Consider the following 53,410-nt stretch of genomic DNA (forward strand, 5'->3'; position numbering starts at 1 on the left):
CTGGCCAACTGGGCCGCGCAGCACGGCGTCAAGGTGTACTTCCTGACCGGGCGCAACGAGCTGCAGGGTCCGCAGTCGCTGAAGAACCTGGCCAACGAGGGCTACCCGGCCCCGGCCGGCGCGTTCTTCAAGCCGAAGGTGACCGCGCCGGACTACCTGCCGTGCGGGCTGACCTGCAACACCGTCCAGTACAAGTCGGGCACGCGGGCGCACATCGAAGCGACCGGCGCGAAGATCGTGCTGAACGTCGGTGACCAGTTCAGCGACCTCGAGGGCGGCTACGCGCTGCACCCGACCAAGCTGCCGAACCCGATGTACTACCTGCCCTGAGGTGGAATAACCACCGGGCCCGGGGTGCTGCTCCTTACAAGCGAACTTTCTCGAGGAGCTGACATGCCGGAGAAGAAGGTGCTGGTACCGGGCCCGGACCACCCGATCACCGTCGAGCCGACCAAGGCGCGCGTGGTGGTCAAGGCGGGCGGGCGCGTGGTGGCCGACAGCCGCAACGCGCTGACGCTGCAGGAGTCGAACTACCCGGCCGCGCAGTACATCCCGCGGGCGGACGTCGACTTCAGCGTGCTGGAGCGGACCGACCACGAGACGTACTGCCCGTACAAGGGCGACAGCAACTACTACAGCCTGAACGTCGGTGACGTGAAGGCCGAAAACGCGATCTGGACGTACGAGAAGCCGTACGACGCGGTCGCGTCGATCAAGGACCACGTCGCGTTCTACCCGAACGTCGTGGACTCCATCGAGCTGATCGAGGACTGAGCTGGACCTCGATCTGCTGAGGACGTTCCTGGCCGTGCACCGGGCAGGATCGCTGACCGGTGCGGCGCCGTCGCTGGGCTTGTCCCAGCCGACGGTGACCGCGCAGGTCAGAGCCCTCGAAGAGCAGCTCGGGCGGCAGCTGTTCGTCCGGCGCGCCCGCGGGGTCACCCCGACCCCGGCGGCCGACGAACTGGCCGCCCGGATCGCCCCGCACGTCGACGCGCTTTCGTCCTTGACCGTCGGCGAGGTGGACCCCTTCACCGCGCCGGTGCACCTGGCCGGGCCCGCCGAGCTGACGACGGTGCGGGTGCTTCCCGCGCTGGCCGGTCTGGTCACCGCCGGGCTGAAGCTGCGGGTGACGTTCGGCCTGGCCGACGACCTGCTGGCGGGTCTTTCGCAGCGCCGGTTCGACCTGGTGGTGTCGACGATTCGGCCACGCGGCCGCGGTCTCACGGCGACACCCCTGACGGACGAGGAGTTCGTCCTGGTCGGCCCGCGCGGCTTCTCCGGCGACCCGCGGACCGCGCCGCTGGTGGCTTACGCCGAAGACCTGCCGATCATCCGCCGTTACTGGCGTTCGGTGCTGGGGGTGCGGCCGCCGTCCGGGCCCTCCGTCGTCGTGCCGGACCTGCGCGGCGTCCTGACGTGCGTGCTGGCCGGGTTCGGCGTCAGCGTGCTGCCGCGGTACCTCTGTGCGGCGGAGCTGGCTTCCGGCTCGTTGATCGCTTTGCTCGACCCGGAGGAGCCGCCGATCAACACGCTGTTCGTGGTCACCCGCACGGAACCCTGCCCGGCGGGGCCCGCGGCGGTGCGGGACGCCCTGATCGCGGACGCCGTCAGCTGGTGACGCGCAGCACGCAGGTCTGCATCGGCAGGGTGAATTCGCCGTCCGCGGTCTCGGGCCGGCTCGCTAGGTAGGCGCGGATCCGCCCGAGCGCGGCTTCTCTCTCGGGTTCCGGCATGACCAAGATCCCCGCTCGCGTCGCCAGCGTCGCGACGAGCGAATCAGCGGTGCGGCGCTGCCCACGCGGGAACTCGGCCCGCTCCGCGGAGCCGAACCCGGCGGTCTCGGCCCACCAGCCGGCGGGAGTGTCCCGCGGCCCGATGGCGGCGCTCCCGCCGACCCGTGCGAGCCCGGCGACCCACCCGACCCGGTCGTCCAGGACGTTCCACAACCCGGCCAGGACGCCGCCGGGCCGCAGCACCCGGGCGATTTCGGGCCCGGCGACGGCCATGTCGAACCAGTGCAGGGCATTCCCGGCCAAGACGGCGTCGACGGAGGCGTCGGGCAGCGGGATCGCCTCGGCCCGTCCCGGCAGCGCCCGGACGTCGGGCAGTGCTCCGCGCAGCTCGCCCAGCATCGCCGGATCGGGCTCCACCGCGATGACGTCGGCGCCGACCGAGACCAGCGTGGCGGTGAGCTTCCCGGTCCCGGCGCCGAGATCGAGCACCCGCGGCCCGGCGGCGGGCTCGAGCGCCCACCGCACGGCGGCTTCGGCGTAGTCCGGCCGGTGCCGGGCGTACGCGGCCGCGGCGGCGCCGAACGAGGAAGCGTGGTCGTCCACATGACCATCCTGCCCGCCGGGCGGGGCCGTGGACCCCGCCCGGCGACGGATCAGCCCGTGTAGCCCGCGAAGATCTTCGCGAACTCGTACTTCGCCTGCGGCACGTTGGTGCACTTGTAGAGCGCGCCGGTGCAGGCGTTGGCGTCGCGGCCGGCTTCCCAGAACGACAGCATGCCCAGGTGGACGGTCTTCGCGAAGGCCACCAGCGCCTTCGCGTCCTTCTGGTAGAAGATCTCGTTCTGCGAGTCGTTGACGCCGATCATCGGGGTGACGCCGACCTTCTTCCACGCCGCCGCATCGCTCAGCCCGTAGAGGGACTTGAGCTGCGCCTGCGTCGCCTTGGCCGCGGAAATCGCCTTCGCGCCCTGATCGCCCGCGCCCTGGTAGTAGTCCATCGCCATGATGTTGACGAGGTCGAGGTTCACGCCGGCGTCCTTGGCCGCCTTGACGACGTTGAGCCCGTTCGCGTCGAGGCCGTTCGGCAGCACCGGCAGCGTCAGCGAGATCTTCAGGCCGGGGTTGTTGTTCTGGAGGGTCTTCAGGGCTTGAGAGCGGCGGCTGATCGACGCCGGGTCCGCGACGGCCGCGCCTTCGATGTCGAAGTCGGCGTACTTGAGGCCGTACGCCTTGACGACGGCGTCGTACTCGGCCGCGACCTGCGCGGACGTGCTGCACGCCTGGGCCAGCTCGATGCCGGACGCGCCGCCGAAGGAGATCTTGACGTCGCCGCCGGCGTTGCGGATCTTGGTGATCTCGTCCTTCTGCCAGGCCGTGCGCGGGTCGTAGGCGCCGAACCAGCTGGCCTTGCAGCCGTAGGAGTTGACGAAGGCGAGCGTGAAGCCCTTGACGCCGCTCGCGGCGGACATCGCCGACAGGCTCGGCGTGGGCCAGGCGCCCATGTCGACGTAGGGCCCGACGGGGATCGGCGACCCGGCGGCGGCTTCGGCGGGAGCGCCGAGCCCGGTGCTCACGAGCGCTAAGCCGGCCAGGCCGGCCAGCAGGGAACGGAGACGCATGGTGGAACCTCCACGACGACGAGCGCGGCGGCGGGGATTTCCGGACATGATTGGTATAGACCATTAATGTGGTCCGGACCATAGGCTGAACGGGCTACCCTCGTGACCCGCGGTAATCGGTGGACGCGCCACCTAGACTCAGGACGGTGCTGATCACCACGGAACGGCTCACGTTGCACCAGTGGGCCGAGGAGTACTTCGACGGGCTGTTCGCGATGGCGCAGATCCCGGACACGGTCCGCTACGTCGGAACCGGCAAGCCGTGGACCCACGAGTACACGCTGGCCAAGCACCAAGCGACGCTCACGCATTGGACCACCCACGGCTTCGGCTGGTTCGCGGTGTCGGCGGCCCCGGGCTCGTTCGACGGCGTGGTGTCGCTGGTCAGCCGCAGCCCCACGGAGTCGGGCTTGGGGTTGCCGGCGGTGGAGATGGGCTGGTGGATCGCACCCTCGGGCTGGGGCCGGGGGTATGCGACCGAAGCGACGACGGCGGCCCGCGACCACGTGTTTTCGGCCGGGTTGGCGGAGCGTCTGCTGGCGGTGTACGAGCCGGCGAACAAGGCGTCGGCGCGGGTGGTGGAGAAGCTGGGGTTCACCCCGCACAGCCGGTTCACGCTGGACGGCAGGGTCGAGCAGCGGGCGGTCCTGGACCGCCCGCGCTGACCTTCCTACGCGGAGACCGGAACGGCACCCACCCAGCGGTGCACCGCCTCCGCAAGCCCGTCATCGCCCGAACCGCTCGTACCCACCCAGGCCACGTGCCCGTCCGGCCGCAGCAACACCGCGTCGATGTCCGAAGTGGACGGACTCGACGCCGCCACCACCTCGACCGCCGCCGCCCAGCCGGCGAACGACCCCGTCAAATCCAGCAGCACCGGACGCCCCGGGTGCAGCAACGCGGCCAAGTGCGTCTCGGCCGAAGACACCACCAACGGCACATCCGGCGCCAGCCTTCCCAGCCACGGATGCCCATTCGGTTCGTAACACGCGTCCAGCCCCGTGATGATCTCCGCCAGTGCCCGGTTCCCCGCCGGATGCGCGGCGATCCGGCGCATCAAATCGGCCCACGGCGCATCGCCGGCCTCCTCCAGTGCCACCTGCGCCTGCGTGTTTGCCAGAATCCGTGCCCCCGCCGCGTGCCGCTCGGTGTGGTAGGTGTCCAAAAGCCCCTCCGGGGCCGTCCCGCGCACCGTCGCCGCGAGCTTCCAGCCCAGGTTGAACGCGTCGTCGAGCGCCACGTTGACCCCGATCGCCCCGGCCGGCGGGTGGATGTGCGCCGCGTCGCCCGCCAGCAGCACCCGGCCTTCGCGATAACGCGTGGCCAAGCGCGCCGCGTCGCCGAACCGGGTCAGCCAGCGGGGCTCGCGCAGCTCGACGTGCCGGTCGAGCACCGCGTCCACCTGCGCCTGCAGCTGTTCCAGTGTCACGGGTGCGTACTTGTCGGCCGGCGGATCGTCCTCCCGCACCACGATCCGGACGTACCCCGGCCGCGGGATGACGAACACCGTGCGCCCGTCCGGCCCGGCCGAAACCCCGTACGGCAGCTCGCATTCGACGTCGCCGAGCAGCGCGTACCAGCGCGCGTCGACACCCGGGAAGCCGATCCCGGCCTGCTTGCGCACCGTGCTGCGGCCGCCGTCGCAGCCCACCAGGAAGCTCGCGGTGATCGTGCGGCCGAACTGTCCGTTGTGGACCACGCTGGAAACGCTTTCCGGGGACTGCGTGAACGACCGCAGCTCGTGCCCCCGCAGGATTTCGACGCCGAGATCGGCGGCCCACCCTTCCAGGACCTCCTCGACGCGAGTCTGCGGAATCCCCAGCGAGAACGGGTGTCCGGTCGCCGCGTCCGCGAGTGACAGGGGCCCGGGCAGGCCGGTGACCGGCGCGTGCGGCACCTGGTGGCCCTCGGCGACCAAGCCCTCGGCCAGTCCGCGGCGGGCCAGCAGGTCCAGCGAGCGCGAGTTGAGGTTGAACCCGCGGCAGTACGGCGGCCGCGACGGATGACGTTCGACGATCGTGGTGCGGACGCCCGCCAGCGCGAGCTCCGCGGCGAGCAGCAGGCCGGCGGGACCGGCGCCGGCGACGAGGACATCGGTTTCGAGCACGAGTTTCCCCTCAGGAGTGGTCGGGCCAGGGCAGGGAGCCGGCGCGGATTTCGGCGGCGGTGGCGCGGGCCCAGTCGAGCTCGGCCTGCCACGCGTGCCGGACGAACTCGACCTCGATCATGAACAGCCGCGGCGCTCCCTTGCCGACGGTCTCGTCGAGAGCGGTGTTCGCGCCGTCGATGCGGTCGGCGAGGTGCCGGGCGCGTTCCTCCAGCGCGTCGGCGGCGCGCTCCGGGCCGAGCGCGCCGAGGTAGCTCACCGCCGCGACGAACTTCGGGTACTCCGCGACCGGCTCGCGGACCAGTTCGTCGAGCCACGCGATGAACTCCTGGCGGCCGAGCTCGGTGTGCGCGTAGACGGTCCGCTCCGGCCGGTTGCCCTCCCGGACCGTCTCGACGGGCTCGATCCACCGGTGCTTCGCCAGCGACTCGACGGTGTCGTAGAGCGAGCCGGGGTTGATCTTGAAGCTGCTGTCCTTGAAGCGCTCGCGCAGCGTGGACGCCATTTCGTACGGGTGCATCGGACGTTCGAGCAGCAGGCCGAGCAGGGCCAGCGCGAGGGTGTTGCGGATCTTGCGTGGTGGCACTAGTCGCTCCCTATTAGTCGGAACCGACTATACGACCGTCGTCAAGTCAGGTTCTCGACGCAGGTGTGCAGCAGGTCCGCCAGGTAGCGCCGCTGGTCGGCCGACAGGTCGCCGAGCATTTCGAGTTCGACCTGCGTGATCAGGTCTTCGGCAGCGCGCAGCTTCGCGTGACCGGCCGCGGTCAGGGCGACTGGCCGCGCCCGGCCGGTGCTCGCCTGCTCGGCCACGGTGACCAGTTCCGCCGACCGCAGTCCGCCCAGGACGTCCCGCAGCGACTGCCGGGTGACGAACGTGATCCGCGCGAGCTCGGCCGACGACGCGCCGGGGTGGTCGTCGAGCGCGCGCAGCACGGCGTACTGCGACATCGACAGCTCGAGCGGTCGCAGGCGGTCGGTGCAGGCCTGGTTCAGTGCTTGCTGGGCGCGTTTGATCAGGTAGCCGGGCCGATCGCCGGTCGGGGGTTGACTCATGACAGGAACCTTACACATACTGGCTTATGTAAGGTTCCTGACATCGGGGAGGGCTCATGGCGACCACGACCATCGACGCGGACGCGAAGCTCGCGACCCTGATCAACGTCTTCACCGTCGAACCCGCGCGCCAGCGGGAGCTGGTCGACGTGCTGGTCACGGCGACCGAAGAGGTGATGCGGCACCAGCCGGGCTTCGTCGCGGCCAACATCCACACCGGCGCCGAGGGCACCCGCGTCGTCAACTACGCCCAGTGGGAGAGCACGGACGCGTTCCGCGCGATGCTCACCGACCCGGCGTGCCAGGAGCACATGCGGGCCGCCCTGGCCATCTCGACGGCCGACCCGCAGCTCTACACCGTCGAGTCGGTGCACCACATCTGACGTCGGCGCACGCCGAGCGCGGCGTGCCAGCCGCCCATGACGTCGCCGATCCGGCCGGGCGGCCACGCGCCGATCCGGCCGGGCGGCCACGCGGCGATCCGCAGCGCGAGCGCCGTCGACGACCGCCGAGCGAGCGCCTCAGAACTTCGTGTTCTCCCGCCAGTGCCGGAACAGGTCCGCGTTGCCGGAAATCGTCAACCGCGGGTCGTCGGTGGCGATGCGCCCGGTCAGGGCCAGGAGCAGGTCGGCGACGCGGCCCTCGACGACGACGTCCGCGTCGTCCGCCGACTGGCTCACCTCGACCCCCGTCGCCGTCCGCCGGGCCAGCCAGCCGAGGTCCGGCCCGGTGGACCGGAACAGCAGAGTTTCGCCGGTGCCCCGCAGCGCCGTCCGGTCCATCGCCGGGTGCTCGACTCGCGAAAAAACGGCCACGAGGTCGAGGCCTTCGGAGATCCCGTCCGCGGCCAGATCGGCGTCGACCGCGTACGGCGCACCGGTCGTGAGCGCGGCGTCCGCGCGGTGGACGACGGTCTCGTGGGTGAGCCGGCGCGTCCAGAACCCGGCGCGGCGATCGGGCGTCCAGGTCGACGTCGGCGTCTCGGGGCCGACGTCGGCCACGGCCTCGACGAGCCGTTCCGCGCCGTCGACGAGCCATTCGCCGAGAGCGTCGAAGTCCGGCGGATCGTCGACCGTGACCGCGTCGAACGGCACGTACCCGGTGGGCCGGCTCGCGACGATCGCGGCCGACTTGTGGTAGGCCAGCCCGACGTGGCGGGTCAGCTCCTGCAGCGACCATTCGGGACAGGTCGGGACGCGCGCGTCCGGCGCGGCGCCCTCGATCGCCATCCCGAACTCCTCCGCCTCGGCGACGAGCGCCTCGGCCAGCCGATCGTGGCTCAAGGATTTCACCCGGCCAAGATAGTCCGGACCGAGGCGGCCGTGGGGTCGTTTTCAGCCGCCGGACCGACCTCGCCGCCCGCGGTCTCTACCGGGTTGGTCGATTTTCGGACCACGTCTTCGCCAGCCGCTTCGGCGCCCGGCACAACCAGGCCTCGACCAGCACTTCCTCCAGCGTCGCCAGGTCGATCCGGTCGAGCTCGACGAGGATCGCGGGGAAGCCGCGGAAGTGCGGGGTCGTGAAGAAGACGGCCGGATCGTCGGCGATCAGCGCGTCCTTGACCCCGACGTCCGGCACGTAGGCGCACAGCACCGGCCCGGCGGGCGCCCGCGCACCGAGCGCCTCGACGTCGCCCTTGCGCAGCGGGCGCTCCCAGGCGAAGCCCTTCTTGCCGATCTGCCAGGCCAGATACCCGCGGGAGCTGTCTTCGATCACTTCGGGCAGCCCTCGCGCGATCCGGCCGGCGTCGTCCCAGCCGGCCACGGCGATCAGCATAATCGCGAAAGTGACCGGGGAACTGAAACGCGCTCGCCTGGGAGTCTCCGTCGTCTTCGCCGTGTGCGGCGCGGCGTTCGCGACCTGGCTGGCGCGGGTGCCGGCAGTGCAGGAGCAGCTGGGCCTGACCACGGGCCAGCTGGCGACCGGGCTCTTCGGCCTCGCCCTGGGGTCGGTCGTCGCGCTGGTGGGCGCGGGGGCGCTGCTCACCCGGATCGGCAGCCGCGCGGCCGTCGTGATCGGGGCGGTCGTGTTGTGCGGCGGGCTGCCACTGGTGGCGTTCGCGTGGTCCGCGCCGGTGTTCGTCGCGGCGCTCGTGGTGCTCGGCGTGGGCAACAGCCTGCTCGACGTCGCGATGAACGCGCACGCGGCCCGCGTCGAGGAGGGCTACGGGCGCCCGATCTTCGCCGGCTTCCACGCGTTCTGGAACATCGGCGGCCTCGAGGGCTCCGGCGTCGACGCGCTGATGGAGGCCCTGCACGTCCCGGTTTCGGTGCACTTCCCGATCGCGGGCGCGGTGCTGCTCGCACTGGCGCTCTGGGGCCGCGCGCAGTTCCTGGCCGGAGCCGACCGCGGCCAGGGCGACGCGGCGTTCGCGTGGCCGAGCCGGGCGCTGGTGCCGCTCGGCGTGATCGCGTTCTGCGCGTTCGTCGCCGAGGGCGCGGTCAACAGCTGGAGCGCGGTGTACCTGGCCGACGTCACCGGCGCGACGCCCGCGCTCGCGTCGCTGGGCTACTTCGCGTTCTCCGGGACGATGATCGCGGTCCGCCTGGTCGCCGACCGGGTCGTGGCACGCACGGGCGAGGTGCGCTTCGTCCGCGTGGCGACCACGGTCGCGGTGCTGGGCTTCGCCGTGGTCATTTTCGCGACATGGCCGGTCGCGGTGGTGTTCGGCTTCGCGGTGGTCGGCCTCGGCGTGGCCGGGATCGTGCCGATCGCGTGGAGCGTGGCGAGCCGCAAGCAGGCGGACGCGCCGGGTCGCGCGGTGGCCGCCGTCGCCGCGTGCGGGTACCTGGGCTTCCTGGTGGAGCCGGTGCTGGTCGGCGCGCTGGCGACGCGGATCGGCCTGCACTGGGCGTTGTCGTCGGCGGTCGTGGTCACTTTTTCGGTCATCTTCCTGGCGCCGTCGCTGCGGGTCCGCGAGGCGGCGCTCACGCGATGAGTCGTTTGAGCCCTTCGGCGGACGGCGTGCCCGGCGCCGCCGTGTAGACGAGGAGCCGGTGCTCGTCGCCGGGGACGGCGAGGATCTCGCAGTCGAGCTCCAACGGCCCGGCGATCGGGTGGACGGTCCGTTTGGTCAGCGTCCGCTGCACGGCGACTTCCCGTTCGGCCCACAGCCGGCCGAATTCGGGGCTCTCTTCCAGGAGGTTGTCGATCAATGAACGAACGGCGGGATCGGCCGGGTACCGCCCGCTCGCCCGCAGGTCCGCGACGCACAGCCGAGCCAGGTCCAGGCGGTTGCCGGTGATCGTGTCCCCGGTGTCGAACAGGCGCCGCAGCCGGTTTCGTCGCCGCAGCGACCACGCGGCCGGGTCGCCCATCAGCGCGACGAGCATCCGGTTCCAGGCGACCATGTCGTAGGCGGCGTCGATCACCATCGCCGGCACGTCGCCGAGGCGGTCGAGCAGCCGCAGGACGTTCCCGGGCACCGGCCGCGGCGCGGGCGGGGGAGCAGGCCGCGCGAGCTGCCGCAGGTACCCGTGTTCGTCGCCGGTCAGCCGGAGCGCGCGGCCGAGCGCGGCGAGGACCTGGTCCGACGGCTGCGGCCCGCGGCCCTGTTCGAGCCGCACGTAGTAGTCGACGGAGATGCCGGCCAGCAGCGCGACCTCCGTGCGCCGCAGCCCCGGCGCCTGCCGCCGCGGGCCGGGTTCCAGGCCGACGTCGGCAGGCCGCAGACGGTCCCGCCGGCTGCGCAGGAACCCGCCCAGTTCCACCCTGTCCACGCGTCCATCATCACCCCGCGCCGGGGTGGTACCGCCAGTGCCTACCCCGTTCCGGCCATGCGGGACGAGCCTTCGGGCATGACGATTCTGGTGACCGGCGCCCGCGGGAACGTCGCCCGCGCGCTGGTGGGACAACTGCTCGAAGACGGACACGCGGTGCGCGCGGCCGGCCGCGACCCGGAGCGGACCCGGCTGCCGGCCGGGGTCGAGGTGGTCGCGGCCGACCTGGCCCGGCCGGAGAACTGGGACGCGGCCCTGGTCGGTGTCACGCAGGCGTTCCTCTACGCGGGCACGGCCGGGCTCGGCGGGTTCCTCGCCCGGGCGGGCGGCCTGACGCAGGTCGTACTGCTGTCCGCCCTGGGCGCGGATCCGGCGTCGGAGGACGCCATCACGCGCGCCCACGGCGAAGCCGAGCAGGTCGTGCGCGACTCGGGGATCCCGTGGTCGTTTTTGCGACCAGGCGGCTTCGCCGCCAACCGGCTGCTGTGGTCGGACTCGGTCCGCGCCGGCGTCGTGCGGGACCCGTTCCCGGACTCGCACTCGGCTCTTGTCCACGAAGCGGACATAGCAGCCGTCGCCGCGTGCGCGTTGACGTCGCCCGGCCACCTCGGCGCGACGCACACGCTGACCGGGCCCGAGTCGCTCACGGTGCGAGACCAGGTCTCGGTCCTCGGCCGGGTGGCCGGGCGTCCGGTCCGCGTCGAGACCCAGGACCTCGACGACTACCGCCGGGAGCTCACCGCGGCGTTCGAGGCCCGCGGGCTCGGCCGCGTCGGGTCGGCAGAGGTGATCGAAGCCCGGATCCGGCGGCTCGCCGCCCTGGTGGACCGGCCGCAGGAGACGACGGAGACAGTCCTGGCGGTCACCGGCCGTCCGGCGCGGAGCTTCGCGGAGTGGGCTGGCGACCATGCCGAGGACTTCGCTTGAGTCAGCCTTCGTGGTCCTTCAGAAGACGAAGGACGGCCTGCCGATCGCCTTCGACCATTATCCGACCATCGGCGATCGCCGCGTCGAGGTCCTGAGGACGCTCGAGGAGCGCGTTCAACGTGGGCGGGTCGGTCCGGATGGTCGCGTCCGGGGCAACTGGCTCGCCCGGCTCGACCGTCAGTCGGCCCGGCTCGGTGCGGACCGTCCACACGCGATCGTCCAGTTCGAGGCGGTAGCAGGCCGCCGTGCGCGGGCAGGCGGAGCCGCGGAGGAACAGCAGCATCGACGTCGTGCCGAGTGTCGCCGGCTCGGGGAGCGGGACGCGGGCGGCCCACGCACCCAAGGCCAGCACGATCGGCTCCAGCTCGCGACCCCACTCGGTCAGTTCGTAGACGGTCGACGCCGCCGGCGGTGGCAGCTTCCGGCGGGCCACCACGCCGTGGCCTTCGAGCTCGCGGAGCCGGTCGGTGACCAGGTTCGAGCTGGCGCCCGGCAGCGCCCGGCGGACGTCGGAGAACCGCTGCGGCCCGAGCAGCAGCTCGCGCACGACGAGCAACGCCCAGCGTTCCCCGACGACGTCCAGCGCGCGGGCGGTGGCGCACGCGTCCCCGTAGCTCCGGCTCGTCGGCATAGTGCCAATCTACAACTCTGAGATTGTTTTTAACAACTAGTGCGGCGTACGGTGGCCGCCATGGGTAATCCGGTCGTGCATTTCGAGATCATCGGTACCGACCCTGCCGGGCTGCGCGGGTACTACGGCGAGCTGTTCGGCTGGGAGTTCGACACCTCGGGACCGGTGTCGGACCAGGTGTCGGAGGCGGGCAACTACGGTTTTGTCGAAACGGAGACCATCCCGGGCGGCGTCGGCGGCGGCGCGGAACACGAGAGTCACGTGGTGTTCTACGTCGGCGTCCCGGACGTCGCGGCGGCGCTGGCGGAGGCCGAGCGCCTCGGCGGAACGCGCCGGCTGGGCCCGGCCCGCGCGCCGGGGCGCGACCTGGTGGTCGCCCACTTCACCGACCCCGAGGGCAACCTGATCGGGCTCGCCGGCCCGGCGTGACTAAAAGTCCGTCGTCGTGCCCTGGACATCGGCGCGGCAGGCTTCGAGGAACCGGTCGCCGGTCTCGCTGATCCCGGTCAGCACGTGGTCGAGGCTGGCCCGCCGCACCTTCGTTTCCCCGGAGTCCAGTTCGGCGAGGATGTCGTTGACCCCGTTGCGGGCCACTTTCCACAGTTCCTTCCCGCGCCGGCGTGGTTCTTCGGTGCCGAACAGCGCTACCTGGTTGTGTGCCTTGCGCAGCTCGTTGCGCCGTTCTCGCCAGCGGGCCTCGATCTCGACGCGGTTCTTCGGCAGCTCGACGAACTCGGACCGGATCAGCTGGAAGGCCTCTTCGCCCGCGTTGGACAGGCCCGCGTAGGCCTTGACCCGTTCGTCGCGCAGCCAGGTCGCGTGCTCGGCCGCACGCTTCCGCTCCTCCGCGCGCTGGGTCGCCTTCAGCTTGCGGCCCTCCACGAGCGTGGTGGTCAGCAGGGTGAGCAGCACGCCGCCGAGCGTCGCCCCCACGGTGATCACCTGCGTGGTCGTCCCCGAGTCCATGGCGGGATTCTCCCAGGAGGCCCGGACCGGGCTTGACCTCGACCATGCTGGAGCTTCAAGACTGGCGTCATGACGATCTGGATCTGCGGAACCTGCGGGGTCGAGCACCCCGACACCGACCGGCCCCCGGCCGGCACCTGCGCCATCTGCGCCGACGACCGCCAGTGGGTACCCGCGTCCGGGCAGGTATGGACGACGCTCGACAAGCTCGTGGCCGACGGCCACGAGGTCGTGCACGAGGAGCTGGAACCGGGGCTGCACCGGATCAACCGCGAACCGCCGTTCGGCATCGGCCAGTGGACGCACCTGGTCCGGACCGCCGAGGGCAACCTGCTGTGGGACCCGCCGAACCACCTGGACGCGGCGCTCGCGACCGAGATCGAGGAGCTCGGCGGCGCGGCGGTGATCGTGGCCAGCCACCCGCACATGTACGGCTCCCAGGTCAGCTGGAGCCACCGGCTCGGCGGTGTCCCCGTGCTGGTGCACGCGGCCGACCGGCAGTGGGTGCGGCGCGAAGACCCGGTGATCCGGGAGTGGTCCGGCACCGAACGGGTCCTGCCCGGCGTGACGCTCGTCGAGGCGGGCGGGCACTTCCCGGGCGCGGCGGTGGCCCACGTCGCCACCGAAACCGGCGGCTTCCTGCTGGTGGGCGACACGATGGTGCCGGTGGCGGCCGCGGGCTGGGTGACGTTCATGCGCAGTTACCCGAACAAGATCCCGCTGTCGGCGGGCCTGGTCCAGCGGATCGTGGACCGGCTCGAGCCGTACGAGTTCGACCGCCTTTACGGTCTTTTGGGCGGCAAGATCCTGGGTGACGCGAAGGGCGCGGTCCGCCGGTCGGCCGAGCGCTACATCGAGTGGGTGAGCGGCGCGAACGACCACCTCGGCTGAGCGGATGCCAGGCGCGACTCGGCCCGGGCGACGACGCCGGCGGTCGTTCGCCACAGCGGCGACAACTCCCTCGGCCGCGCCTGCCCGGCCAGTGGGGGTATCAACCACGCAAGCGGGTGTTGAGCCGAGCGGCCTGCAGAGTCAGGTGGGTGCGCTCTGCAAGGTTGGGCGCCTTCTGGGCCGCTTCGGCGTACAACCGCGCAGCCGTCGCCAGGTCGCCGTCGCGCTCGTGGAGGTACGCCGCCACCGCCGCGTGCCGGGGCAGCGCGTCGTCCAGCTCCGCGAGGGCTGCCAGCCCGGCACGCGGTCCGTCGGCCTCGCCCACCGCGACCGCGCGGTTGAGCCGGACGACCGGGCTGCCGGTCAGGGCGGCGAGCTCGTCGTACCACTCGACGATCTGCACCCAGTCCGTCTCCTCGGCGGTCGGCGCGTCGGCGTGCAGGGCCGCGATCGCCGCCTGGGCCTGGAACTCGCCCAAGCGGTCGCGGGCGAGCGCCTTCTGCAGGATCCCCACGCCCTCGGCGATCAGCCTGGTGTCCCACCGGCCGCGGTCCTGCTCGGCGAGCGGCACCAGGCTGCCGTCGGCCGCGATCCGCCCGGCGCGCCGCGCGTGGTGGAGCAGCATGAGCGCCAGCAGCCCCGCGACCTCCGGGTGGTCGATCGCGCCCGCCAGCTGCCGGGTCAGCCGGATGGCCTCGGCGGCCAGGTCGACATCGCCCGAGTAACCCTCGTTGAAGACCAGGTAGAGGACGCGCAGCACGGTCGCGACGTCACCGGGCTGGTCGAACCGCACCTGCCCGACCGTGCGCTTGGCCCGGCTGATGCGCTGCGCCATGGTCGCTTCGGGGACCAGGTAGGCCTGCGCGATCTGCCGCGTGGTCAATCCGCCGACAGCACGCAGTGTGAGCGCGACCGCCGAAGACGGTGTCAGCGACGGGTGCGCGCACAGGAAGTACAGCTGGAGCGTGTCGTCCGCGGCGACCGCCGGCCCGGGCTCCGGCTCGACGTCGACGAGGTCCTCACGCCGCCGCCGGGCGCTCTCCGACCGGGCCGCGTCGAGGAACTTGCGCCAGGCGACCGTGACCAGCCAGCCCTTCGGGTCGCGCGGCGGCTCGGCCGGCCAGACGCGGAGTGCTTCGAGCAGCGCGTCCTGTACGGCGTCCTCGGCCGACGCGAAGTCGGCGCCGCGCCGCACGAGGATGCCGAGCACGTGCGGCGTCAAGCTCCGGAGCAGGACCTCGTCCACTTGTCACCCGACCTTTTCGGCCAGCTCGACGATGATCCCCGCGGGGCCGCGCAGGTAGCAGAGCCGATAGCTGTCCTCGTACTGCGCGACCTCGCCGACGAGCTCCGCGCCGTGCTTCCGCAGGCGGCCGACGACGTCGTCGATGTCCGCCACCTCGAACAGGATGTGCCGCAGACCCGGCGTGTTCGCCGGCGCGGCCCAGTCACCCGCCGGGCCCGCGGGCGTCTGGTACCTGATGAGTTCCAGGCATCCGTGGCCGTCCGGCGTCCGCATCATCGCGACGTCCGAGCGGACGCCGTCGAGCCCGTTGATCAGGTCGACGACGCGCCCCTCGACCGTCATCTCGCCCTCCAGCCCCAGCCCGAGCTCGGTGAAGAACGCCTTGGCGGCGCCGAGGTCCTCGACGACGATGCCGACGTGTTCCAGCCGCGCCACCACTCGGCCGTCACTCATGATGATCTCCCCTCTCAGGCGTGCTGACGTTCCTTCTGCCGCTGGATCAGCTCTTCGACGGCGCTGGGCAAGGTCGTCTCGAAGTCGATCAGCTTGACCCATGTCGGCGTGACCACGATCCGGACCATGCCGTCGTAGAGCGACCGCACGCCCTTCTCCCACTCCACCCGCTGCTCCGGCGTCATCTCATAGGTGCCGTTGAACTGCAGGTACTCGTCCGGGATGCCGTCGACGACGTCCAGTTCGACCGTGCCGCGGACCAGCAGGATCTTCGGCGGGTGCACCTCGGTGTCGATCGTCAGGGCGACCGCCGGGTTGCGGCGCAACGCGGGCAGCTTGGCGGCGTTCTTCGCCGTGCACAGGACGATCTGCGCACCGTTCCAGGTGAACCCGATCGGGATCGAACGGGGAGTGCCGTCGAGGGCCGTGTAGGCCAGCCGGGTCAGGTCCCGGGCCAGCAGCTCACGGCTGAGCGGGCGGTTCAGGATCTCGTCGATGACGCTCTGCTGCATGTCGGTCTCCTCGTCGGATCGGCTGTGGTTCGTGCCGGGGACGGAGCCGTGGGCGGTTTCTCGACAAAAGTGTCGATGTGACGCGGGTCACTCCGTGATGGTGATCGAGTTCCCGTAGAACGGCCGCAGCTCGAGCCACTCCGCGACCGGCTTCCCGCCCGCGCCGGGGGCGGCCGACAGCTCCGCGGCCAGCTCGAGGGCACGCTCGTAGCTGTCGACGTCGATGATCGTCCAGCCGGCGATGAGGTCCTTCGTCTCGGCGAACGGGCCGTCGGTGACCGGCGGGCGTCCCTCGCCGTCGAACCGGACGAACGTCCCCTCGGGGGTGAGCGCCTGGTGCTCGACGAACTCGCCGGTCTCCTCGAGCCGCGCCCCGAAATCCTGCATGTACTGGACGTGGGCCGTGATCTCTTCCGGCGTCCACTGGTCCATCGGCACGTCGTTGACGGAAGCCGGGGCGCCTCGGTAGTGCTTCAGCAGCAGGTACTTGGCCATGGTCGTTCTCCTCGGTACGGGTGCGGCCCATCTTGGCCGCGTCCGACCCGGGGACGCAGCCGATCACGCGTTCTCGACATCGCCGCCCGAAAATTTCTCAGGCGGTCGGGCGACCGGCTCCGGCGTAGTCGTCGCCGTCCTTGCGGTAGGAGTGCACCTGCACGGCCTGGCCGGTCTGCGGCGCGTCGATCATCTGCTTGTTGCCGATGTAGAGCCCGACGTGGTGGATCTTCGTCGCCGGCTCGCCGTAGAAGATCAGGTCGCCCAGCTGCGGATCGGTCACGTGCGGGACGCTCCGGAACTGCGTGTCGGCCGTGCGCATCAGCTTGACGCCGGCGCTCCCGTACGCCGCCGTCGTCAGGCCGGAACAGTCGAAGCCGGGGTCGTTGCCGCCGGTGCCGTTGCCACCCCAGATGTAGGGGAGGCCGATCTTGTCGATGGCGAAGTTCACCGCGCTCAGCACCGCCGGGTTCGGCGCCGCCGAGCCCTGGCCGACCGTGCCGTAGACGTTGACCGTGGCCAGCGTCCGGTGCAGCAACAGCGGCGCCGACTGCAGCTTCGCGACCGAGTCCCACCACGGCTGGCCCTGCGAGAGGTCGGTGCCGCCGTCGCACAGCGCGCGGCCGATGGTCAGCGCCGCGTCGTCGATATTTTGGACATCGGGCTTCCCGCCCGTGTAGCTCGCCTGGTACTTCGCCCAGATCGCGGGGGAGACCTGCATCGGCCCGGCGGCGTTCGCCGTCGAGACGACCTTGTTGTAGAAGTCGCGCACCTCGATCGTGCCGAGCGGCTTGTCCAGCACGCCGGTGGTGCCGAGCTGCCCGCCCTGCGCGCGGCCGTGGTCCGTGGTCACTTTTCCGACCGCGGCCAGCGTCACCCAGGACAGGTGGCAGCCGGGGACGTCCTTGCCGATTTTCGTCGTCGCCTTCGCGTAGCCGACCATCGCGCGCAGCGGGACGTCGAGCCACTGGCTGGTCTTGGACGCCCAGGCGTCGAACTCGCTCGCTTCGGGCACCTTCGGCGGCGCGGACGTCTGCGGGGACGTGGTCGTTTTCGGGACAGACGCCGACTGCGTGACCGTCGCGGCGGCGTTCGTCGTCTCCTGCTGCTTGGGCGCGAACTGGACGCCGACGACGAGCGCGGCGGCCACCACGACCACCGCGGCCACCACGACGGCGGCCTTCCGGCGGCGAGGCTCGGTCGTCTGTGCTTCCTCTTCGAGGGTCTCCGCCGGCACGACTTCGGGCTCGTCGCTCACCGCGCGGCTCCGGTCAACCGATCGAGGACGAAACCGCGCAGGCCGTCGAGGTCGGTGTCCATCGCGACCTCGATCGGCCGGCCGGGACTGAACTGCGGATCGTCTTCGCCGAGCCTTCGCCGGTCGACGAGCGTCTGCCCGCGCGCCGGGCCCAGCCCGCAGTCGACGTCGACGCGGTAGGTCTCGGTGTGCAGGATCCCCGGCGAAATCGCCTCCGCGACGGCGACGGCGTCGTGCATGACCATGCGGTCCTCGCCGAACACGCGCGTGTAGTGCTGCCGGTAGGTGGAGGTGAGGCCTTCGAGGGTGGCGCCGACCGGCCCCGACGACGCGAGCTTCGCCAGCCACTCGGCGTCGACGGCGCAGCGGTGCGTGAGGTCGAGCGGCACGAGCACGACCGGGACGTCCTCCTCGACCAGCACGCGGCGAGCCGCCTCGGGGTCGCTCCAGATGTTGAACTCGGCGGCGGTGGTGCTGTTGCCGAACGTCACCCCGCCGCCCATGATCACGAGCCGCGCGATCTTCGCCGCCGCGCCGGGGTGGGCGGCCAGCAGCGCGGCGATGTTCGTCAGCGGCCCGATCGGCGCGATGGTCACCGGCTCGTCGGAGGCTTCGAGCAGGTCCAGCATGAGGCGGACGGCGTCGCGCTCCTCGAGGGGACGGCTCGCCTCGGGCAGCGTGGAGGAGTGGCCCGACAGGCCGTCGCCGCCGTGGACCTCCTTGGCGTCACGCGGCTTCGAATAGACCAGCGGCCGGGAGGCTCCGGCGGCGACCGGCACGTCGGTGCGGCCGAAGAGCTCCAGCAGCCGGCGCGCGTTCGAGGTGGTGCGGTCCAGCGGCACGTTGCCGAACACCGACGTCACGCCCAGCAGCTCGACGTCCGGGGACAGCGCCGCCAGCGCGATCGCCAGCGCGTCGTCGACGCCCGGGTCGGTGTCGATGATCAGCTTGGTGCCCATCCAGCTCCCCTTGCCTGTGAACCCGTCCCGTACACAGGTTACGGTCACGGGCATGACGTCGATGTGGGGTGCGCCCGCACTGTCGCGGGTGCGGGCCTGGCGGCGCGCGCGGCGCGACCCGCAGCAGGCGAAGTTCCTGACCGCCGACTCGCTGCGCTGGGTGCTGCGCAACCGCGCGTACACGCCGTGGTACCTCGTCCGGTATTACCGGCTGCTCAAGTTCCGGGTCGCCAACCCGCACATCATCCTGCGCGGGATGCTCTTCCTCGGGAAGGACGTCGAGATCCACTGCCGGCCGGGCTACGGGCGGCTGGAGATCGGCCGCTGGGTCCACATCGGCGACGGCAACGCGATCCGCTGCCACGAGGGTTCGCTGCGGATCGGCGACAAGTCCGTGTTCGGCCGCCAGAACGTCATCAACTGCTACCTCGACATCGAGCTCGGCGCGGCCACGCTGGTCGCCGACTGGGTGTACATCTGTGACTTCGACCACGTCACCGCCGACATCCACGTGCCGATCAAGGACCAGGGCATCGTGAAGTCGCCGGTGCGCATCGGGCCGGACACGTGGCTCGGCACGAAGGTCAGCGTCCTGAAGGGCACCCGCATCGGCCGCGGTTCCGTGCTGGGCGCGCACTCCGTCGTGCGTGGTGACATTCCCGACTACTCGATCGCGGTCGGCACGCCGGCCCGGGTGGTGCGTAACCGCGAAGAGGACTACGCGGCCGACGCGGCTCGCCGTGAAGCCGTCGCCGACATGGCGCGGAAGGCGAACAAGGCGCTGCAGAAGACGCTCGAGCAGTAGATCTACTCAAGTGTTGTGGTCGTCCGCCCGGCCATAATGGCCGCGTGGGGGAAGTCCGGACCGTGTGGTCCTCGCTCGTGCTGGCGTTGTGTGCCGTGGGCCTGCTGCTCGTCGTGCCGTTCTTGTTCTTGCAGGGTTTCCTGGCGAGCTTCCCGGTGTTCGGCACGAGCAGTCACAAGGGTGACGGCTATCTGACCTGGGCGGCCTGGCTCGGCGGGGGACTGCCGCTGATCGGCGTCGTCGTGGCGGCTTTCGGGCGGCGACGTGGGTGGGCGTGGTTCTTCGGGATCTGCCTGGTCCTGGCCGTCGCGGTCGCCGGGCTGAACTGGGTCGACCACGTCCGCCACGCGCCACCGCCCCCGCCGGAGCCGCGCCACTGCGTCGAGCGCAGCGGCGGCGGCAACGAATGCCCAGGCGGCTGACCTACTCCTCGAACGTCATCTCCGGCGGCGGCCGCCGGAAGCCCCGGGTGATCGCCGCCAGGACGACGATGCCGATCGCCAGCCAGACCAGGCCGAACACCAGCGCGATGCCGTCCAGGTTGACCAGTAGCCACAAATCGACCACGGCCCCGATCGCTGGGAAGACCACCCAGGTCAGCACGCGTTTCCCGGCCCGGTCGCGCAGCCACGTCGCCAGGACGCTGACGTTGACGAACGTGAACGCCGTGAACGCCCCGAAGTTGATGAACGACGTCGACGTGCTGACGTCCAGCGCCAGCGCGACCAGCCCGACGAGCCCGGTCAGGACGATGCCGAACACCGGCGTCGCGAACCGCGGCTGGAGCTTGCCGAAGATCCGCGGCAGGACGCCGTCGCGGCCCATGGCGAACATCAGCCGCGACGCGCTCGCCTGGGCGGCGATCCCCGACGCGAACTGCGCCACGACCAGACCGGCGAGGAAGAACGACGCGAAGAGGTTGCCGCCGATCGTCGTCGCGATTTCGAACGCGGCGGACGACTCGTCGGTGAACGTGCTGCCCGGGTGCGCGAGCTGGGTGAAGTAGGCGAGCACGATGAAGATGCCACCGCCGATCAGCGCGGTCAGCAGGATGGCGCGGGGGATCGTCTTGCGCGGTTCGGTCGTCTCCTCGGTCAACGTCGTCACGGCGTCGAAGCCGAGGAAGGAGTAGGTCGCGAGGGCGGCGCCGCCGGAGATCGTCCCCAGCGTGCTGCCCGTGTGGAAGAACGGCTGCGTGCTCGCCAGCGAGCCGCCGACGTGCAGGACCTGTTTGACCGAAAGAACAACGAAGAAGCCGATCACCAGGATCTGGAACGCCATGAGGACGAAGTTCGCCTTTTCGGCGATCTTGATGCCCAGGACGTTGAGGATGGTCGTCAGCAGGATAAAAGTGATCAACCAGAGCCAATTGGGCACGGCGGGGAACTCGGCCGAGAGGTAGGCGCCGCCGATCAGCCAGATCACCATCGGCAGGAAGAAGTAGTCGAGGAGCACGGCCCAGCCGACGAGGAACCCGGCTCGCGCGTCGACCGCTTTTCGGACATAGGTGTAGGCCGAGCCCGCGACGGGGTGGGTCGCGGCCATCTTCCCGTAGCTCGCCGCGGTGAACAGCATGGCGACCAGAGCGAGCAGGTACGCCGAGGGCACGGTGCCGTCGGTCGTCGTCGCGACGATGCCGAAGGTGCCGAGCACGATCAGCGGAGCCATGTAGGCGAGCCCGAACAGGACGACGCCGGGCAGGCCGAGCCGGCGCTGCAGGGCGGCCGGGGCCGCGGCCGTGGAGGTCATCGGTCGTCTCCTTCTCGTGGACGCCAGCGGTCCGGGTCGATCCGGCCCCGGTAGAGCGGCAGCTCGAGGGGCGCGTCGGTGGGGGCGAATTGCGTCCACATGCGGTTGGTGCCCGCGGTGCCCTCGCGGCGAACGCGCGCCACCTCGTCGAGGTCGATCGTGTGGGCGAGGACGCCCTGGTCGATTCCCGGCAACGCGCCGAGCACGTCACCTTCGGGTCCGACGAGCAGGCTGTCGCCCATCCCGAGCGGCCCGGCCGTGTTCACGCTGGCGACGAAGACCTGGTTGACGATGGCGTTCGCCCGAGCCAGGACGAGCTCCTGGGCGCGGTCGGGGGTCGTGGTCTGGACGGGGTTGAGCACGATCTCGGCGCCCATCCAGGCGAGGTGCCGGGTCACTTCGGGGAACCAGGCGTCGTAGCAGATGGAGAACCCGACGCGGCCGGCATCGGCCAGATCGGCGACGACGAACCGGTCGCCGGGGTCGTAGGGCTCGTGCGGCCGCCAGGGGAAGACCTTGCGGTACCAGCCGGCCAGCTCGCCTCGCGGGGAAAAGACGAGGGCGGTGTTGAACAGTTCGCCGTGGTCGCCTTTTTCGCAAACGGTGCCGGGCGCGAGCCAGATCCCCAGGTCGCCGGCCAGTTCCGCGAGTTCCTTGGTCCTCGGCCCCTGCAGCGGCTGGGCGGCGGCGCGGAGCTGCTCGGTGCGTTCGTCGCCTTCGCCGTCGACGCCGCAGAGGTGCAGCTCGGGGAAGGCGGCCAGGCGCGTGTCCGGAAAACGGCCGAGGACGGCTTCGACCTCGCCCGCGAACCCGCCGTCCCCGACGGCGCGGGGCGGCGCTTGCACCAGGGCGATCGGCAGTGGTCGCGGCATGGACGAAAAATAGTCCATCTTGAACACTTAAACAAGAGTGCTCAAGATGAGCAGTTTGTGCGGTACGGTCGGTTCATGGCGACGGCAGACCTGAGCGCCCCGGCACTGACCGGTATCCGGCGGCTGTCCGCACTGGACACGGTCCGCGCCCGCATCGCGCTCGCCGTGGAGCTGGGCTTGCTGAAGCCGGCGGAGCGTCTACCGGCGAACGCCGACATCGCGCGAGCCCTCGGCGTCGCGGAGATCACCGTGCGGCGCGCCTTGGAGTCCCTGGTCGGCGACGGCCTGATCGAACGCCGCCGCGGCCGAGGCGGCGGAACGCTCGTGGCCGCTGATCCACCGACGCAGCGAGTCCGCGAGGTCGGCGCGTACCGCGAGTCGGCGGCCGAGGTCCGTGACCTGATCGACCACCGCCTGGTCCTGGAGGCGGGCTTGGTCCAATTGGTGGCAAAGCGGTCGCCGGACCTCCCGCGCTTGCGGACGTTGGTCGCCCGCATGGACACGGCGACGGGCTGGGCGGAGTTCCACGAGCTCGACGCGGAGTTCCACCGAACGGTGGCGGCCCCCGCCCCGGCCGCGGCGGTGGCCCAGTACGAGACGGTGCTGGCCGAGCTGTACCGGTTCTACCTGCCGTACCCCATGGCCAAGCTGCGCGAGTCGAACCGCGACCACGCACGCTTGGTGAAGGCACTGGCAGCAGGCGACCCGGACGCGGCGGCCCGGGTGACGAGAAAGCACGTACGCGGCCTGCACCAGACGATGTTCGTCGGCCTCGCCGCAGGGGATCCGGCAACGCCCGAAAACTGACGACGGCTCACGTGTCCTGCCCGCGAACCCGCCAGGGGTCTGACTGACCGGCAACCGCCGGAACTCGGCGGGCTCAGCCGTGCGCCAGTTTCGGCGATGGTCGAAAGTCGACCACGGCTCGGCGGTCTGTAGCGCCCGGCCCGGACTCGACGCGACCAAGGGCAGACTCGGCGCCGCCGCGGCCCGCCCGTCGCGGTGGTCTGAAAGTTGACCATCGTCTCGTCCCCGGCCGTTCGGCGGTGATCATCGGCTGATCGGCCGATCTCCCGCGTCCGCGCTCCCGGCAGCCTGGGCCCATGTCGATCACCCGGTTCGCCATCCCCATGCTCGCCGCCGCGGCGCTCGTTCCCGCCGTCCCCGCGGTCGCCGCCGCGGACGGCGTCTCCTGGCAGCTCTGCTCCGCCGTCGCGAAAGGCTGGGATTCCGGCGATCAGCGCAGCGAGTGCACGCTGGTCCCGGTCCCGCTCGACTACGCCGACCCCGATGGTCCGAAAATCGACATCGCCGTGAGCCGGATCAAGGCGACCGGCGCGAAGACCGGTGCCGTCCTGCTGAATCCGGGTGGTCCCGGTCAGTCCGGCTTGACCATGCCGCGCAGCATCGCCGACAGTCACGCCGGTGGCATCGGTGTTCATCACGACCTCGTCGGGTTCGACCCGCGGGGCGTCGGGTACAGCGCCGACCTGCCGTGCGCGGTCGATTTCCCGGAGCCCGATCTCGGCGTCCCCGACAAGGAGAAGGCCCGCGAAGCCGCGGAGCGCACGGCCGCCGCGAACCGCGAGTGCGTTGCCGCGCATCCCGCCTTTGTCCGAAACCTGACCACGCCGACCATCGCCCGCGACCTGGACCGGATCCGGCAAGCCCTCGGCGAGGACAAGATCGGCTACTACGGCGTCTCCTGGGGCACCGCGCTCGGCGCGCAGTACCGGTCGCTCTTCGACGACCACGTCGACAAGATGCTGCTCGACTCCGTCATGGCGCCGGACCTGAATGTCACCGAAATGGACGACGCCCAGGCGACCGCCGGCGAGAACACCTTCCACGAGTTCGCGTCCTGGATTGCCCGCTACGACGTCGTCTACCACTTCGGGAGCACCGAGCCCGTAGTCGCGGAGGCCCTCCTCGACCTGCGGGCGAAGTTCGGTGCGACCGTGAACGGCATGCTCGCCAACCCACGCCGCGAGTGGGCCGGCCTGGCGAAGCAGCTCGCGGCTATCCGGGACGGCCGCGCGCCGGTTGTCGGAAAAACGACCACGGGATTCGGCTGGGACGGCGAGCCGCAGGCGTTCAACCACTTCCAGCAGACGGCCCTGCTCTGCAACGAGTCGCCGAGCCCCCGCGACTTCGACACCGTCTGGCAGCACCGCCTCGACCGCATGAAGCGCCTGCCGGTCGCGGGCGGCTACGGCCTCTACGAACAGCTCTGCGTCGGCTGGCCGCTGGACGCGCGGCCGTGGTCGTTCGCGAAAGGACAAAGCCCGCTGCAGCTCGTCGGCCACGTCTACGAGCCGGTCACGCCCATCGGCTGGGCGCTCGAGATGCAGCGCAAGATCGGCGGCACGCTGATGACCGTCGAGGACGACGCCCACGGATCGCTGTCGTCACTGCCGTGCGCCGAAGCCGTTGTCACTTTCTTCGACACAGGTCAGACGACGTCCGAGGCGTGCCCCGGCGCACCGACGCCCAAGCCGTGAATCAGCGGGCGCGCAGCTGCTCGCGGACCTCCATCAGCGCGAAGCCGAGCAGGTTCAGCCCGCGCCAGTAGTCCGGCTTGGCCGCGTTCTTCTCCTCGCGCGCGAGGCCGGTGCCCCACACGAGGTCCTTCTTCGACGCCTCGACGAGCACCGCCTCGCCGGTCCCGAGCAGGAACCGGCGCAGGTCGCGGTGGGCCCGGAACTTGGCCAGGTTGCCGTCGACGACGATGTCGAACCGGTGCCGCTCCCAAGTGGCGGCGTCGAACCCGGCGACCTCGCGGCCGAGCACCTTCGCCGCCTTCGGCTCGGGCGTCTCCCGGATCAGCGCGGCCTTTTCGTGGTCACCGAACAGCGCGGCCTTGCCGGCCATCATGTAGTGCTCGGCGGTCGGATAGACGACGCCGTCGGCCTCGAACGGGTCGGCCCACCACTGGCTCAGGCAGCTCGCCGTCACCCGCCCGGACTTCGTGGGCGTGTGCCCGTAGAACAGCAGGTATTCGGGCTCCGCACCCTCGTGGACCTTTTCGCGCAACGCCTCGACACTGCGGACCCCGTCGACCTTCACCATCCGCCTAGTGGACCACGCCCTCAGAGCAGGAAGTGGAACAGGGGGCTGCCCGGCTCGATCCGTTCCACCTGTAGCGGGCTCGCGTCCATCCGCGCCAGCAGGCCCGGGAGGTCGGACGACCGGGCGATTTCGACGCCGACCAGCGCAGGGCCCATCTCGCGGTTGGTGCGCTTGACGTACTCGAAGCGGGTGATGTCGTCCTCGGGCCCGAGGACCTGCTCGAGGAACCGCCGCAGCGCGCCCGGCTCCTGCGGGAACCCGACGAGGAAGTAGTGCTTCAGCCCTTCGTGCATCAGCGAGCGTTCGAGGATCTCGCTGTAGCGGCTGACGTCGTTGTTGCCGCCGGAGACCACGATGACGACGGTCTGCCCCGGCTCCACTTGGACCACCGAGCCGAGCGAGGCCGCGGCCAGCGCGCCCGCGGGCTCGGCGATGATCCCGTCGGACTGGTACATCGCCAGCATCTCGGTGCAGATGGCACCCTCGGCGACCGAGGTCAGCTCGGCGCCGCTCTCGCGGATCAAGGGGTAGGTGACGTTGCCGGCGATGCGCACGGCGGCGCCGTCGACGAACGAGTCGAGCTCCGGCAGCCGCACCGGCTCCCCGGCGGCAAGGGCGGCCGCCATGCACGCCGCCCCCGCGGGTTCGACGCCGACGACCCGGACGTCCGGGTGCCGCTCCCGCAGCCAGCTGCCGACTCCGGCGAGCAGCCCGCCGCCGCCGACCGGCACGACCACGACGTCCGGCACGAAGCCGAGTTGCTCGATGACCTCCAAGGCGACCGTGCCCTGGCCGGCGACGGTGCGGACGTCGTCGAACGCCGGCACGAGCGTCGCCCCGGTGCGCTGCGCGTCCTCGTTGGCCGCGGCGAAGGCGTCTTCGTACGTTTCGCCGACAACGATGACCTCGATGTGCGCGCCGCCGAGCGTCGCGATGCGTTCGCGCTTCTGCCGCGGCGTGGTGCCCGGGACGTACACGCGGCCGTTCGCGCCGAGCCGGCGGCACGCGTACGCGACGCCCTGGGCGTGGTTGCCGGCGCTGGCGCAGACGACGCCCAAGGCACGCGTCGAGTCGTCCAGCTGGACAATGAAGTTGTAGGCGCCGCGGATCTTGTACGACCGGACGGTCTGCAGGTCTTCGCGCTTCACCCAGACCTGGGCGTCCACCCGGGACGACAGCCGCGCGCTCGGCTCCAGCGGGGTCCGGGTCACCACCCCGGCCAGCCGCTCGGCCGCCTTTTCGATGGTCGCCGCGGTCACCGTGTCGATGTCATGCACCTCGATGAATCTACGACTCGGGCGTCCCGGGCAACCGCGCGGGCCTCCGGGCGCATCAAAGGGGTGACGAACAGGACAGGGGGCGCCGGTGAACGACTTCACCGAGTACGTGACGGCACGAGCCGGCTGGCTGCGCAAGGTCGCGTACCTGCTCTGCGGCGACTGGCACCGGGCGGACGACCTGGTCCAGACGGCGATCACCCGGCTCTACGCGAACTGGTCGCGGGCCGCCCGGGCGGACAACCTGGACGGGTACGCCCGCCGGACGCTGGTCAACGCGTTCCTCGCCGAGCAGCGGCAGTCGTGGTGGCGGCGGGTGGATTTGCGCGGAATCGACCACGACCCGCCTCCGGCGCCCGGCCCGGACGTCGACTCGGCGCTCGACCTGCGCGCCGCGCTGGACAGGCTGCCCGCGCGTCAGCGGGCGACCGTCGTCCTGCGCTACTTCGGTGACCTGCCGGTCGCCGAAACCGCCCGTGCCCTCGGGTGCTCCGAAGGCACAGTCAAGAGCCAGACCGCGAAGGCCGTGGAGACGCTCCGCGAGCTGCTGGGCGAGCCGATTGCGGAGGGACGAGCATGACCGACACCGAGCTGTCCACGATGCTGAAGGAACTGGCCGACAAGCCCGCGCCGCCGCCCCGGATCGACGTCGACCGCGCGCGCCGGATCGGGGGACGCCGTCGTCGCGCGCGGACCACGGCCCTCGTCCTGGGATGCGCCGCTGTCGTGACGGCCGCGGGCCTGACGGCCGTGTCGGTGTTCCGGCCCACGCCACCGCCCGCGCCGGCGGCCGTCCTGCCCAAGCCCGCCCCTCTCGCCCCGGCGCCCACCGACGACCCGCTGGTGACGAAGGCGAGCTTCGGCTGGCTGCCCGAGCCGATCACGGGCATCGAGTACGGCCGCGGCGGCCACGGCGACTACGCGCTGGCCATCGGCCGCGGCGACCTGCCGCCGATGATCTGGCTCGCGGTGTACGACCAGGAACCGCCGTTGGACCGCCGGCACGACATGGGCGGGCGGGCGGTGCGCGTTCCGGTCCGGGTCGGTGACCGCGACGGTTACTGGGTCACGACCGATGCGGGGGACCCGCTGAACCAGGGCAACAGCTACCTGCGCTGGCCGACCGCGGACGGCCGCTGGGCCGAGCTGAACGCGTACTACCTCGCCCTTCCCGACCTGCAGCAGGTCTTGCTGCGGGTCGCCGGGGAGGTCACGTTCGCGAACCGGCCGGTGCCGCTGCCGCTGCACATCGACAGCCTGCCGGGGACCTTCCGGGTCGCCGACATCTCCCTGTGGCGCCGCCCCGACAGCGACGGCGTCCCGTGGCGGGCGGTGCTGCAGTACTCGTCGAACGGCGCGCTGGCGACGATCACGGTCTCGCTCCCCGGCGGCCAGGCGGACGGCCTCGGCAAGCCGGTCTGCGCGACGAAGAACGGGCTCAAGGCTTGCGTCGCGATCGACCACCCGCAGGCCGCGGGCGTCGACAGCCAGGCGCTGCTCGACCGCATCACGCTGCTCGGCCCGGACGAGTCGAAGTGGACCACGCACGTGATCGGGTGATCAGCCCTTCGGCACCGCCGGGTAGGGGACGAAGGTGCTGGTGTTCTCGTCGACGGTGAGCTGCTTGCCGATCGTCGGGAACGCGCGTTGCGAGCACGCCGGCCGTTCGCAGACTTTGCAGCCCATCCCGATCGGCGTCGCCGCGGCGGGCTCGTCCAGATCGAGGCCGGTCGAATAGACGAGCCGCCCGGCGTGCCGCAGTTCGCAGCCCAAGCCCACCGTGAACGTCTTGCCCGGGCTGCCATACCCGCCGATGTTGCGGGACACCGTGCGCGCGACCCAGAAGTAGCTCTTCCCGTCGGGCAGGGTCGCGATCTGGGTGAGGATCTTCCCCGGCTGGGTGAACGCCTCGTAGATGTTCCACAGGGGACAGGCGCCACCCACCCGGGAGAAGTGGAAGCCGGCCGCGGACTGGCGCTTCGACATGTTCCCCGCCCGGTCCACCCGCACGAAGGAGAACGGCACCCCGCGCTGCTTGGGACGTTGCAAAGTGGACAGCCGGTGGCACACGGTCTCGAAGCCGACGCCGTAGTGGTCGCACAGCCGCTCGATGTCGTAGCGGAACCGCTCGGCCGCGGCCAGGAACGGTCCATAGGGGAGGATCAGCGCCCCCGCGAAGTAGTTCGCCAGGCCGACCCGCGCCAGCGAACGCGCCGCCGGCCCGGAGAACGCCCACGAGTCGGCCAGCTCGGTGATCAGGTCGTCGTACTCGAGCAGCGCGATCTGCGAAGCCATGCGAAACGCCTGCTGCCCGACGCGCAGGCTCGGCGCCAGGCGCAGCACGCGCGTCACGGGCTCGTAGAGGTGCTGCTGACCGGCGGATTCGTCGATCCCGTCGTTGGTCACTTCGACGCCATAGCGCTGCCAGAGCCGTTCCTTCAGCGCGCCGAGCACCTGGCCGCGCTGCAGCGGGATGTCGGCCGCCATCTTCTCGGCGCGTTCGTCCAGTTCGGCGACATAGTTCTCGCGCTCGTAGAAGAAGTCGCGGACCTCCTCGTGCGGCAGCGCCGCCGCCGCGCTGCCGTGCATGCCCAGGCCGTTTTCCGTGGTCAGTGCGGCGGTGCTCTCGACGGCGTTGCGGTAGCTGCGGTGCAGCTTGACCAGCGCCTGGGCGATCGCCGGCAGGTTCGACGCCAGTTCGTTGAGCTCGCTGGTCGTCACGTCGATGCCGAGGACCTCGTCGAGCAGGGCTTCCTTGACGTCGGCGACCAGCCGGGACGTGTCGTTGTTCGCGAAGAACTCGGTGTCCACCCCGAACGCCTGCGTGATCCGCAGCAGCACCGGGACGGTCAGCGGACGCGAGTTGTGCTCGATCTGGTTGAGGTAGCTGGGTGAGATCTCCAGCACACGAGCGAGGTCGGCCTGGCTCATCGACCGGCTTTCACGCAGATGCCGCAACCTCGCTCCGGCGAAAGTCTTCTCCATTCGAGCCGTCCTCTCCGGAAGGTTTCCGGTCCTGAACGGTTACGTGAACGGTCAAGAACGCGGATTTTCGGTGCGGTTGCGAAACGGCTATTCGCAACCTTTGCAAGCAGCCTACGTACCCTTCGCACAAATTGGCAACTTGGACAGCTGGACCCGATTTTCCCAGCCGTGCGAGGGTCGGATCAGGCAAGGCGAGCAATCGCAAACTTCGCAACACCGGGAGATCCGATGACGGAACAGGCCAAGCAGGCGGCCGCGGAGCTGGCGGCGCAGTGGGCGAACGACCCCCGCTGGGCGGGCGTGCAGCGCTCCTACTCGGCTGAGGACGTCGTCAAGCTGCGCGGCAGCGTGGTCGAGGAGCACACGCTGGCCCGCCGCGGCGCGGAGAAGCTGTGGGACCTCCTGCACACCGAGGACTACATCCACGCGCTCGGCGCCCTGACCGGCAACCAGGCCGTCCAGCAGGTCCGCGCGGGCCTGCAGGCCATCTACCTGTCCGGCTGGCAGGTCGCGGCCGACGCCAACTTGTCCGGCCAGACCTACCCGGACCAGAGCCTCTACCCGGCCAACTCGGTGCCGGCCGTGGTCCGCCGCATCAACAACGCGCTGGGCCGCGCCGACCAGATCAACTGGGCCGAGGGCAACACCGACATCGACTGGTTCGCGCCGATCGTCGCCGACGCGGAGGCCGGCTTCGGTGGCCCGCTCAACGCGTTCGAGCTGATGAAGGGCATGATCGCGGCCGGCGCCGCGGGTGTGCACTGGGAAGACCAGCTCGCGTCCGAGAAGAAGTGCGGCCACCTCGGCGGCAAGGTCCTCATCCCGACCAAGCAGCACGAGCGCACGCTGAACGCCGCCCGTCTCGCCGCGGACGTGCTGAACGTGCCGTCGCTGATCGTCGCCCGCACCGACGCGCAGGCCGCGACGCTGCTGACCAGCGACGTCGACGAGCGCGACCAGCAGTTCCTCACCGGCGGCCGTACCGCCGAGGGCTTCTACGAGGTCACCAACGGCATCCAGCCGTGCATCGAGCGCGGCCTGGCCTACGCCCAGTACGCCGACCTGCTCTGGATGGAGACCTCGGAGCCGGACCTCGAGGTGGCGCGCAAGTACGCCGAGGCCATCAAGGCGAAGTTCCCGGACCAGATGCTGGCCTACAACTGCTCGCCGTCGTTCAACTGGAAGAAGCACCTGGACGACGCGACGATCGCGAAGTTCCAGCGCGAGCTCGGCCACATGGGCTACAAGTTCCAGTTCATCACGCTGGCCGGCTTCCACGCGCTGAACTACTCGATGTTCGACCTGGCGCACGGTTACGCCCGCGAGGGCATGACCGCCTACGTCGACCTGCAGGAGCGCGAGTTCGCTTCGGAGAGCCGCGGCTACACCGCCACCAAGCACCAGCGCGAGGTCGGCACCGGCTACTTCGACAACGTCGCGACGGCGCTGAACCCGGAGAGCTCGACCACGGCGCTCAAGGGCTCCACCGAAGAAGCCCAGTTCCACTGATCCCGGCCGCGGCCTGACGGCGCACCCCCCTCCGTCGTCAGGCCGCGTCCCTCCCCTTCTTTCCTTCCCTGCCCACAGCTCGCGGAGGCACCCCATGGTTGATCGGCTGAACTACCGCATCGAGGTCACCGGCGAGGTCGACGGCCGGTTCGCGGAGATCCTGACCCCGGCGGCACTCGACTTCCTGGCCAAGCTGGACAACACGTTCGCCGGACGCCGGCGCGAGCTGCTCGACGCCCGCCGCGTGCGGCGCGAGGAACTGCAGTCCGGTGAGAAGCCGCTCGGCTTCCTGCCCGAAACGCGCCGGATCCGCGACGACGAGTCGTGGCAGGTCGCCCCGACCGCGCCCGGCCTGGAGGACCGCCGCGTCGAGATCACCGGCCCGACCGACCGCAAGATGACGGTCAACGCGCTCAACTCCGGCGCGAAGGTGTGGCTGGCGGACTTCGAGGACGCGACGTCGCCGACGTGGCACAACGTCATCGACGGCCAGCTCAACCTCTTCGACGCGATCCGCCGCAACATCGACTTCACGACCGAGGCCGGCAAGCAGTACACGATCGGCGACGAGCCCGCGACGATCGTCGCGCGCCCCCGTGGCTGGCACCTGGTGGAGAAGCACATCCGCATCGACGGCCGTCCGGTCTCGGCGAGCCTGGTCGACTTCGGCCTGTTCTTCTTCCACAACGCCCGCCAGCTGCTCGCTCGCGGCGTCGGCCCGTACTTCTACCTGCCGAAGCTGGAGAACCACCTCGAAGCGCGGCTGTGGAACGACGTCTTCCTGCTGGCGCAGCGCGAGCTCGGCATCCCGCGCGGCACGATCCGCGCGACCGTGCTGATCGAGACGATCACCGCCGCGTTCGAGATGGACGAGATCCTCTACGAGCTGCGCGAGCACGCGGCGGGTCTCAACGCCGGCCGCTGGGACTACATCTTCAGCCTGATCAAGAACTTCGCCGCGCACGGCGCCGACTTCGTGCTGCCGGACCGTGCTCAGGTCACGATGACCGTGCCGTTCATGCGTGCCTACACCGAACTGCTGGTGAGCACCTGCCACAAGCGCGGCGCGCACGCCATCGGCGGCATGGCCGCGTTCATCCCGAGCAAGGACCCGGAGATCAACGCGACCGCGGCCGAGAAGGTCCGCGCCGACAAGGAACGCGAGGCCGGCGACGGTTTCGACGGCTCGTGGGTCGCTCACCCGGGCCTGGTCCCGATCTGCCGCGAGGTCTTCGACGGCGTGCTCGGCGGCTGGCCCAACCAGCTCGGCAAGCTGCGCGACGACGTCCACGTCACCGCCGAGGACCTGCTCGACGTGGCCAGTGCCGGCGGCGAGGTCACCGAAGCGGGCGTGCGCGCGAACATCAACGTCGCGCTGCGCTACGTCGACGCGTGGCTGCGCGGCACCGGCGCGGCGGCGATCCACAACCTGATGGAGGACGCGGCCACGGCGGAGATCGCGCGCTGCCAGGTCTGGCAGTGGATCCGCAACGGCACGAAGCTCGAGGACGGCACGGCGCTGACCCGCGAGCTGGCGGTCGAGTACCTGGACGAAGAGCTCGCGTCGGTGCAGGCGGAGCTGGGCACCGGTAACCGCCTCGACGACGCGTACGAGATCTTCACCGAAACCGCGCTGGGCGAAAAGCTGCCGAGCTTCCTCACCACGGGCGCCTACGCGCGGTACCTCACAGACGCCCGGTAGCAGGGCCCCGGTTGCCCCTACCTGACGAGGGGCAACCGGATCCACACTGATTGGGATGGTGTGGTCCGGAACTGGTCCGGCGACGGTGGCTCCCCGTCGCCGGGCCAGTTTCGTTTTTGTCGTTCTCCGAGCAACCCCGGCGCCCGCGAACCCCGTTTGAGACGGTGTGAGGGCGACGAGGAGGACCACGTGAGACGGCCGGAAGAGGCAGGATTCCGCGACTACGTCACGGCGAGGATGGACGTCCTGCGCCGGACGGCCTACCTGCTGTGCCGCGACTGGCACCTCGCGGACGACCTGGTGTCGATCACCATCGGCAAGCTGTACCGGCACTGGCCGCGGGCTCGGCGGATGGATCACGTCGACGCCTACGTGCGCCGGATCCTGGTGCGGACGTGGCTCGACGAGAAAGCCCGGGCGTGGCGGCGCGAGGAACCGGCGGAGACGCTGCCGGAGCTGGTCGTGCCACCCAGCGACGACGTCGTCGAGCGACTCGGTCTCCTCGAGCTGCTCGACGTGCTGCCGCCGCGGCGCCGGGCCGCGGTGGTGCTGCGGTACTACTGCGACCTTTCCGTCGAGGAGACCGCCGAGATCCTCGAGTGTTCTCCCGGAACCGTGAAGAGCCAGACCGCGCGCGGGCTCGACTCGCTGCGCGCGCTCGTCGCCGCGAGCCAGAGCTGAAGGAGGGGCCATGAGCAAGGAACAGTTCGACGCGGCGATCGGCGCGGTGCCGGTGTCCACGGTGGATCTCGACGCGGTGCTGAACCGCGAACGCCGTCGCGCGCGGGTGGCGCCGTGGACAGCCGCCGGCGCGGGCGTCGCAGCCGTGGTCGTCGTCGCGACAACCGTGTTCACGCCCGGCGAACCCGGGCCGGCGAGGGTGGTGCCCGCGAGCCCACCGTCGGCGTCATCCGACCCGTGCGCCGTGTCTCCCTACCCGCCGCAGACGGGGCCGCCGGCGCCGGAGACCGCCGACGTCGCGGCGCACCGGCTCAGCGGCGTGCTGACCGCCGCCGTCCAGCAGCGGGTCGCGGCCGGGACGAAGCTCCAGCCGCACGCCGACGGCGAGTACCCGAAGGGGAAGCAGCACGGGCCGCTGACCTTCTTCCACGTGTTCTCCGCGCGAGTGGCGTCCGGAAGCACGTGCGGCGGCGGCGAGGACTACTTCATGGCCGCGGCGACGACGGCCGGCAAGGCGGGCAAGGGCAACGTCTGGGCGATCGTCACCCGGCTCGGCGGCAACGCCACGCCGGCCACCGAGTGCAACCCGCCGCCCGAAGGCGCGCAGGGCACGTGCGACCGGACGTCCGGGCCGCACGGCGAGCAGATTGTCGCGCTGACGTTCGCCCTTCCCCAGGACGCGACCGTCAACCAGGTCAACGTCACCAAGCCCGACGGCACCGGCGTCATCATCGAGGCGGAGAACGTCGCGGACAGTGCGAAGCAGCGCCACGACGTCCCGCCGGACATGCCGCCGCCGCTGACTCTCGCCCAGCTGAAGGCGATCGCGCTGGACCCGAAGCTGACGCTCTACCCCTGAGCGGCCAGAAGGACCTTTGCGGCTTCGCGGGCCGTGCTCGCTTCGCTCGGATCTCCGGTGATCGCGGCGAGCACGGTCGCGCCTTCGACGAGCGAGAACAGCTGGTCGGCAGTGGTTTGGTCCGAAACGAGACCACGCAGGTAGGCGCGGACGAGATCCTTGTGCTCGCGGATCGCGGCAGCGACGCCCGGCGCCGGTTCGCCGAACTCGCCGAACGAGTTGACGAACGCGCAGCCGCGGAAGCCGGGTTCGGAAAACCAGTCCCGCAGCCAGCCGAACACGGCCAGCGGGTCATCGCCGCGGGCGTGGACGAATTTGCGCAACGACGCTCGCCACCGCTCGTCCCGGCGTCGGAGATAGGCCTCGACCAGGTCGTTCTTCGCGGGGAAGGTCTGGTAGAGCCGCTTGAGCGAGACGCCCGAGCGCGCGCGGACGGCGTCCATTCCGACCGCCTGGACGCCGTGGGCGTAGAAGAGCTCCTCGGCGGCTTCCAGGAGCCGGTCGGTCGCCTCCGTGGGAGTCATGTCACCTGCCTCTGGTGCGGAGAATGAGCGTTCTCTAGGCTACCGGAGAACGCCCGTTCTCCACCGGTGAAGGAGAGACTCATGACCCCGCGTCCGCCGTTCCCGCCGTTCGACGAGGACACCGCCCGCCAGAAGGTCCAGGCCGCCGAGGACGCCTGGAACACGCGCGACCCCGAGCGCGTCTCGCTGGCCTACACGGAGGATTCCGTCTGGCGCAATCGCGACCAGCACGTCGTGGGACGCGCGGAGATCGTCAGGTTCCTGACAGCGAAGTGGGAGCGCGAGCTGGACTACGCGTTGCGCAAGGAGCTGTGGGGCTTCCGCGGCAACCGCATCGGCGTCCGGTTCCAGTACGAATCCCGCAACGCCGAGGGCCAGTGGTTCCGCAGCTACGGCAACGAGCTGTGGGAGTTCAGCGACGAAGGCCTGATGCGTCGGCGGGAGGCAAGCATCAACGACGTGCCGATCGAGTCGTCGGATCGCCGGATCTTCGGTCCGCGCCCGGAGTCCGAGCACGGCGTCCTGCTGCCGATCTTCTGAGTCCGCTTCACGCGTAATCGCTCCTGGCCGGGCCCCGCCATGGGCATGCTCGGGCGCATGACGGCACCGGCGTTCGGCGGCGAAGTGAGCGAGTACTACCAGCGGTACCGCCGCGGCTACCCACCCGCGGTGGGGGAGGCGCTGACTGCGGCGTTCACGCTGACAAGCGAGGACGTCGTGCTCGACCTCGGCTGCGGCACCGGCCAGCTCACCCGGGTCCTGGCGCCCCGCGTGGGCGCGGTGCTGGGCATGGACCCGGAGCCCGCGATGCTCGGCCAAGCCCGCAAGGCGGGTTCGCCGCCGAACGTGAGCTGGCTCCTGGGCGCGGACTCCGACGTCGGCGCGCTGTCCCCGGCTCTCGGCGCGGGCCGGCTGGGCGCGGTGACGGTGGCGCAGGCGTTGCACTGGATGGACCACGCCCGGCTGTTCGCGGCGGTGCGTCCGCTGTTGCGCCCGGGCGGCGGTGTCGCGGTGGTGACCAACGGCGAGCCGCTGTGGCTGCAGGACGCGGCGTGGTCGGTGGCGTTGCGCGAGGTGGTCTCGTCGTATTTGGGGACACCGCTGCACAGCACGTGCGGCACGGACGAGACGAGCCAGACGCGCTATGCCGACGCCCTCTCGGCGGCGGGGTACGCGGTAGCTGCCCAGGTCGTCGCGTATGACGCGACGCTGAGTGTCGAGGAGATCGTCGGTGGTCTTTTTCGGCCATGAGCCCGGCGCAGCTGCCGGCGGCCGAGGCGCGGCCGGCCTTCACCGAAAGCGTCCGGGAGGCGGTGGCCCCGCACGGACCACTGCGGGAACGGGTCCGGGTGCGCATCCTGACCGGGACCCGCTGACCGGTCACGGAAGGCGAATGGGTACCGGCCCGTAGTGTTCCGCTTATTGTTTCCCCGGGAACCGGCGCGGATGCTCGCTGCGAGGCGCTACCTTGCGCCGTTGTCCTGAGGAGTCCCCATGACCAGCAGGTTGAGAGCTGCCGTCGCGACCGTCTTCGTCGTGTTTTCGTTCTCGTTCGGCGCGGTGGTGACGGTGACCGCGCCCGCGTCGGCGCACCCCGACTGTCTCCGGTCCTGCCGTTTCTGAGCGGTCCGCTACCTACAGTTCGGCTTTCGCGAGCTTTGAAGCAGACAGCCGGCCCATGCTCGGTCGACCCGGGCGATCGCTTCGCCGAGCACTCGTTGTCACTGAGTCGGCGACTGCTACCTACAGTTCCGGGATCCCGGCCGCGACCGGCTCGAACGCATTGCCGGTGGCGATCTTCGGCCGCGGCAGCTCGACCGGCTCGCCCGGCTTGGTCCGTTTGTAGACCGCGGCGGTCGCCTCGGCGATCCGGCCCCAGTCGAAGTCCGCGGCCAGCCGCGCCTGCGCGGCCTTTGCCCGCTTCGCCGCGGCCGGCGCATCGGCCAGCACGGCCGTCACCGCGTTGGCCAGTTCCGCGACATCGCCGGGGCTGAACGCCAGCCCGGTCTCGCCGTGCACCACGACCTCGCCGAGCCCGCCGGCAGTCGACGCCACCAGCGGCGCCTTCGCGGCCGCGGCCTCCAGTGCGACGATCCCGAACGGCTCGTACCGGCTGGGCAGCACGACGGCGTCGGCCGCGGCCAGCGCCGCCCGCAGGTCGCGGTCCGAAAGGTGCCCGACGAAGTCGACCGCGCGCCGCACCCGCAGCTTCCGCGACTGCTCGACCAGCTCGTCGAAGTGTCGTCCTTTTCCGGCAACGACCACGCGCGTGCCGGGGTGGCGGCGCCGGATGCGAGGGAGCGCGGCCAGCAGGTCCTGCACGCCCTTCTCCCACTCGAGTCGTCCGAAATAGAGCAACAGCGGCGCCCCGGCCGGGCTGTAGACCTCGCGGGCCCGGGCGATCTCCTTCGCCGGCACTTGCCAGCCGCGTTCCTCGATGCCGTTGTGGATCACCGTGACATCGCCGGCCTCGACCTCGAAGAGATGCGCGACCTCGCGGCGCATGGCCTGCGAGCAGGTGATCAGTGCGTCGGCGCGGTTCGCCAGCCACCACTCGACCGAGTGAACTTGCTGGTTCAGCGGATGCGACAGCCAGCCGGAGTGCCGCCCGGCCTCGGTCGCGTGGATCGTGCCGACCAAGGGCACTCGCGCCGCCTCGGCGATCGCGATGGCCGGGTGCGCGACCAGCCAGTCGTGCGCGTGGACGACATCGGGCTGCCAGCCGCGCAGCAGGTCCTGCGCGGCGCGGATCATGGCGTGTCCCATGGCCAGCGTCCAGGCGACGAGGTCGCGTTCGAACGTCACGTGCATCGGGTCCTCGGCGACCCGGATGATCCGCACGCCCTCGACGACACGGTCGGTGCGCGGGTGCGTCCCGGCGTCGGTGCCCGCGGCGTGCCGGCAGAGGACGACGACCTCGTGACCCTGCCGGGCCAGGTGGCAGGCGAGCGCGTGCACGTGCCGGGCCAGGCCACCGATGGCCACTGGCGGGTACTCCCAGGACAGCATCAGCACACGCATGGGCAGAGGTTACTCGCGAGTCGGAACGGCCCGGCGGCGCCCGTGCCACCCGACCGGCTAGATCGGTCGCGGATTGTGGTCCGACTCACTGGCGAGCCCGGCGATCTCTGCCACCATCGGCCGGGATGACTTCACCAGAGGACACCGGCTGGCGCCGGCTCGACCCGCCCTTGTCCACCCCGTGGACCGGCGAGGTCGGCCCGGACAACGCCCTGCCTGAGTACCCACGGCCGCAGCTGACCCGGCCACGCTGGCTGAACCTCAACGGCGTCTGGGAGTACGCCGGCTGGCCGTCGTCGCCGGATGAACCACGGCCGTCCGGCTACGCCGAGCGGATCCTGGTCCCGTTCCCGCCGGAGTCGGCGTTGTCCGGAATCGACCGACGCGACGAGGTCCTCTGGTACCGGCGGCTTGTCGAGATCCCGGCGGACTGGCACGGCTCGCGAGTCCTCCTGCACTTCGGTGCGGTCGACCAGACGGCGAAGGTATGGGTCAACAACCAGCTCGTCGCGACGCACGAAGGCGGCTACACGGCGTTCAGCGCGGACATCACCGACGTCCTGCGGGCGTCCGGGCCGCAGGAGCTGACCGTGCGCGCCGAGGACCGCACCGACATCGAGCCTTTCCCGGTCGGCAAGCAGCGCAACGCGCCCGGCGGGATCTGCTACACGGCGTCGTCCGGAATCTGGCAGACGGTGTGGCTCGAGCCGGTGCCCGAAACGCGCGTCGAACGCCTCGACCTGACCCCGGACCTCACCGGCGTGACAGTGTTCCCGCAGGTCACCGGCGGCGCCGAGGTCGTGGTCGTCATTTCGACCACGGATGGCGAGGTGGCACGCGGTTCGGGCGCGACGGGGACGTCGGTGCGCGTGGACGTTCCCGAACCACGGCTCTGGACGCCCGACGACCCGCACCTCTACACACTGCGCGTTCGCCTGCTCGATCGGCATGGCGCGGTTTTGGACGAAGTCGGTAGCTACGCGGGCCTCCGGACGATCGGCCTGCTCCCGGACGCCGAGGGCCGCCCGCGGATCGCGCTCAACGGCCGGCCCACGTTCCTGCACGGCCCACTCGACCAGGGCTACTGGCCGGACGGCATCTCGACCGCGCCCACCGACGACGCCCTGCGTTTCGACCTCGAGAAGACGAAGGAGCTGGGCTTCAACTTCGTCCGCAAACACGTCAAGGTCGAGCCGGCGCGCTGGTACTTCTGGGCCGACACGCTGGGCTTGGTCGTCTGGCAGGACATGCCGTCGTTGACGGTGTCGTTCGACGGCCCGCCCGGCATCGCGCCGGACCCGGTCCCGCAGGCTCGCGAGCGGTTCGAAGCGGAATTGATCGAAATGATCACTCAACTGCGGGCGGTCCCGTCGATCGTCGGCTGGGTGCCGTTCAACGAGGGCTGGGGCGAGTTCGAAACGGCCCGTGTCGCGGAACTGGTCAAGGCCCTCGACCCGACCCGGCTGGTGATCGCGAACAGCGGGGTCAACTGCTGCTTCTCCCGCCCGGACACGGGCGCGGGTGACGTCTACGACGACCACACGTACGTCGGCCCGGGCGCGCCGGCGGTCACCGACGGCCGGGCGATCGTCGACGGCGAGTACGGCGGCCTCGGCCTGGTCTTGGACGACCACCGCTGGCCGGGCCCGCCGAACGCGTACGAAATGACGCAGACCCGGGAGCGGCTGACCGAGCGCTACGCGGAGGTGAGCGCCGCGCTGGAGCGAGTGGTCGTCGAGCGGGGTTTGTCCGGCGCGATCTACACCCAGACGACCGATGTCGAGAACGAGGTCAACGGCCTGCTGACGTACGACCGCAGAGTGCTCAAGGTCGACCCGTCGGTGGTCGCGAAGTGCGTGCGAGCGGTGATCGAGGCCGGCTCGGCCTGAGCTGCCTCGGTCGATTCCCGGCGACCGTCCGTACCAGCGGGTTCGCGGTCTGGTCAGTTTTCGGCGACGGCCTTGACCAGCCCATCACGCCCGTGGTCGAGCGCCGACAACAACGCGCCGCGCAGGGCCGCCGAGTCCGTCACCGCTCCCGCCTCCACCCGGACCGGCCCCGGCGCCGCGGCGCGGACCGTTTGCCGGATTTCGGCAACGAGGCCCGGCCGGCTCCCTGCCGGGCCGCCCAGCAGCACCAGGTCCGGGTCGACGATCGTGCAGATCGCGGCGACGGCCCGGCCGAGCGTCGCGCCGAGCAGCCGTAGTCGTTCGGCGGCCACGGCGTCGCCGGCGGCCTGGTCGAGCGTGGTCAAGATCGCGTCGACGTCCAGCGAAGGCGCGTCGGACCTGCCGAAGCCTTGGTCGGCGAGAGCCGACGCGAGCGTCGACCCCGAACTGTCGAGGTACCCGATCTCGCCTGCCAGCCCGTGCGCGCCCCGCACGAGCTGATCGCCGACATAGAGACTGACGCCGAGCCCGGCGCCGACGTAGACGTAAGCAAAGCTCTTCGCCTCCTGGGCGGCGCCCTCTCGTCGTTCGGCGAGTGCGGAGAAGTTGACGTCGTTGTCGAGCAGAACGTCATGCCCGATCTCCCCGGCCCGGAGCGTCCCCTCCGGAAAAGGCGACCCGGGCAGCGCGACGACCTCGTGTGTGACCGGGTCGACCGGGTTGGCCACCGAGATCGCGATCGCCCGTATCGGACCCGAGCCGACTCCGCCCGCCGCGGCGACCGCATCCCGGACTGCGGTCGTCACCGGCCGGTCACCGGGCGGGTGCCGCTCGGTGGCCAGGACCGTCCCGGTCAGGTCGGTCGTGATCGTGCGGACGCCCTGCTGGTTGACCTCCGCGGCGACCACGCGACCGGCGTTGGCGGCCAGCTCGTAGAAGGTGGCGATCCGGCCGCGGCGGCCGGTCTGGTCGGTGCCGGTGGCCCGCAGCGCGCCGGCCGTCTCCAGCCGGCGGACCGACTCGGAGATCGTCGGCTTCGAGATCCCGGTGGTCGCGGCGAGCTCGGCGCGCGTGGTCCGTCCGTGGACGAAGACGTGGTCCAGCACCGTGCGGTCGGTCATGGCCCGCAGCATCGCCAGGCGCGGAAGCGGCCGGTCGGGGTCGGACATCGCACCTCTTGTGGCGGGAGACGGACAGGGGTTACCGTAGCCGGGACATTCTAGTAAGGAGTCCTAACCAAAGATCGTGAGGACACCGATGACGACCACAGAGCTGCCCGCGAACATGTCCGAGGCCATCTCGCGGACCAAGCACGAGCTGCGCGCCCGCATCGGCGACGTCGCCGGCGTGTTCGCCGCGGTCCGCGACGAGATGCGGCGGGAGGTCGATGCCGTCGCCGCCGACCCGGACGCCTTCCCTGTCGTCCGTTATCGCGACATCGCCGACGGGACCGTGCCGCAGCGCACGCTCGACGCCGTCCGACGCCGGGGCTGCGCCGTCGTCAAAGGCACCTTCGCCCGCGAAACAGCCGAAGCCTGGGACGCCGAACTGGCCACGTACCTCGACGGCAACGACTTCGCCGCGACGTACCAGGGCCCGGCCGACGACGTCTTCGCCGGCCTCGCGTCGAGCCAGCCGCAGATCTACCCGGTCTACTGGTCGAAGCCGCAGATCCAGGCCCGCCAGCACGAGCACATGGTCGCCGTCCGGCGGTTCCTCAACTCCTTCTGGCGGCACGAGTCCGAGGGCCGCGTCTGGTTCGACCCCGATCGCGACACGGCCTACCCCGACCGGATCCGTCGGCGCCCGCCGGGCTCGGCGTCGCTCGGCCTGTCCGCCCACACCGACTCGGGTTCGGTCGAACGCTGGCTGCTGCCCGCCTACCAGCAGGTGTTCCGCCACGTCTTCGCTGGAAACTGGCAACGGTACGACCCCTGGGACGGCGCCTACCGCACCGAAGTCGACGAATACCCGTCGACGGTCATGTGCTCGGCCTTCCGCACCTTCCAGGGCTGGACGGCGTTGTCGGAAATGAACCAGGGCGACGGCGTCCTGCACGTGGTGCCGATCCCGTCGGCGATCACGTACGTACTGCTCCGCGCACTGCAGGACGACATCCCCGACGATGACCTCTGCGGCGCGGCCAACGGCCAGGCCCTGCCGGTGAGCGACAAGTACCACGACGACCTGCTGCCCGCGCTGACCTCGATCCCCGACGTCGAACCGGGCGATACGGTCTGGTGGCACGGCGACGTCATCCACTCGGTCGCCGACGGCACCAATCCGGATCGCTGGGGAAACGTCATGTACATCCCGGCGAGCCCGCATTGCGCGAAGAATGCCGCCTACGCCGAAAAGTGCGGCCGGGCATTCCTGGCCGGCGCGAGCCCGGGCGATTTCGCTCCCGAAGATTACGAAGTGAACTGGACCGGCCGCGCCACGATCGACGACCTCGACGCGGTCGGGCGCGACCAGCTCGGCCTGTGAACGGCGCCGCGCCGGGGCGGCCGCACTCCGCCCCGGCGCGCCCGGGAACTACAGATGCAGCCAGAGCCCGAGGTGCAGACCCAGGAGGTTGATGTGCCCGTGGTGATGGTGGTGGCCGACGCACAGAACGCAGTGGTGAGCCTGGCTCGCCGCGTCGGACGACGGCGCGGCCGCCGCGGTGCCCACCGCGGGGCCGGCCAGCAACAGCCCGAGTGCCACGGGGAACGCGGCCAGCGCGGCCCGTCGTCTGGAGGTAGTCATCCCATGATCCCTTCTCCGCACATCGGCGCCGGAATGGCGTCGTGAAAAGTATTCGGTGCGCAGTGGGGAAAAGGGCAGGCTGATCACCCGGGAACCGCCCGACCGGATCATGGGAATCATTTTCGGTACCGTTTCCGTGGTACCCGGATGGCCGCAGAAACCCGTCGATCCGGTGAATTCCGGGGAAGGCGGGGGACACGACGTCCCCCGCCCCGTGTCACGCCGGGAGCGCGGCCTCGATGGCCTTGACGACCGCGTCGTCTTCCGGCTCGGTCCGCGGCCGGAACCGCGCCAGGACCTCGCCGTCGGCGCCGACCAGGAACTTCTCGAAGTTCCACTGGACGTCGCCGGAGGCACCGTCGGTGTCGGCCGTCTTGGTCAGCTCGGTGTACAACGGGTGCCGGTCGTCGCCGTTGACGTCGATCTTCTCGAACAGCGGGAAGGTGACGCCGTAGGTCGTCGAGCAGAACGTCTGGATCTCCTCCGCGCTGCCCGGCTCCTGCCCCGCGAACTGGTTGCACGGAAAACCGACAACGGAGAAGCCCTGGCCGCCGAAGCGCTCCTGCAGCCGCTCGAGGCCGGAGTACTGCGGGGTCAGGCCGCACTTCGACGCGACGTTGACCACGAGCAGCGCCTTGCCCGCGAGGGAGGCCAGCGAGCTGTCCTGTCCGTCGAGGGTCTTGACCGGAATTTCGTGGATCCCCATGGAGTCCCTTTCAGTCGTGCTTCAGCGCCCGGGCGTCGAGGTGCCCGAACGGTCCGTCGTCGGCGCGGTAGGTGGCCGCCAGCTCCTCGGCCCGTGCGCGCTCGCCGCGTCGCAGCAATCCGGCCAAGGCGTCGAAGCGCTCGGTGTGGACCGCCGCGCGGCGACGCGCGTAGTCCGCGGCGGAGTCCTTGGTGACCATGAAGGCCCAGTCGCTCTCCAGCGCCAGCATCGCCTCGGCCACGGCCTGGTCGGCAACGGTGTCGCGGGCCGTTGTCGGTAATTCGGCAACGAGTGCGAGGAGACGTTCCTGCAACGCGGTGTTGGCGTCGACCATGTCCTTGACCTGCTCGCCGTCCCAGACGCGCCAGTCCTTGCCCGACCCCCACGACGACGCGGGCAGCGCGATCGGCTCGCCGACGAGCCCTGCGTCGAGTGCGCCCTTCAGCGTCGTCACCCGGACGCCCGCCTCAGGCAGCGCGCGCAGCACGCCCTCCAGCCAGGCCGGCCCCTCGTGCCACCAGTGCCCGAACAGCTCCGTGTCGTACGCGGCGACCACAAGCGCCTCACGACCGTGTTGCTTCTTCAACGACCGAAGCCGCGTCACCACGGTGTCGACGAAGTCCTTGACGTGCAGCCCGAGCACGTCCGCGGCCAGCGACGGGTCGTACGGCGCCTTGTCCGGCGGCTCGACCGTCTTGCCGGTGACGCGCGATGCCTTGAGCCCGACCTCGTGCGCCCAGGTGTGGAAGTCGCGGTAGGCGGCGTGGCCGGGGTAGCCGGCCTTCGGTGACCACACGCGGTAGGTGACTTCTAGGTCTCGTCCGAAAGCGACCACGTCGCTGTCGCCGACCGGCCGCGCGGCCCAGGTGTCGCCGCGCAGCGACGGCCCGTCGACCATGAACCGCCGCACGCCGGCGGCCGCGTAGTCCGTTTCCATACCAGGCGCGTAGCCGCACTCCGGCGCCCAAATCCCTTCGGGCCGCGACCCGATTCGCAGCGCCGTGTCGGCGAGGCCGGCGTTCAGCGCGAACTCGCGCACCCGCGGGTCCAGCAGGGGCTGGAAGGGGTGGGCCAGCGGCCCGCCGAGCAGCTCGATCGTCGAGTTGTCGACCAATGAACGAAGGATGGGGGAGAAGCCGTGGCGCCAGCGGGTGCCCAGCTCCTCCGCCGCGCGGACCGCCGTGCGATGTTCGGCCGCCGCGAGCTCGCGCAGGACCGGGTCGCCGCGCCACAACGTCGACGCGTGCTGGGCGCGCAGCTGCCAGTGGCCGAGCCAGTCGTGGAACGCGCGGATGCTGTACGGGTCGTCGAGCTGCGCGGCGAGCACCGGCGTGACACCCAGCGTCAGCACGTCTCGGCGGCCTTCGGCGGCGAACCGCTCGAGCAGGTCGACCATCGGCAGGTACGAATGCGCCCACGCCTGGTAGAGCCATTCCTCGCCGACCGGCCAGCTCCCGTGGTGCGGCAGCCACGGCAGGTGGCTGTGCACGACGAGGCAAAAGGTGCCTTCGTTCATCGGCGCACCGCCACGGCGATCAAGTCGAGGCTGGCGTCGAGGTCGTCGCCGTGGATGTCAAACCCGGTGGCCTCGATCGCGGCGACGTCGGCCAGCAAGGCGCCGGGCCAGACGGCCTGACCCGGCAGCGAGCCCATGACGACGTCGAGCTGGGCGTCGATGATCGAACCCCCATAGCGCTCGTCGAGCGTGCGGACGGCCTCGCCGTGGTGCAGGCCGTGGAGCGCTTCGATGGTGAATCCGGCGTCGGTGAGCAGCCCGGCCAGTTCGGCCGGCGCCAGCTCTCGGGTGTGGTACGGGTTCAGCGGGGTGTCGCTGTCCGGGGTGAAGGTCAGCCGGTTCGGCGTCGTGACCAGCAGTTTGCCGTTTGGCGACAACACCCGCCGGCACTCGGCGAGGAACCCGGCCTGGTCCCACAGGTGCTCGATGACCTGAAAATTGGCCACGACATCGACAGCGCCGTCACGCACCGGCAGAAACGCGAGGTTCGCCCGGGCGACGGCGACCTCGGGGTAGCGGCGGGCGACGTGCTCGGTGGTCGGCACGTCGTAGTCCAGCGCGAGCACCCGGCGGGCCGTGGTCGCGAGGAGGCTCGCGCCGTAGCCCTCGCCGCAGCCGGCTTCGAGCACTGTCGCGTCCGCGCAGTGGGGGAGCAGGGCGAGGTAGGCGGCCTCGTGGCGGCGGAACCAGTAGTTCTCCTCGGCGATGCCGGGGACGGTCCGTTCGCCGGTCAGGTGCAGCGCCTCGGCCCGGGTGGCTGGGGTGGTCACCTCGGCGACCCTAGCGGGTGTCACGTCCGGCCCGGCCGTCTCGTTCCGTGGTCATGCAACGGACAATCACCCGCGTTCTGCTCGTTCTCTTCGGCCTGATCGAGGTCCCGATCGGACTGTGGCCGCTGATCACACCAACCGGCTTCTACCAGGACTTTCCCGGCGTCCGCACGGGCTGGGTTTCGATGGACGGCCCCTTCAACGAGCACCTGCTGCGCGACTTCGGCGGCCTCAACCTGGCGCTCGCGGCGACGCTGATCGGCGCCGCCGTGATCGGCACCACAGCCGCGGCCCGGCTGGCTTCGGCGGCGGCCCTGCTCTACAGCGCTCCGCACTTCGCCTACCACCTCGGGCACGTGTCGCATTTCGCGACAATCGACCAGGTGCTCATCATCGGGCTGACGGGGCTCACCGTGCTGGTGCCGCTGGTGCTGCTGGCGATTCCGGGGCGCCGGGTCAGTACACCGGTGACACCGTGATGCCGAGCGCGCCCGGGCCGAGGTGCGCGCCGATGACCGTGCTCGCTTCGACGACCATGCTCTCGGCCATCGCCGGCACGCGGCGTTCGATCTGCCGGCCGATCTCGAGCTCGTGGTCGCTCGCGCCGAACCGGGTCACGGCGATGTCGGCGCGGAAGCCGCCGGACTTCTTGACCGCGAGATCGACCATCTTGGCCAGCGCGCGCCGCGTGCCGGGGACGCGGGCCAGCGGCGCGACCTCGCCGTCCTTGACCGTGAGCAGCGGCTTGATGGAGAAAGCCGTGCCGACCATCGCCTGCGCGGCGCCGATCCGTCCACCGCGGCGCAGGTACTCCAGCGTGTCGACGTAGATGAACTCGGTGCTGGTGAAGCACCGGCGTTCGGCGGCTTCGATGACCCGGCTGGCGTCCCCGCCAGCCGCGGCCGCGCGGGCCGCCGACACCGCGGCGAAGCCGAGGCTCATCCCGGTGGTGCGGCTGTCCAGGACGTGCACCGGGATGCGGACCTGCTGGGCGGCCTCCCGGGCCGCGCGAACGGTGTCGGACATGCGGCCGGAGATGTGGATGCTGACGATGGCGGTCGCGCCGGAGGCGGCCGCTTCCTGGTAGGTCCAGAAGAACGCCCCCGGATCCGGGGGCGAAGTGGTGATCACGTGCCCCCCTCTCATGGCGTCGATCACCTCGCCGCGGTCGAACCGGTTTTCGTCGTCGAAGTGACCACCCAGGTTCAGCTGGATCTGGACGACTCCGATGGCCCAGCGGGACGCGACGAGGTCGGGCAGGCAGGAGCTCGAGTCGGTGATGACGGCGATGCGCGCGGGCATGGTGGGGGAGGTTAATGCCTTACACCCACTGCGAGTAGGCCGTGGTTGGTCCGATCGGACGAACGGCAGTTCGGGTGGGGTAACCGGTCGACTACCGGGACGATGGTCCCATTAAGTTGCGCATCCAGGTGAATGGCGTCACCTCGGCGGGTCCTGCGCGCCGATTGGGCCTAATCTACCGGCCAGTAGAGCACTGACCCGTGGTGCGTCCGCGGGCCACAACCGGGAGGTCGAAGAAGACCCATGACCAATATCGTCGTCCTGGTCAAGCAGGTACCGGACACCTACTCGGAGCGAAAGCTCAACGGGTCCGACCACACCCTTGACCGCGAATCCGCCGACGCCGTGCTCGACGAGATCAACGAGAAGGCTGTCGAAGAAGCGCTGAAGATCAAGGAAGCCGGCGAGGGCGAGGTCACCGTGATCTCGGTGGGCCCGGACCGGGCGACCGACGCCATCCGCAAGGCGCTGTCCATGGGTGCCGACAAGGCCATCCACGTCTCCGACGAGGCGCTGCACGGCTCCGACGCGATCGCCACCGCCAAGGTGCTCGCCGCCGCGATCGCCAAGGTCGAAGGCTACGACCTGATCATCGCCGGCAACGAGTCCTCCGACGGCCGCGGCGGCGCCATCCCGGCGATCCTCGCCGAGCTGCTCGGCCTGCCGCAGGTCACCTACGCGCGTGAGGTCACCGTCGACGGCACGACCATCAAGGCCGTCCGCGAGACCGAGGACGGCCTCACCCGCCTCGAGGCGACCCTGCCCGCGGTGGTCAGCGTCGGCGAGAAGATCAACGAGCCGCGCTACCCGTCCTTCAAGGGCATCATGGCCGCGAAGAAGAAGCCGGTCGAGACGTTCACCATCGCCGACCTGGGTGTCGACGCGGGCGAGGTCGGCCTCGGCAACGCGTGGTCCACCGTGACCGAATCCTCGCCGAAGCCGCCGCGCACCGCCGGCGAGAAGGTCGAGGACGAGGGCGACGGCGGCACCAAGGTCGCCGAGTACCTGGTCGGCCAGAAGCTCATCTGACAACGGCTCTTCGAGGAGGATTCAAGAACATGGCTGAAGTACTCGTCCTCGTCGACCACGTCGACGGTGAGGTCAAGAAGGTCACGCTCGAGCTGCTGACCGCGGCCCGCGCGCTCGGTGAGCCGTCGGCCGTCGTCGTCGGCCCGACCGGGACCGCCGCCAAGGCGAAGCAGGCTCTGGCGTCCCACGGCGCCGCCAAGGTGTATGTCGCCGAAGGCGACGACGCCGCGAACTACCTGGTCACGCCGAAGGTGGACGTGCTCGCCGCGCTGGCGCAGCAGGCGTCCCCGGCCGCCGTGCTCGTCACCGCCAGCGGTGAGGGCAAGGAGGTCGCCGCCCGGCTGGCCGTGCGCCTGGGCTCCGGCCTGATCTACGACGCCGTGGGCGTCAACGCCGACGGCGTCATCGACCAGTCGATCTTCGGTGGCGCGTTCTCGGTGAAGTCGAAGTCCGCGAAGGGCGCGCCGGTGGTCTCCATCCGCCCGGGTGCGGTCGAGGCCGAGCCGGCCGAGGGCGCGGCGGCCGAAGAGGCCGTCGAGCTTCCCGCCACCGACGCGGCGAAGTCGACCAAGATCACCGGCGTCGAGCCGGTGACCGGCGGTGACCGTCCCGAGCTGACCGAGGCCTCGATCGTGGTCTCCGGTGGCCGCGGTGTCGGCTCGGCGGAGAAGTTCGACGTCGTCGAGAAGCTGGCCGACTCGCTCGGTGCGGCCGTCGGTGCGTCGCGTGCCGCGGTCGACTCCGGCTACTACCCGGCGCAGTTCCAGGTGGGCCAGACCGGCAAGACCGTGTCGCCGCAGCTGTACATCGCGCTCGGCATCTCCGGCGCGATCCAGCACCGCGCCGGCATGCAGACGTCGAAGACGATCATCGCCGTCAACAAGGACGCCGAGGCGCCGATCTTCGAGATCGCCGACTTCGGCATCGTCGGCGACCTGTTCAACGTCGCGCCGCAGCTGACCGAAGCGGTCGAGAAGCGCAAGGGCTGAGCAGTTTGCTCCGAAGGGCCTTCCGGGATCACCCGGAAGGCCCTTCGCGCGTTCCGGGACCTGAGAGAAGCCTGAGAACCCGCAATTAACTGAACGTGCACTAATCGGTCATCGGATGGCACTCTCCGCGGTTTCCTCCGCGCGGGTAAACCTTGACCATGACGACGTCACAGCTCCTCGTCAGCACTGATCAGGCGGGTGCCGACCTCCCCGCGGACGCTCCCCGGTACTCCCTTCTCGTCGCCCACGCGAACGACGAAGTGATCGCCGCGCAGCAACTCCGTCACCGGGTTTTCGCCGAGGAGATGGGCGCGCGGCTGCACTCGCCGATCGCCGGTCTCGACGTCGACGAGTTCGACGAGTTCTGCGACCACCTCGTGGTCCGCGACGACAACACGGGCGAAATCGTCGGCACCTACCGGATGCTGCCGCCGAACCGCGCCGCGCAGGCCGGGAAGCTCTACGCCGACAGCGAGTTCGACCTGAGCGCGCTCGACGCGCTGCGGCCGTCCCTGGTCGAAACCGGGCGGTCGTGCGTGCACCCGGACCACCGCAGCGGCGCCGTTGTCAGCCTGGTCTGGGCGGGGATCGCCCGCTACATGCTGCTGTCCGGCCACCGCTACCTCGCCGGCTGCGCGTCGGTCCCGCTGGTGGACGGCGGTTCGTTCGCCGCCGGCGTCTGGGACGTCCTGCGCGCCAAGCACTACTCGGACGAGGCCACGCGCGTCTCGCCGCTGATCCCGTGGGACGCGTCGGGGATCGAACGTCCCGCCCGCTCGATCCTGCCGCCGCTGATCAAGGGCTACGTCCGGCTCGGCGCCAAGGCTTACGGGCCTCCCGCGCTCGACGCCGACTTCGGCGTCGCGGACTTCTTCGTCGTGCTGGACCTGCACAACGTCGACGAGCGCTACCTGAAGTTCTTCCTCGGGGTCCAGGTATGAGGCACGCCTGGATGCCGTCCTCGCCCTGTGGCGACGGCTGCCTGACCGACGGCGACCCGGTGGTCGGATTTCCGCGACGCGTGCTGCGCGTCACCGCGGCGATCTTCGTCGTTTTTTCGGCAATGCTGACGGCACCCTTGCTGCTGGTCTCATGGGGCCGCGAATTTCGGATCCGACTGATCTTCCGCGGTGTGCTGCGGGCGTTCGGCGTCCGGCTGGACGTCCGGGGCGGCGAGGACTTCCGGACCGCGCCCGCCGGCCGCGGTGCGCTGGTGGTCAACAACCACATCTCGTGGCTGGACATCGTCGCGATCAACGCGCTGCGGCCGATGCGCGCGCTGGCGAAAAAGGAGATCGCGGGCTGGCCGGTGCTGGGCGGCCTGGTCCGCCGCGGCGGCAGCATCTTCCTCGACCGCGAGCGGCTGACGACGCTGCCGGCCACGATGGCATCGCTGGCCGACGCGCTGCGGACGGGGTCGCTGGTGAGCGTGACCCCGGAGGGCACGACGTGGTGCGGACTGGCGTCTGGTCGTTTTACGACCGCGACGTTCCAGGCGGCCATCGACGGCGGCGTCCCGGTCCGCCCGATCGCGCTGAGGTACCGCCTCGCGGACGGCCGCGAGACGAGCCGCCCGGCGTTCATCGGCCCGGAGTCGCTGATCGCGTCCCTGCGCCGGGTCGCGGCACTGCGCGGGCTGGTGCTCGAGATCCACATCTGCCCGGAGATCGCCCCGGGCCGCGCGGAGAACCGTCGTGAGCTGGCGGCGCTCGCCGAGGCCGCGGTGCATTCGGCGCTGGGGACGGTGCAGATCCCGGCCCAGCAGCGGCGGCGGACCCCACGTCCGCAGCCGGTCCCCCTGGCTTCGCCTCCCGCGAAGTGATCCGGGCCCTGTCGCCGCGATCCGGCGACAGGCCCGGGTTGGGAGGCTTTCGCCGTTCGGCGGACTCGGCCGCCGAGTCCGTCGCTCGGTCCCAGCACTGCGTGGTGATCTCCAGCGTTCAGCTGACAGCGAGCGTGAGCTTCCCGCCGGGGTGCCCGTCCTCGCTCTCGACCTGTGCGGCGGCCGCTTCGGCGAGCGGATAGCTCTTGCCCTGGGCGATGCGGACCCCGTGGTCGGTCACCCAGCCGGCGATCCCGGTCAGGACCTCACGCGACTGCTCGCCCCCGCTCGAGAACGGGATGCCGAGTTCGAAAGCGGCACCGTCGGCAATCGTGACGATCCGGTCCTTCGTGCCCCGCAGCTCGACCGACCCGGGCAACACCCCGTGCCCGGTGGTGTCGAACACGGCGTCCACCGGCCCGGACGCGGCCTCGCGGACCCGGTCCAGCCAGCCGTCGCCGTAGAGCACCGGCACGACGCCCAGTGACTTCAGGTCGTCGAGGTTCCGGCTGCCGGCGGTGCCGATGACGGTCAGTCCCTTGGCGACGGCCACCTGCGCGGCGAACCGGCCGACCGTGCCGCTGGCGCCGTGGACCAGCAGCGTCTCGCCTTCGCGGACGTCGAGCAGCCCGAGGACACGAAGCGCCGTTTCGCCGGCGACCGGCAATGCCGCAGCGTCCGCCCACGGAATGCCGGCGGGCTTCGGCGCGAGCGTCTTCGCCAGTGCGTACTCGGCGTACGCACCGGTCTCGGACCAGCCGAACACCTCGTCACCGACGGCGAACTCCGCGCCCTCACCGACGGCGTCGACGACGCCGGCCACCTCGAGGCCGGGGGTGTGCGGGAAGGAGACCTGGAAGTTCTGCTGCATGAAGCCGTTGCGGATCTTCCAGTCGATCGGGTTGATCCCGGCGCTCCGGATGGCCAGCCGCACCTGTCCCGGGCCGGGCTCCGGTACCGGAACCTCGGACAGCTGCAGGACGTCCGGCCCGCCGTAGGCGGAGAAAGTGATCGCTCGCATGGTGTTCGCTGCGCTCCTCGGGTCTGTGACTTCGAATGTCCTCTCCAAGGAGTCAACTCGCCCGGCTATTCCGCCGAACCACCCGGACGAGCAGTGTTCACTAGCCGGACGAGCAGGTGCCCGCAGCCCGGGCGCGCCTACCTTGGACGCATGGACGCTTCCTGGTCGGATCCGCGACAAGCGCTCGACGTCGTCGAGCGGCTCCTGTCGGCACCGCGGCCCCACCTGCTGCACCAGTTTTCCGTCGAGCTGGGGAAGCTGATCCCGCACCGCGCGGCTGCCATGCAGACGGGGGATTGTCCGCGCAGCCCGCTCAAGGTCGTCGGTGACCAGTCGATCGCCGACGCCGTGACGAGCGTCGAGCTGCAACGGCTGGTCGACCGCAGCGAGCCAGGCCAGGCCTTGGTGATCGACGGCGTGCTCGGCGGCGTCGAGCGCCGTCTCGTCCTTCTTTCGTCGATGCCGGCGGTCGGTCGGGGCGCGGTACTCGCTGTCGTGCCGGAGGACACGGAGCTGCCGACGACCGAGCTGGAGCTGGCCGCGCAGCTGTGGCACATCCTCAGCACGGACGCGGGCCAGCGCGCGACCGACCCGGGCCCGGACGTCTTGGCCAGCAACCTCGCGGCGGCCACCGCGCGAGCCCAGGCGATCACGGACCTCGGCCAGACCCGTGCGGCGACGTTGACGACGCTCCTGGCGGTGCTGCGCTCGGGACGCCTCTCCGACGCGGTCGCCCGCCGCACGGCGGCCGACCTGGCCACCGACGCGCTGCTGGAACTGAAGGGTGTCGTCGATCGCGACCAAGCCTTGTCCGAGGAACGCGCAGGCGCGGCCTTTGCTGTGCTCAGGACCCAGCTGGCCGACCTCGTCCGGCACACCGACGTCGACGTCGACCTGGTCGACCCGACCGGCGACGCATCGCTCCCGCAGGACATCGCCCACACCGCCCGGACGATGACCCGCGGGCTGGTGCTCGCCGCTTTGGACCGGCCGGCGACCACGCGCTTGCGGGCATCGTGGCGGCTCGACAGCCCGGTGCTGCGGATCACGGTCCGCGACGACAGTCCCGAAGTCGCCGACGCCGTCCCGGCCCGCGGCCTGACCGAGCGGCTCACCGCCCTCGGCGGCCACTGGGAGGTCGACGCGGTGCCCGGCTGGGGCACGACGGTCACCGCGGTCCTCCCGCTCGGCGTCGCCGAACCGCCGGAACTGCGTCCGCTCGACCGGCTCAACCCGCGCGAGGTCGAGGTCCTGACGGGGATCTCCCAAGGCCTGCGCAACCGGCAGATCGCCGGACAGCTGCAGCTCAGCGAGCACACGGTGAAGTTCCACGTCCGCAACATCCTCGACAAGCTGGACGTGAGCTCCCGCGGCGAGGCCGCCGCACTGGCCCGCGACCTGCGTCTGGAGCCGGTGGCCCGCCGCACGGCCTGAACCGGCTTGACCTCCAGCGGGCTGGAGGTTGCACGCTGCTGATCATGGCCTCGACGCTCGACTCCACTCCCCGTCGCCGCAGCGTGCTGTGGACCGCGGAACACCGGCTGACCACGATCGCGCTGCTGCTCGTGGTCACGTTGGTCGCGTTCGAGAACATGGGCGTCGCGACGGCGATGCCGACCCTGGTCGCGGACCTCCACGGGTTGTCGCTGTACTCGTGGCCGTTCACGATCTTCCTCGTCTCGAGCGTGGTCGCCACGGTGCTGTCAGGCCGGATCGGCGACCGCCGCGGCCCGGCTCCGGCGCTGCTGGCGGGGCCGGTGCTGTTCGCGGCGGGCCTGGTCGTCGCGGGGACGGCGAGTGGCATGCCGATGTTCCTCCTCGGTCGCGCCCTGCAGGGCTTCGGTTCGGGACTGCTGCTGGTTTCGGTCTCCCTCCTGATCGCGTTGACGTTCACCGACCAGGAACGCCCGGTGATCTACGCGGCGAACGCGGCCGCCTGGGTCCTGCCGGCGGTGATCGGGCCGTCCTTGGCCGGCGTGGTGACGGTCAG

62 protein-coding genes (2 of these 62 cut by a window edge) are annotated in these 53,410 nt (G+C 70.8%); 32 read left to right on the forward strand and 30 right to left on the reverse strand.

The features are described from left to right. From QSK39_RS47585 to QSK39_RS47595, 3 genes are all read left to right on the forward strand, one after another. Window positions 1–330 carry the 3' end of an HAD family acid phosphatase gene (locus QSK39_RS47585; RefSeq protein ID WP_285484457.1) on the forward strand. It extends 435 nt beyond the left edge of the window, so only the last 330 of its 765 coding nucleotides appear in the window; its start codon lies off the left edge, out of view; the stop codon is at window positions 328–330. A gap of 63 nt (window positions 331–393) precedes the next feature. Continuing rightward, window positions 394–774 (forward strand): DUF427 domain-containing protein, encoded by a 381-nt coding sequence (locus QSK39_RS47590; protein WP_284743154.1) that lies wholly within the window; start codon window positions 394–396, stop codon window positions 772–774. Window positions 775–790: 16 nt separating this feature from the next. Next, the gene (locus QSK39_RS47595) at window positions 791–1,621 is read left to right on the forward strand and encodes a LysR family transcriptional regulator (RefSeq protein WP_285484962.1); all 831 of its coding nucleotides are present in this window, start codon (window positions 791–793) and stop codon (window positions 1,619–1,621) included. Here QSK39_RS47595 and QSK39_RS47600 read toward each other — a convergent pair. Beyond that, window positions 1,611–2,339, reverse strand: coding sequence for a class I SAM-dependent methyltransferase (locus QSK39_RS47600; RefSeq protein WP_285484458.1), 729 nt, complete (start codon window positions 2,337–2,339; stop codon window positions 1,611–1,613). The genes QSK39_RS47595 and QSK39_RS47600 overlap by 11 nt on opposite strands. Window positions 2,340–2,389: 50 nt before the next feature. Next, window positions 2,390–3,355, reverse strand: coding sequence for a chitinase (locus QSK39_RS47605; RefSeq protein ID WP_285484459.1), 966 nt, complete (start codon window positions 3,353–3,355; stop codon window positions 2,390–2,392). Between the two features lie 146 nt (window positions 3,356–3,501). Between QSK39_RS47605 and QSK39_RS47610 the strand changes: the two genes are divergently transcribed. Beyond that, complete coding sequence (locus QSK39_RS47610) at window positions 3,502–4,020, forward strand: GNAT family N-acetyltransferase (RefSeq protein WP_285484460.1); 519 nt, start codon at window positions 3,502–3,504, stop codon at window positions 4,018–4,020. Between the two features lie 5 nt (window positions 4,021–4,025). Here QSK39_RS47610 and QSK39_RS47615 read toward each other — a convergent pair whose 3' ends face one another. The 3 genes from QSK39_RS47615 to QSK39_RS47625 are packed head-to-tail and all read right to left on the reverse strand — an operon-like array spanning window position 4,026 to window position 6,518. Beyond that, complete coding sequence (locus QSK39_RS47615; RefSeq protein WP_285484461.1) at window positions 4,026–5,462, reverse strand: FAD-dependent monooxygenase; 1,437 nt, start codon at window positions 5,460–5,462, stop codon at window positions 4,026–4,028. A gap of 10 nt (window positions 5,463–5,472) precedes the next feature. Next, entirely contained in the window at window positions 5,473–6,048 is a 576-nt protein-coding gene (locus QSK39_RS47620) for a PadR family transcriptional regulator (protein ID WP_285484462.1), read from the reverse strand. Window positions 6,049–6,089: 41 nt separating this feature from the next. After that, complete coding sequence (locus QSK39_RS47625; RefSeq protein WP_285484463.1) at window positions 6,090–6,518, reverse strand: MarR family winged helix-turn-helix transcriptional regulator; 429 nt, start codon at window positions 6,516–6,518, stop codon at window positions 6,090–6,092. Window positions 6,519–6,574: 56 nt separating this feature from the next. On the opposite strand from QSK39_RS47625, the gene QSK39_RS47630 reads away from it, so the two are divergent. Continuing rightward, window positions 6,575–6,901: an antibiotic biosynthesis monooxygenase family protein gene (locus QSK39_RS47630; protein WP_285484464.1), complete on the forward strand. Its 327-nt coding sequence runs from the start codon at window positions 6,575–6,577 to the stop codon at window positions 6,899–6,901. Between the two features lie 138 nt (window positions 6,902–7,039). Here QSK39_RS47630 and QSK39_RS47635 read toward each other — a convergent pair whose 3' ends face one another. Next, on the reverse strand, window positions 7,040–7,810 hold the full coding sequence (locus QSK39_RS47635) for a maleylpyruvate isomerase family mycothiol-dependent enzyme (protein ID WP_285484465.1): 771 nt from the start codon (window positions 7,808–7,810) through the stop codon (window positions 7,040–7,042). Window positions 7,811–7,886: 76 nt separating this feature from the next. Continuing rightward, window positions 7,887–8,294, reverse strand: a complete 408-nt coding sequence (locus tag QSK39_RS47640; RefSeq protein ID WP_285484466.1) for an MmcQ/YjbR family DNA-binding protein — start codon at window positions 8,292–8,294, stop codon at window positions 7,887–7,889. Window positions 8,295–8,304: 10 nt separating this feature from the next. On the opposite strand from QSK39_RS47640, the gene QSK39_RS47645 reads away from it, so the two are divergent. After that, window positions 8,305–9,456: an MFS transporter gene (locus tag QSK39_RS47645; protein WP_285484467.1), complete on the forward strand. Its 1,152-nt coding sequence runs from the start codon at window positions 8,305–8,307 to the stop codon at window positions 9,454–9,456. Here QSK39_RS47645 and QSK39_RS47650 read toward each other — a convergent pair. Then, entirely contained in the window at window positions 9,446–10,237 is a 792-nt protein-coding gene (locus QSK39_RS47650) for a helix-turn-helix transcriptional regulator (protein WP_285484468.1), read from the reverse strand. The two genes, QSK39_RS47645 and QSK39_RS47650, sit on opposite strands and share 11 nt — an antisense overlap. A 78-nt stretch (window positions 10,238–10,315) precedes the next feature. Between QSK39_RS47650 and QSK39_RS47655 the strand changes: the two genes are divergently transcribed. Next, window positions 10,316–11,164 carry an SDR family oxidoreductase gene (locus QSK39_RS47655; protein ID WP_285484469.1) on the forward strand — a complete coding sequence of 283 codons (849 nt, stop codon included), beginning with the start codon at window positions 10,316–10,318 and terminating at the stop codon, window positions 11,162–11,164. 1 nt (window position 11,165) lies between these two features. Here the strand turns inward: QSK39_RS47655 and QSK39_RS47660 are convergent, their stop codons facing one another. Further along, window positions 11,166–11,795, reverse strand: coding sequence for a winged helix-turn-helix transcriptional regulator (locus tag QSK39_RS47660; RefSeq protein WP_285484470.1), 630 nt, complete (start codon window positions 11,793–11,795; stop codon window positions 11,166–11,168). 60 nt (window positions 11,796–11,855) lie between these two features. Here QSK39_RS47660 and QSK39_RS47665 point away from each other — a divergent pair, with 60 nt between their 5' ends. After that, the gene (locus QSK39_RS47665) at window positions 11,856–12,224 is read left to right on the forward strand and encodes a VOC family protein (RefSeq protein WP_285484471.1); all 369 of its coding nucleotides are present in this window, start codon (window positions 11,856–11,858) and stop codon (window positions 12,222–12,224) included. On the opposite strand, the gene QSK39_RS47670 is transcribed toward QSK39_RS47665, so the two are convergent. Beyond that, window positions 12,225–12,761 carry a hypothetical protein gene (locus QSK39_RS47670; protein ID WP_285484472.1) on the reverse strand — a complete coding sequence of 179 codons (537 nt, stop codon included), beginning with the start codon at window positions 12,759–12,761 and terminating at the stop codon, window positions 12,225–12,227. It lies immediately after the preceding gene. Between the two features lie 69 nt (window positions 12,762–12,830). Between QSK39_RS47670 and QSK39_RS47675 the strand changes: the two genes are divergently transcribed. Further along, the gene (locus QSK39_RS47675) at window positions 12,831–13,652 is read left to right on the forward strand and encodes an MBL fold metallo-hydrolase (protein ID WP_285484473.1); all 822 of its coding nucleotides are present in this window, start codon (window positions 12,831–12,833) and stop codon (window positions 13,650–13,652) included. A gap of 100 nt (window positions 13,653–13,752) precedes the next feature. Here QSK39_RS47675 and QSK39_RS47680 read toward each other — a convergent pair whose 3' ends face one another. From QSK39_RS47680 to QSK39_RS47705, 6 genes are all read right to left on the reverse strand, one after another. After that, a complete protein-coding gene (locus tag QSK39_RS47680; RefSeq protein ID WP_285484474.1) occupies window positions 13,753–14,898 on the reverse strand; it encodes an RNA polymerase sigma factor in 1,146 nt (381 codons plus the stop codon). A gap of 3 nt (window positions 14,899–14,901) precedes the next feature. Beyond that, window positions 14,902–15,351 carry a VOC family protein gene (locus QSK39_RS47685; protein ID WP_285484475.1) on the reverse strand — a complete coding sequence of 150 codons (450 nt, stop codon included), beginning with the start codon at window positions 15,349–15,351 and terminating at the stop codon, window positions 14,902–14,904. Between the two features lie 14 nt (window positions 15,352–15,365). Next, window positions 15,366–15,863, reverse strand: a complete 498-nt coding sequence (locus tag QSK39_RS47690; protein WP_285484476.1) for a pyridoxamine 5'-phosphate oxidase family protein — start codon at window positions 15,861–15,863, stop codon at window positions 15,366–15,368. An 87-nt stretch (window positions 15,864–15,950) separates the two neighbouring features. Continuing rightward, complete coding sequence (locus QSK39_RS47695; protein ID WP_284743175.1) at window positions 15,951–16,358, reverse strand: YciI family protein; 408 nt, start codon at window positions 16,356–16,358, stop codon at window positions 15,951–15,953. Between the two features lie 97 nt (window positions 16,359–16,455). Then, entirely contained in the window at window positions 16,456–17,529 is a 1,074-nt protein-coding gene (locus QSK39_RS47700; RefSeq protein ID WP_285484963.1) for a C40 family peptidase, read from the reverse strand. A gap of 83 nt (window positions 17,530–17,612) precedes the next feature. Next, a complete protein-coding gene (locus tag QSK39_RS47705; RefSeq protein WP_285484477.1) occupies window positions 17,613–18,575 on the reverse strand; it encodes a nucleoside hydrolase in 963 nt (320 codons plus the stop codon). 52 nt (window positions 18,576–18,627) lie between these two features. Between QSK39_RS47705 and QSK39_RS47710 the strand changes: the two genes are divergently transcribed. Together QSK39_RS47710 and QSK39_RS47715 are read left to right on the forward strand one after the other, a co-directional pair. After that, window positions 18,628–19,380: an acyltransferase gene (locus QSK39_RS47710; RefSeq protein WP_285484478.1), complete on the forward strand. Its 753-nt coding sequence runs from the start codon at window positions 18,628–18,630 to the stop codon at window positions 19,378–19,380. 44 nt (window positions 19,381–19,424) lie between these two features. Next, window positions 19,425–19,802 carry a hypothetical protein gene (locus tag QSK39_RS47715; protein WP_285484479.1) on the forward strand — a complete coding sequence of 126 codons (378 nt, stop codon included), beginning with the start codon at window positions 19,425–19,427 and terminating at the stop codon, window positions 19,800–19,802. Window position 19,803: 1 nt separating this feature from the next. On the opposite strand, the gene QSK39_RS47720 is transcribed toward QSK39_RS47715, so the two are convergent. Both QSK39_RS47720 and QSK39_RS47725 read right to left on the reverse strand, forming a co-directional pair. Continuing rightward, entirely contained in the window at window positions 19,804–21,129 is a 1,326-nt protein-coding gene (locus tag QSK39_RS47720; RefSeq protein WP_285484480.1) for an APC family permease, read from the reverse strand. Then, window positions 21,126–22,001: a carbon-nitrogen hydrolase family protein gene (locus tag QSK39_RS47725; RefSeq protein ID WP_285484481.1), complete on the reverse strand. Its 876-nt coding sequence runs from the start codon at window positions 21,999–22,001 to the stop codon at window positions 21,126–21,128. The genes QSK39_RS47720 and QSK39_RS47725 overlap by 4 nt, the downstream gene beginning before the upstream one ends. Window positions 22,002–22,076: 75 nt before the next feature. Between QSK39_RS47725 and QSK39_RS47730 the strand changes: the two genes are divergently transcribed. Beyond that, window positions 22,077–22,808 (forward strand): FadR/GntR family transcriptional regulator, encoded by a 732-nt coding sequence (locus QSK39_RS47730; RefSeq protein WP_285484482.1) that lies wholly within the window; start codon window positions 22,077–22,079, stop codon window positions 22,806–22,808. 296 nt (window positions 22,809–23,104) lie between these two features. Continuing rightward, window positions 23,105–24,502 carry an alpha/beta fold hydrolase gene (locus QSK39_RS47735; protein ID WP_285484483.1) on the forward strand — a complete coding sequence of 466 codons (1,398 nt, stop codon included), beginning with the start codon at window positions 23,105–23,107 and terminating at the stop codon, window positions 24,500–24,502. A 1-nt stretch (window position 24,503) separates the two neighbouring features. Here the strand turns inward: QSK39_RS47735 and ybiA are convergent, their stop codons facing one another. Together ybiA and ilvA are read right to left on the reverse strand one after the other, a co-directional pair. Continuing rightward, window positions 24,504–25,070, reverse strand: a complete 567-nt coding sequence (ybiA, locus tag QSK39_RS47740; RefSeq protein WP_285484484.1) for a riboflavin biosynthesis intermediates N-glycosidase — start codon at window positions 25,068–25,070, stop codon at window positions 24,504–24,506. Window positions 25,071–25,090: 20 nt separating this feature from the next. Next, complete coding sequence (ilvA, locus tag QSK39_RS47745; RefSeq protein ID WP_285484485.1) at window positions 25,091–26,347, reverse strand: threonine ammonia-lyase IlvA; 1,257 nt, start codon at window positions 26,345–26,347, stop codon at window positions 25,091–25,093. 88 nt (window positions 26,348–26,435) lie between these two features. On the opposite strand from ilvA, the gene QSK39_RS47750 reads away from it, so the two are divergent. Continuing rightward, a complete protein-coding gene (locus QSK39_RS47750; protein WP_285484486.1) occupies window positions 26,436–26,927 on the forward strand; it encodes a SigE family RNA polymerase sigma factor in 492 nt (163 codons plus the stop codon). After that, window positions 26,924–27,907 (forward strand): hypothetical protein, encoded by a 984-nt coding sequence (locus QSK39_RS47755; RefSeq protein ID WP_285484487.1) that lies wholly within the window; start codon window positions 26,924–26,926, stop codon window positions 27,905–27,907. Before QSK39_RS47750 ends, QSK39_RS47755 begins: the two co-directional genes overlap by 4 nt. Here QSK39_RS47755 and QSK39_RS47760 read toward each other — a convergent pair whose 3' ends face one another. After that, a complete protein-coding gene (locus QSK39_RS47760) occupies window positions 27,908–29,332 on the reverse strand; it encodes a short-chain fatty acyl-CoA regulator family protein (protein WP_285484488.1) in 1,425 nt (474 codons plus the stop codon). A 228-nt stretch (window positions 29,333–29,560) separates the two neighbouring features. Between QSK39_RS47760 and aceA the strand changes: the two genes are divergently transcribed. The 4 genes from aceA (at window position 29,561) to QSK39_RS47780 (ending at window position 34,083) form a co-directional block, all read left to right on the forward strand. Further along, window positions 29,561–30,841: an isocitrate lyase gene (gene aceA, locus QSK39_RS47765; RefSeq protein WP_284743188.1), complete on the forward strand. Its 1,281-nt coding sequence runs from the start codon at window positions 29,561–29,563 to the stop codon at window positions 30,839–30,841. Window positions 30,842–30,935: 94 nt separating this feature from the next. Next, entirely contained in the window at window positions 30,936–32,543 is a 1,608-nt protein-coding gene (aceB, locus tag QSK39_RS47770) for a malate synthase A (RefSeq protein ID WP_285484489.1), read from the forward strand. 189 nt (window positions 32,544–32,732) lie between these two features. Beyond that, window positions 32,733–33,224, forward strand: coding sequence for a SigE family RNA polymerase sigma factor (locus QSK39_RS47775; protein WP_285484490.1), 492 nt, complete (start codon window positions 32,733–32,735; stop codon window positions 33,222–33,224). 10 nt (window positions 33,225–33,234) lie between these two features. After that, window positions 33,235–34,083 carry a hypothetical protein gene (locus tag QSK39_RS47780; RefSeq protein WP_285484491.1) on the forward strand — a complete coding sequence of 283 codons (849 nt, stop codon included), beginning with the start codon at window positions 33,235–33,237 and terminating at the stop codon, window positions 34,081–34,083. Here QSK39_RS47780 and QSK39_RS47785 read toward each other — a convergent pair. Then, window positions 34,074–34,607: a TetR/AcrR family transcriptional regulator gene (locus QSK39_RS47785; RefSeq protein ID WP_285484492.1), complete on the reverse strand. Its 534-nt coding sequence runs from the start codon at window positions 34,605–34,607 to the stop codon at window positions 34,074–34,076. The genes QSK39_RS47780 and QSK39_RS47785 overlap by 10 nt on opposite strands. 81 nt (window positions 34,608–34,688) lie before the next feature. Between QSK39_RS47785 and QSK39_RS47790 the strand changes: the two genes are divergently transcribed. The 4 genes from QSK39_RS47790 to QSK39_RS47805 all read left to right on the forward strand — a co-directional run bounded on the left by QSK39_RS47790 (window position 34,689) and on the right by QSK39_RS47805 (window position 36,230). Then, the gene (locus QSK39_RS47790; RefSeq protein WP_285484493.1) at window positions 34,689–35,147 is read left to right on the forward strand and encodes a nuclear transport factor 2 family protein; all 459 of its coding nucleotides are present in this window, start codon (window positions 34,689–34,691) and stop codon (window positions 35,145–35,147) included. Between the two features lie 57 nt (window positions 35,148–35,204). Continuing rightward, window positions 35,205–35,858: a class I SAM-dependent methyltransferase gene (locus QSK39_RS47795; protein WP_285484494.1), complete on the forward strand. Its 654-nt coding sequence runs from the start codon at window positions 35,205–35,207 to the stop codon at window positions 35,856–35,858. Then, the gene (locus QSK39_RS47800; RefSeq protein ID WP_285484495.1) at window positions 35,855–35,983 is read left to right on the forward strand and encodes a hypothetical protein; all 129 of its coding nucleotides are present in this window, start codon (window positions 35,855–35,857) and stop codon (window positions 35,981–35,983) included. The genes QSK39_RS47795 and QSK39_RS47800 overlap by 4 nt, the downstream gene beginning before the upstream one ends. Window positions 35,984–36,101: 118 nt before the next feature. Beyond that, complete coding sequence (locus tag QSK39_RS47805; RefSeq protein ID WP_285484496.1) at window positions 36,102–36,230, forward strand: hypothetical protein; 129 nt, start codon at window positions 36,102–36,104, stop codon at window positions 36,228–36,230. Between the two features lie 120 nt (window positions 36,231–36,350). Here the strand turns inward: QSK39_RS47805 and QSK39_RS47810 are convergent, their stop codons facing one another. Then, window positions 36,351–37,628, reverse strand: coding sequence for a glycosyltransferase family 4 protein (locus tag QSK39_RS47810; protein ID WP_285484497.1), 1,278 nt, complete (start codon window positions 37,626–37,628; stop codon window positions 36,351–36,353). Between the two features lie 125 nt (window positions 37,629–37,753). Here QSK39_RS47810 and QSK39_RS47815 point away from each other — a divergent pair, with 125 nt between their 5' ends. After that, window positions 37,754–39,517, forward strand: coding sequence for a glycoside hydrolase family 2 protein (locus tag QSK39_RS47815; RefSeq protein WP_285484498.1), 1,764 nt, complete (start codon window positions 37,754–37,756; stop codon window positions 39,515–39,517). 53 nt (window positions 39,518–39,570) lie between these two features. Here the strand turns inward: QSK39_RS47815 and QSK39_RS47820 are convergent, their stop codons facing one another. After that, a complete protein-coding gene (locus tag QSK39_RS47820) occupies window positions 39,571–40,686 on the reverse strand; it encodes an ROK family transcriptional regulator (RefSeq protein WP_285484499.1) in 1,116 nt (371 codons plus the stop codon). 88 nt (window positions 40,687–40,774) lie between these two features. Between QSK39_RS47820 and QSK39_RS47825 the strand changes: the two genes are divergently transcribed. Then, window positions 40,775–42,004 carry a YbiU family protein gene (locus QSK39_RS47825; protein WP_285484500.1) on the forward strand — a complete coding sequence of 410 codons (1,230 nt, stop codon included), beginning with the start codon at window positions 40,775–40,777 and terminating at the stop codon, window positions 42,002–42,004. A 48-nt stretch (window positions 42,005–42,052) separates the two neighbouring features. On the opposite strand, the gene QSK39_RS47830 is transcribed toward QSK39_RS47825, so the two are convergent. The 4 genes from QSK39_RS47830 to QSK39_RS47845 all read right to left on the reverse strand — a co-directional run bounded on the left by QSK39_RS47830 (window position 42,053) and on the right by QSK39_RS47845 (window position 45,257). Further along, the gene (locus tag QSK39_RS47830) at window positions 42,053–42,265 is read right to left on the reverse strand and encodes a hypothetical protein (RefSeq protein WP_285484501.1); all 213 of its coding nucleotides are present in this window, start codon (window positions 42,263–42,265) and stop codon (window positions 42,053–42,055) included. Between the two features lie 217 nt (window positions 42,266–42,482). Continuing rightward, on the reverse strand, window positions 42,483–42,971 hold the full coding sequence (locus tag QSK39_RS47835) for a glutathione peroxidase (RefSeq protein ID WP_285484502.1): 489 nt from the start codon (window positions 42,969–42,971) through the stop codon (window positions 42,483–42,485). 10 nt (window positions 42,972–42,981) lie between these two features. Further along, entirely contained in the window at window positions 42,982–44,487 is a 1,506-nt protein-coding gene (locus QSK39_RS47840) for a 1,4-alpha-glucan branching protein domain-containing protein (RefSeq protein WP_285484503.1), read from the reverse strand. Continuing rightward, window positions 44,484–45,257: a class I SAM-dependent methyltransferase gene (locus QSK39_RS47845; protein ID WP_285484504.1), complete on the reverse strand. Its 774-nt coding sequence runs from the start codon at window positions 45,255–45,257 to the stop codon at window positions 44,484–44,486. Before QSK39_RS47845 ends, QSK39_RS47840 begins: the two co-directional genes overlap by 4 nt. A 53-nt stretch (window positions 45,258–45,310) precedes the next feature. Here QSK39_RS47845 and QSK39_RS47850 point away from each other — a divergent pair, with 53 nt between their 5' ends. Next, a complete protein-coding gene (locus QSK39_RS47850; RefSeq protein ID WP_285484505.1) occupies window positions 45,311–45,736 on the forward strand; it encodes a hypothetical protein in 426 nt (141 codons plus the stop codon). Here the strand turns inward: QSK39_RS47850 and QSK39_RS47855 are convergent. Beyond that, window positions 45,714–46,559 carry a DegV family protein gene (locus QSK39_RS47855; RefSeq protein WP_285484506.1) on the reverse strand — a complete coding sequence of 282 codons (846 nt, stop codon included), beginning with the start codon at window positions 46,557–46,559 and terminating at the stop codon, window positions 45,714–45,716. The genes QSK39_RS47850 and QSK39_RS47855 overlap by 23 nt on opposite strands. Before the next feature lie 243 nt (window positions 46,560–46,802). Between QSK39_RS47855 and QSK39_RS47860 the strand changes: the two genes are divergently transcribed. The 4 genes from QSK39_RS47860 (at window position 46,803) to QSK39_RS47875 (ending at window position 50,399) form a co-directional block, all read left to right on the forward strand. Next, complete coding sequence (locus QSK39_RS47860) at window positions 46,803–47,588, forward strand: electron transfer flavoprotein subunit beta/FixA family protein (protein WP_285484507.1); 786 nt, start codon at window positions 46,803–46,805, stop codon at window positions 47,586–47,588. A gap of 29 nt (window positions 47,589–47,617) precedes the next feature. Next, the gene (locus QSK39_RS47865) at window positions 47,618–48,577 is read left to right on the forward strand and encodes an electron transfer flavoprotein subunit alpha/FixB family protein (protein ID WP_285484508.1); all 960 of its coding nucleotides are present in this window, start codon (window positions 47,618–47,620) and stop codon (window positions 48,575–48,577) included. Window positions 48,578–48,735: 158 nt separating this feature from the next. Then, window positions 48,736–49,518: a GNAT family N-acetyltransferase gene (locus tag QSK39_RS47870; protein ID WP_285484509.1), complete on the forward strand. Its 783-nt coding sequence runs from the start codon at window positions 48,736–48,738 to the stop codon at window positions 49,516–49,518. Beyond that, window positions 49,515–50,399 (forward strand): lysophospholipid acyltransferase family protein, encoded by an 885-nt coding sequence (locus tag QSK39_RS47875; protein WP_285484510.1) that lies wholly within the window; start codon window positions 49,515–49,517, stop codon window positions 50,397–50,399. The genes QSK39_RS47870 and QSK39_RS47875 overlap by 4 nt, the downstream gene beginning before the upstream one ends. A gap of 118 nt (window positions 50,400–50,517) precedes the next feature. Here the strand turns inward: QSK39_RS47875 and QSK39_RS47880 are convergent, their stop codons facing one another. Beyond that, window positions 50,518–51,420, reverse strand: coding sequence for an NADP-dependent oxidoreductase (locus tag QSK39_RS47880; protein ID WP_285484511.1), 903 nt, complete (start codon window positions 51,418–51,420; stop codon window positions 50,518–50,520). A gap of 150 nt (window positions 51,421–51,570) precedes the next feature. On the opposite strand from QSK39_RS47880, the gene QSK39_RS47885 reads away from it, so the two are divergent. Further along, on the forward strand, window positions 51,571–52,854 hold the full coding sequence (locus QSK39_RS47885; RefSeq protein WP_285484512.1) for a helix-turn-helix transcriptional regulator: 1,284 nt from the start codon (window positions 51,571–51,573) through the stop codon (window positions 52,852–52,854). Window positions 52,855–52,898: 44 nt separating this feature from the next. Further along, window positions 52,899–53,410, forward strand: the beginning of a protein-coding gene (locus QSK39_RS47890) for an MFS transporter (protein ID WP_285484513.1). The gene runs 856 nt beyond the window's last position; the window shows 512 of its 1,368 coding nt (coding positions 1–512); its start codon is at window positions 52,899–52,901; the stop codon falls past the right edge of the window.

The sequence above is a fragment of the Amycolatopsis sp. NBRC 101858 genome, assembly GCF_030269325.1.
Classification (GTDB): Bacteria; Actinomycetota; Actinomycetes; order Mycobacteriales; family Pseudonocardiaceae; genus Amycolatopsis; species Amycolatopsis ponsaeliensis.

Excerpts from the sequence above, each read along its gene's own strand:
- QSK39_RS47590 (WP_284743154.1), top strand. The coding sequence starts at position 394 with ATGCCGGAGAAGAAGGTGCTGGTACCGGGCCCGGACCACCCGATCACC.
- QSK39_RS47605 (WP_285484459.1), bottom strand. The coding sequence starts at position 3,355 with ATGCGTCTCCGTTCCCTGCTGGCCGGCCTGGCCGGCTTAGCGCTCGTG.
- QSK39_RS47625 (WP_285484463.1), bottom strand. The coding sequence starts at position 6,518 with ATGAGTCAACCCCCGACCGGCGATCGGCCCGGCTACCTGATCAAACGC.
- QSK39_RS47630 (WP_285484464.1), top strand. The coding sequence starts at position 6,575 with ATGGCGACCACGACCATCGACGCGGACGCGAAGCTCGCGACCCTGATC.
- QSK39_RS47640 (WP_285484466.1), bottom strand. The coding sequence starts at position 8,294 with ATGCTGATCGCCGTGGCCGGCTGGGACGACGCCGGCCGGATCGCGCGA.
- QSK39_RS47655 (WP_285484469.1), top strand. The coding sequence starts at position 10,316 with ATGACGATTCTGGTGACCGGCGCCCGCGGGAACGTCGCCCGCGCGCTG.
- QSK39_RS47660 (WP_285484470.1), bottom strand. The coding sequence starts at position 11,795 with ATGCCGACGAGCCGGAGCTACGGGGACGCGTGCGCCACCGCCCGCGCG.
- QSK39_RS47665 (WP_285484471.1), top strand. The coding sequence starts at position 11,856 with ATGGGTAATCCGGTCGTGCATTTCGAGATCATCGGTACCGACCCTGCC.
- QSK39_RS47670 (WP_285484472.1), bottom strand. The coding sequence starts at position 12,761 with ATGGACTCGGGGACGACCACGCAGGTGATCACCGTGGGGGCGACGCTC.
- QSK39_RS47675 (WP_285484473.1), top strand. The coding sequence starts at position 12,831 with ATGACGATCTGGATCTGCGGAACCTGCGGGGTCGAGCACCCCGACACC.
- QSK39_RS47685 (WP_285484475.1), bottom strand. The coding sequence starts at position 15,351 with ATGAGTGACGGCCGAGTGGTGGCGCGGCTGGAACACGTCGGCATCGTC.
- QSK39_RS47690 (WP_285484476.1), bottom strand. The coding sequence starts at position 15,863 with ATGCAGCAGAGCGTCATCGACGAGATCCTGAACCGCCCGCTCAGCCGT.
- QSK39_RS47695 (WP_284743175.1), bottom strand. The coding sequence starts at position 16,358 with ATGGCCAAGTACCTGCTGCTGAAGCACTACCGAGGCGCCCCGGCTTCC.
- QSK39_RS47705 (WP_285484477.1), bottom strand. The coding sequence starts at position 18,575 with ATGGGCACCAAGCTGATCATCGACACCGACCCGGGCGTCGACGACGCG.
- QSK39_RS47710 (WP_285484478.1), top strand. The coding sequence starts at position 18,628 with ATGACGTCGATGTGGGGTGCGCCCGCACTGTCGCGGGTGCGGGCCTGG.
- QSK39_RS47720 (WP_285484480.1), bottom strand. The coding sequence starts at position 21,129 with ATGACCTCCACGGCCGCGGCCCCGGCCGCCCTGCAGCGCCGGCTCGGC.
- QSK39_RS47725 (WP_285484481.1), bottom strand. The coding sequence starts at position 22,001 with ATGCCGCGACCACTGCCGATCGCCCTGGTGCAAGCGCCGCCCCGCGCC.
- QSK39_RS47730 (WP_285484482.1), top strand. The coding sequence starts at position 22,077 with ATGGCGACGGCAGACCTGAGCGCCCCGGCACTGACCGGTATCCGGCGG.
- QSK39_RS47735 (WP_285484483.1), top strand. The coding sequence starts at position 23,105 with ATGTCGATCACCCGGTTCGCCATCCCCATGCTCGCCGCCGCGGCGCTC.
- ybiA (WP_285484484.1), bottom strand. The coding sequence starts at position 25,070 with ATGGTGAAGGTCGACGGGGTCCGCAGTGTCGAGGCGTTGCGCGAAAAG.
- QSK39_RS47755 (WP_285484487.1), top strand. The coding sequence starts at position 26,924 with ATGACCGACACCGAGCTGTCCACGATGCTGAAGGAACTGGCCGACAAG.
- QSK39_RS47760 (WP_285484488.1), bottom strand. The coding sequence starts at position 29,332 with ATGGAGAAGACTTTCGCCGGAGCGAGGTTGCGGCATCTGCGTGAAAGC.
- aceA (WP_284743188.1), top strand. The coding sequence starts at position 29,561 with ATGACGGAACAGGCCAAGCAGGCGGCCGCGGAGCTGGCGGCGCAGTGG.
- aceB (WP_285484489.1), top strand. The coding sequence starts at position 30,936 with ATGGTTGATCGGCTGAACTACCGCATCGAGGTCACCGGCGAGGTCGAC.
- QSK39_RS47780 (WP_285484491.1), top strand. The coding sequence starts at position 33,235 with ATGAGCAAGGAACAGTTCGACGCGGCGATCGGCGCGGTGCCGGTGTCC.
- QSK39_RS47785 (WP_285484492.1), bottom strand. The coding sequence starts at position 34,607 with ATGACTCCCACGGAGGCGACCGACCGGCTCCTGGAAGCCGCCGAGGAG.
- QSK39_RS47790 (WP_285484493.1), top strand. The coding sequence starts at position 34,689 with ATGACCCCGCGTCCGCCGTTCCCGCCGTTCGACGAGGACACCGCCCGC.
- QSK39_RS47795 (WP_285484494.1), top strand. The coding sequence starts at position 35,205 with ATGACGGCACCGGCGTTCGGCGGCGAAGTGAGCGAGTACTACCAGCGG.
- QSK39_RS47800 (WP_285484495.1), top strand. The coding sequence starts at position 35,855 with ATGAGCCCGGCGCAGCTGCCGGCGGCCGAGGCGCGGCCGGCCTTCACC.
- QSK39_RS47805 (WP_285484496.1), top strand. The coding sequence starts at position 36,102 with ATGACCAGCAGGTTGAGAGCTGCCGTCGCGACCGTCTTCGTCGTGTTT.
- QSK39_RS47810 (WP_285484497.1), bottom strand. The coding sequence starts at position 37,628 with ATGCGTGTGCTGATGCTGTCCTGGGAGTACCCGCCAGTGGCCATCGGT.
- QSK39_RS47815 (WP_285484498.1), top strand. The coding sequence starts at position 37,754 with ATGACTTCACCAGAGGACACCGGCTGGCGCCGGCTCGACCCGCCCTTG.
- QSK39_RS47820 (WP_285484499.1), bottom strand. The coding sequence starts at position 40,686 with ATGTCCGACCCCGACCGGCCGCTTCCGCGCCTGGCGATGCTGCGGGCC.
- QSK39_RS47825 (WP_285484500.1), top strand. The coding sequence starts at position 40,775 with ATGACGACCACAGAGCTGCCCGCGAACATGTCCGAGGCCATCTCGCGG.
- QSK39_RS47830 (WP_285484501.1), bottom strand. The coding sequence starts at position 42,265 with ATGACTACCTCCAGACGACGGGCCGCGCTGGCCGCGTTCCCCGTGGCA.
- QSK39_RS47835 (WP_285484502.1), bottom strand. The coding sequence starts at position 42,971 with ATGGGGATCCACGAAATTCCGGTCAAGACCCTCGACGGACAGGACAGC.
- QSK39_RS47840 (WP_285484503.1), bottom strand. The coding sequence starts at position 44,487 with ATGAACGAAGGCACCTTTTGCCTCGTCGTGCACAGCCACCTGCCGTGG.
- QSK39_RS47850 (WP_285484505.1), top strand. The coding sequence starts at position 45,311 with ATGCAACGGACAATCACCCGCGTTCTGCTCGTTCTCTTCGGCCTGATC.
- QSK39_RS47855 (WP_285484506.1), bottom strand. The coding sequence starts at position 46,559 with ATGCCCGCGCGCATCGCCGTCATCACCGACTCGAGCTCCTGCCTGCCC.
- QSK39_RS47860 (WP_285484507.1), top strand. The coding sequence starts at position 46,803 with ATGACCAATATCGTCGTCCTGGTCAAGCAGGTACCGGACACCTACTCG.
- QSK39_RS47865 (WP_285484508.1), top strand. The coding sequence starts at position 47,618 with ATGGCTGAAGTACTCGTCCTCGTCGACCACGTCGACGGTGAGGTCAAG.
- QSK39_RS47870 (WP_285484509.1), top strand. The coding sequence starts at position 48,736 with ATGACGACGTCACAGCTCCTCGTCAGCACTGATCAGGCGGGTGCCGAC.
- QSK39_RS47875 (WP_285484510.1), top strand. The coding sequence starts at position 49,515 with ATGAGGCACGCCTGGATGCCGTCCTCGCCCTGTGGCGACGGCTGCCTG.
- QSK39_RS47880 (WP_285484511.1), bottom strand. The coding sequence starts at position 51,420 with ATGCGAGCGATCACTTTCTCCGCCTACGGCGGGCCGGACGTCCTGCAG.
- QSK39_RS47885 (WP_285484512.1), top strand. The coding sequence starts at position 51,571 with ATGGACGCTTCCTGGTCGGATCCGCGACAAGCGCTCGACGTCGTCGAG.